The following is a 57,671-nucleotide window of genomic DNA, read 5'->3' as shown; positions in this document are numbered from 1 at the left end:
GCCCTCAGGACATCCGGACGCGTCGCCACATCAACACGCGGCACACCCGAGTCCTCGGACCAGTCGGCGTACCAATCGTCCATGCCCACGGCCACCCGAGCGTGCGGCGCGCCACTCAGGTCCGCTTCCGACTCCTCAGCTCCAGCACGCCAACCGGGCTCCTCCCGAACGAGTCCAGCCGGTCCACGAGAGCCACTCGGCCCGCTCAACCCACTCGGGCCAGGCATCTCCCCCACGTCGGCCCTCGGGGCGTACTCCTCCCCCCGCGACGGCGGCCCCGCCCCTGACTCCCGCCACTCCCCGGCCCGTTCGGCGAAAATCACCTCCGCCCTGCGCCGCAGCTCCTCCGCCGACGCATGGCGCTGCCGTGCCCGCCCCCGGACATGCATGCGTCGTCGGTGGCGGGCGCGGCCGTCGGAGTGGGGGCCGCGGCCCGGGCCGCTGGTCGCCGGCGTGGTACGTGTGCGTGATCGAAGTGCCATGCGACGAGGATCGGACACCTCGCCCCGCCCGCGATGATCTTGCTCAATTCCCGGGGATTACCGCCCAGTTGTGGATAACTCCGCCACCCACACGAGTGGTGCACCCACCCAAAGAGCTCGTCACCACGACGAATCGCCCCACCACGACGATGCCGTCACCACAACGATGCCGTCACCACCGCCAACCCGTCACCACAGCGGACCCATCACACGACGTACCCGTCACCACAGCGGACCCATCACACGACGTACCCGTCACCACGGCCGCCGCATCACACGACGCATCCGCCCCACGCCCAAGCTCCACCCCAGCACCCCCGCCGCCCACACCCAACCCCTTCACCGCGGCGAAACCACAACCCCCAACAACCCAGGCCCGGTATGCGCCCCAATAACCGCCCCGACCTCACTCACATGCAGCTCGGCCAACCCCGGCACCCGCCCCCGCAAACGGTCCGCCAGCGCCGACGCCCGGTCCGGGGCGGCGAGATGGTGCACCGCGATGTCGACCTGCGCGCTGCCCGCCCGCTCGGCCGCGATCTCCTCGAGGCGTGCGATCGCCTTGGACGCCGTCCGTACCTTCTCCAACGGACCGATCCGGCCGCCCTCCAGCTGCAGCAGCGGCTTCACCGCGAGCGCGGACCCCAACAACGCCTGTGCGGCCCCGATACGGCCACCGCGACGCAGATAGTCGAGGGTGTCGACGTAGAAGTAGGCGGCCGTGCCGCCGGCCCGCTTCTCCGCGGCGGTGACCGCCTCGTCCACCGTGCCACCCGTCTCCGCCGCCTCGGCCGCGGCGAGCGCGCAGAACCCGAGCGCCATGGCGACCATCCCGGTGTCGACGACCCGCACCGGCACCGGCGCCTCGCGCGCCGCGAGAACCGCCGCGTCGTAGGTGCCGGAGAGCTCGGCGGACAGGTGCAGGGAGACGATGCCCGTGGCGCCGGACTCGGCGACCTTGCGGTAGTGCTCCGCGAAGACCTGAGGGTTGGGGCGCGACGTGGTGACGGGTCGTCGCTTCTGCAACGCCTGGGCGAGGGAACGGGTCGAGATCTCGGTGCCCTCGTCCAGCGCCTGGCCGCCGACGACCACGGTCAGGGGCACCGCGGTGATGCCGTGGCGCTCCATCGTCCGCGGCGGCAGGTAGGCCGTTGAATCGGTGACGATCGCGACATGGCGGGACATGAGCTGGAGGTTACCTGGCGTAGCGCCCGGGCGGCAGTCCGACCCCGCTCACCTGGAAATGCCTTGACCGGATCAGCGCGTGCTCGGCCGCCCTCAAGTCGTGCTCTCGGGACGGGGTTTCTTCTGCCAGGGGTATGTCGGACGAGGGCCGGGCGGTGTGATCGCGGGCCGTGTGGGCTCCTCGGCCCGCTGCGACCGAGGGCTGTCGGGCCAGGTCTGCTCGGCCGTCCCGGCGGCTTCGGCCGCCGACGCCTCCGGCCACGGGGGCGGTGGCGTCGACGACGAGGGCTCCGTCGTCTGCCAGTGCCGCAGGGCACCGGTCTCCACGTCGATCTGCGCGCTGAGGCTGTCCAGGTCGTCGCCGGCGAAGCGGTGGGCCCGGTCGCGGGCCGCCCAGCGCAGGGAGTCCGCGGACTGGACGATGCGCTCGGTGCGCTCACGCAGGTCGGGCAGCCGCTCGGCGAGCGTCGCGCGGTCCGGCTCGGACTCCAGGCGCCGCAGTTCGGCGTCCAGTTCGTGCCCGTGTGCACTGAGGCGCTGGAAGAGGCCGAGGGATTCCTTCAGGGACTCGTCCTCGGCCGCGCCCGCGCGCAGCGCGTCCTGGGTGGCCCGCATGGAGGTGCGCAGCTTCAGCCGCAGCTGGGCGAGCTCACCGGCCGGGCCGGGCTGGGCGAAGGACTTGGCCCGCAGGGTGTGGTCCTCGACCGTGCGCCGGGCGTGGGTGATGGTGTCGTCGACCCTGCGCTTGGCGGCGCCGACCACCTTCACCGTGGCGTACGCGCCGAGCACCACGAAGAGCACGAAGAGCAGGGCGACGACTGCGATCACTGCTTCCACGAACTCCTCCTCCGACCGGCCGCGACACACGCCGCATCACTCTTCAACGGTAAACGCAGCGGGCAGGCCCGGAGTTCCAACAGAACCCCGAACCTGCCCGTAGGGGATCACCCCGAGCCACCCGCCGCACACACGGGCACCCGAACCGACGGCGCCACGCACAGGGCACCCGAACCGGCGGCCCCGCGCACACGACACCCGAACCAGCGGCCCCACATACACGACACCCGAACCGGCGGCCCCACGCACACGACACCCGACCCGGCCGGACGCGCTCACGCCATCCGGACCAGCCGAACCCGCTCACGACATCCGAACCGGCCCGACCACCAGAGGCCAACGCCGGAGGCCTACGCCGGAACGATGTTCACCAGCTTCGGCGCCCGCACGATCACCTTGCGGATCCCGGCCCCGTCCAGCGCCGCCACGACCTTCTCGTCGGACAGCGCGACCTTCTCCAGCTCCTCCTCGGAGATGGCCGGCGAGACCTCCAGGCGGGCCTTGACCTTGCCCTTGATCTGCACGACGCAGGTCACGGTCTCGTCGACCACGTACGCCGGGTCGGCGACCGGGAAGTCCTGGTGGACGACCGAGTCGTCGTGGCCCAGCCTGCGCCACAGCTCCTCGGCGATGTGGGGGGCCAGCGGCGCGGCCATCAGCACCAGTGCCTCGGCGACGGAGCGGGACACCGCCCCGCCCGTCTTGGTCAGGTGGTTGTTCAGCTCGGTGACCTTGGCGATGGCGGTGTTGAACCGCATGCCCTCCAGATCCCCGCGCACCCCGTCGATCGCCTTGTGCAGGGCACGCAGCGTGTCCTCGTCGGGCTCCGCGTCCACCACCGTCAGGTCACCGGTCGTCTCGTCGACGACGTTGCGCCACAGCCGCTGCAGCAGCCGGAACTGGCCCACCACCGCGCGCGTGTCCCACGGCCGGGAGACATCCAGCGGGCCCATGGCCATCTCGTACAGGCGCAGCGTGTCGGCGCCGTACTCGGCACAGATCTCGTCCGGAGTGACCGCGTTCTTCAGGGACTTGCCCATCTTGCCCAGCAGCCGGGAGACCTTCTCGCCCTGGTAGTAGTAGGCGCCGTCGCGCTCCTCCACCTCGGCGGCCGGCACCGCGATGCCACGGCTGTCGCGGTAGACGTAGGCCTGGATCATGCCCTGGTTGAACAGCTTGTGGAACGGCTCGGCCGAGGAGACGTGCCCCAGGTCGAACAGGACCTTGGACCAGAAGCGGGCGTACAGCAGGTGCAGCACGGCGTGCTCGGCGCCGCCGACGTACAGGTCGACACCGCCGTGCGGCTGGCCCTCGCGCGGGCCCATCCAGTACTGCTCGATCTCGGGATCGACCAGCTGCTCGCTGTTGTTCGGGTCCAGGTAGCGCAGCTCGTACCAGCAGGAACCGGCCCAGTTGGGCATGGTGTTGGTCTCACGCCGGTACCGCTTCGGGCCGTCGCCCAGGTCCAGGGTGACGTTGACCCACTCCTCGTTGCGCGACAGCGGCGTCTCGGGCTGGGTGTCGGCGTCGTCCGGGTCGAAGGTGCGCGGCGAGTAGTCCTCGACCTCGGGCAGCTCCAGCGGCAGCATCGACTCGGGCAGGGCGTGGGCGATGCCGTCCTCGTCGTAGACGATCGGGAAGGGCTCGCCCCAGTAGCGCTGGCGGCTGAACAGCCAGTCGCGCAGCCGGAAGTTGACGGTCCCCTCGCCGATGCCCTTGGACTCCAGCCACTCGGTGATGCGCGCCTTGGCCTCGGCGACGCCCAGACCGTCCAGCGAGACGCCCTCACCGGTGGAGTTGATGATCTTCGCGTCGTAGGACGAGAAGGCGTCCTCCCACGTCGAGGTGTCCGTACCCCGTCCGTCCGTCGGCTCGACGATGCAGCGGATCGGCAGCTCGAAGGCGCGCGCGAACTCGAAGTCGCGCTGGTCGCCCGCCGGGACGGCCATGATCGCGCCGGTGCCGTAGCCCATCAGGACGTAGTCGGCGATGAAGACGGGGATCTGCTCGCCGTTGACCGGGTTGGTCGCGTACGAGCCGATGAAGACGCCGGTCTTGTCCTTGGCCTCGGCCTGCCGCTCGACGTCGGACTTGGCGGCGGCCTGGGCGCGGTAGGCGGCGACGGCCTCGGCCGGGGTGGCGTGACCGCCGGTCCAGGAGTCGTGGGTGCCCTCGGGCCAGGCGCCCGGGGTGAACTTCTCGACCAGCGGGTGCTCGGGCGCCAGCACCATGTAGGTCGCGCCGAACAGGGTGTCGGGGCGCGTGGTGAACACGGTGATGCGCTCGCCGTCGATCGGGAAGTCGACGCGGGCGCCCTCGGAGCGGCCGATCCAGTTGCGCTGCTGCAGCTTGATGGCCTCGGGCCAGTCCAGCGCGTCCAGGTCGTCCAGCAGCCGGTCGGCGTAGGCGGTGATCCGCATGTTCCACTGGCGCAGCTTGGCCTTGAAGACCGGGAAGTTGCCGCGCTCGGAGCGGCCCTCGGCGGTGACCTCCTCGTTGGCCAGGACGGTGCCCAGGCCGGGGCACCAGTTGACCGGCGCGTCGGAGGCGTACGCCAGGCGGAACCCGCCCAGGACGTCGGCACGCTCGGCGGCGCTCAGCTCGCTCCACGCGCGCGTGTGCCCCGGTACGGCCCGCTCACCGGACTCGAAGGCGGCGACCAGCTCGGAGATCGGGCGGGCCTTCTTCGCCTCGTCGTCGTACCAGGAGTTGAAGATCTGCAGGAAGATCCACTGGGTCCACTTGTAGTAGTCCGGGTCGATCGTGGCGAACGACCGGCGCTTGTCGTGACCCAGTCCCAGCGCGCGCAGCTGGGCCTTCATGTTCTCGATGTTGGCCTCGGTGGACACGCGCGGGTGCGTGCCGGTCTGCACGGCGTACTGCTCGGCGGGCAGGCCGAAGGCGTCGAAGCCCAGGGTGTGCAGGACGTTGTGGCCGGTCATGCGCTGGAAGCGGGCGAAGACGTCGGTGGCGATGTAGCCCAGGGGGTGGCCGACGTGCAAGCCCGCACCGGAGGGGTACGGGAACATGTCCATGATGAACTTCTTGGGCCGGGCCACGGCCTCGGGGTCGCCCGCCAGGTCGCCCTTGGGGTTCGGAGCGGCGTACGTACCCTCGGCGTCCCAGAAGTCCTGCCAGCGTGCCTCGATCTCGGCAGCCATGGCCGCCGTGTAGCGGTGCGGCGCGGCCACCTCGGCGGTGGCAGCGGGGTTCGTCTCGCTCATGATCCTCAAAGCTCCATCGATCGTCTCTGCCAGCGGCTGCGGTTCTCTGGAAACGAAAAATCCCCTCGCACAGGAGGGGACGCCGCGCCGATTCCGACCATCCGATTCGCCCGGTGGTCGGGACTGATCAGCGCGGCCCGCTAAGCAGAAGGCGTACGGCACGCATGGCGTCAGGGTACCGCAGCGCCGGAGCGGGTCGCGACGGACTTCCACCCTGGGCGTGACGGGCTTGGGGTGGGGGCGCGCGTGAACAATGGCGCCCTCCATTCCGTACTTGAGAGTTGTGAAGACCTCGAAAAGCTGAACAACGTTCAATTGTTACCTGGCGTAACAGTCGCTAAGGGACATCGCCCGCCCCTCGCAGCCCGTAGATAACAACGCAATAACTCAAACGCCGTACCCCTCGGTATGGAGCCACTTAGAGTGCGGCAGCGGGACCGCCTTCCCGAACCGCTCGGAGTTGCCCCCATGAACCCTCGTCGTAGTAACAGTTCGCTCCCCAAACCGGGCCGGTCGGCCTATGGGGTGGCGACCGCTGCTGTTCTGCTGCTCATACCCCTGGTCGTGCTGCTCGGCGGCACCTGGCTCCAGGAGTTCCTCAACTTCGGTGCCGGTGTCCTGTCACTCGTCTGCCTCACCTGCTCGGTGATCTGGGGTCTTGTCGCCCAGGACCGGATGATCCTCAACACCCGCCAGCGGATCATCGCGCAGGGCATCCACCGGGTGACGGCCGTGGCCTCGATCGCGTTCCTGCTGGTGCACATCGGCGTGAAGCTGGCGCTGGACCACGCCAGCCCGATCGCCGCGCTGATCCCCTTCAGCCTCGTGTTCTTCGGCGGCGACGAGATCCCCGGCAGCGCCTTCCTGATCGGCCTGGGCTCCCTGGCCGCCCTGCTCATGATCTTCGTGGGCGTCACCGGCGCGCTGCGCACCCAGTTCGCCTCCCCGGCACTGGTCGCCGCGCGCTGGCGCGCGATGCACATGCTGGCCTACCCGGCCTGGTGCGCCGCCCTGATCCACGGGCTGTTCGCCGGCCGCCCGGCGGCGACGTTCTTCATGGTCTGCTACGAGCTGTGCGTGGTCGCCGTCGCCGCGGCCCTCGCACTGCGCGCCGCCCCGCGTCCCGTCAAGCGCAAGTTCGCCGACCGGCTCGCCCAGCTCATCGGCAACGAGCCCGACGCCCGCGAGGACCTGGAGGAGAGCCGCGCCCGCGCGGCGTCCGGGTCCGCGCTGCCGGGCTACGAGAACCAGCGCCCGTCACGGCCGTCGCGCGACGAGCGGACGGGCCCGCTGCCCGGCATGCCCTCCCAGGCTCCCGCCTCGGCGGAGTCCACGGGTGGCTTCGCCGCCGCCTACCGCGCGGTCTCCCCCCGCTCCCAGGGCCGGCAGCAGCCCTACATGGCCGACCAGACCTCACGCATGGACCTGCCCCTGGACATGCAGCCGACGGAGGCGATCCCGCGCGTCGACGGCTCGGGCAGCACCTCGGGCAGCTGGCCGATCCCTTCCCCGCCGCCCGTGGGCGAGGCACCCCCGTCGGCCTACGACCCGCTCAACGACACGGGATTCAATATCCCCCTCTACCGCGATTCGGGCACGTCGGGCTATGACGCGGGCGCTGCGGGCTATGGCTCGAGTGATGTGTACGACACCGCTGAGACGAATGCCGTCTTCGGTACGTACAACCAGAACGACACGTACAACAACAGCGGTCCCGCCACTGAAACATTCCCCGGTGCCTCCTACGACTTCGACGCACCGGGTTCGGGCGAACCTTGGAACACGCCTTCCGGAGGCTTTAAGTGAACGAGGCCCTGCCCGACGTCCCCGAAGTCCGCGTCGTCGGCCTTCCCCAGCTGACGTCGGGCTTCGACCTTGTCGAAAGGCTCGATCTGCCCATGCATCTGAAGGTGCACGGGCCACTCGAACCGATGGGCGGTGAGCAGCTCGCGAAGCTCGCCGAGAACATCAACCTGAAGGGCCGCGGCGGCGCGGGCTTCCCCTTCCACAAGAAGCTGCGCTCGGTCGCGGAGGCCGCGATCAAGCGCGGTGTACGGCCGGTCGTGGTCGTCAACGGCAGCGAGGACGAACCGGCCTGCCGCAAGGACACGGTGATGATCAACCGTGCCCCGCATCTCATCCTGGACGGCGCGCTGCTGTGCGCCGAGGCCCTGGGTGCCCGCACGCTCGTGGTGGGGGTCACCCGGGAATCGACCCAGCGCTCCATGGAGGCCGCCCTCGCCGAACGCGGCCTCAGCAACAGCCGCCGCTCCGCTCTACGCGCGTGGGTGCAGCGCAACCCGGTACGCATGGTCACCGGCGCCGCCGCCTCCCTGATCCGCTCCATCGACGGCGGCCCGGCCATCCCGCCCGGCCGCAAGGTCAGCGCCTCGCAGAACGGCGTCGGCGGCGCCCCGACCCTGCTGTCCAACGCCGAGACCTTCGCGCAGCTCGCGATCGCCGCCCGCATCGGCCCCGAGCGCTACGGCAACACCGGCCTGTACGACGAGCCGGGCACCGTCATGCTCACGGTCTCCGGCGCGGTCGCCCGCCCGATGGTGATCGAGGTCCCCACGGGCGTGCCGCTGCGCTACGTCCTCCAACTGGCCGGCGCCCCACCCGTCCCGCAGGGCGTGCTGACCGGCGGCTACCACGGCAAGTGGATCGACGCGGCGACGGTCAACGAGGCGATCGTCTCGCGCAACTCCCTGGACGCGGTGGGCGGCGCGCTCGGCGCCGGCGCGATCCTGCCGATCACTCAGGAGACCTGCCCGCTGGGCGAGTCGCTGCGGGTGGCGCAGTGGCTGGCCGAGGAGAGCGCGGGCCAGTGCGGTCCCTGCTACCTCGGTCTGCCGGCCGCCGCGCGCGGCATGGAGGACATCCTCAACGGCGGGGGCCCGGCCGCCCTGGAGGCGCTCAAGCAGGTCGCCAAGAACGTGAAGCGGCGCGGCGCCTGCTCGCACCCGGACGGCTCCGCGATGTTCCTGGAGTCGACCATCAAGGCGTTCACCGACGACCTCGCGGCGCACGTCCTCGGCAACGGCTGCGGACGGCCCGTGGAGGGCGTTCTGCCGCTCTTCGAGGGCGGCAGGGCCCCGTCGGGCATCCCGGGCGGCGGCGAGTCGGAGGAGAACGGCCCCAGCCGCCAGAAGATCTACGTCGACTGGACACTGTGCCGTGGCCACGGTCTGTGCGCGGACATCCTCCCGGAGGTCTTCCAGCTCGGCGCCGACGGCTTCCCGACCGTCGCCCAGGCGAAGGTCCCTCGCTACGCCGAGGCCAAGGCCCTGCGCGCGGTGCGCCGTTGCCCCGCTCTCGCCCTGCGCATCGAGGAGGACACGCGCGGCCAGGAATCGTCCCGCAACCTGCCGGTCCTCTCCCAGGGCCGCGGCAGACGCGCCCTGGGCCGCTGAGGCCGGGCACGCGCGCGTAGAGGGGTCGTCCGAGCCGGACGACCCCTCGTTCTCACCGTGCGCAAGCCAGGCTGCACACGCAAGCCAAGGTGCACAGCCACAGCCCCATGATGTGCAGACAAAAAAGATCCCGCCGGATCGTATTGATCCGGCGGGATCTGCTGTGGAGCTAAGGAGAATTGAACTCCTGACCTCCTGCATGCCATGCAGGCGCTCTACCAACTGAGCTATAGCCCCGTGCTTTGGTCGCCCGGTTTCCCCGGCGGCGACGCCAACATTACCGGTCGACCTCGCGCAGCACCAAATCGTTTCCCGTTCGCGCCGATACGGGCACTAATGTCGGGTTCCGTGACCATGATCGCGTGCCCCGGAGTTCACCGTCGAACGCCGGTCGCCCTGGCCGCCTGCCTGGTCTCCTTCGCCGCGTTCTGGGCGGCGCAGCGGGCCGCGCACGTGTCGATGATCGACCTGATGGTGTACCGGGCCGAGGGCGCGACCGTGAGGGCCGGAGGCGACCTGTACGCGCTGCGGGCGACGGCCGCCCGACTGCCGACCACCTACCCGCCGTTCGCGGCCCTGCTGTTCACCCCCCTGACGCTCCTGGACACGGCGACCATGCGCACCCTGGCGACGGCCGGGAACCTCGCGCTGCTCGTGGTGTTCGCAGGGCTGTCGCTGCGTCTGGTCGGGCACGCGCGCGTGGAGAGCGTGTGGTGGGTCGCGGCGGTGGCCGTGTGGTGCGAGCCGGTGTGGACGACGCTGCGGTACGGGCAGATCAACCTGCTGCTCGCCGTCCTGGTGCTGTGGGATCTGTCACGGCGCCCGGGAGACCGCTGGGCCGGCGTCGGCATCGGGCTCGCCGCGGCCGTCAAGCTGACGCCCGCCCTGTTCGTGGCGTTCCTGCTCGCCACCGGTGTCGTGGCGCGGCGTCGGCACGGCCGCGGCGGCTGCTGGCTACGGCACGCGCGCCTGGCGGCCGCCTGGTTCACCGGGGCGACCCTGCTGGCCGCTGCCGTACTGCCGTACGACTCCTGGCGCTTCTGGACCCGCGTGGTGTTCGCGGCGGGGCGCGTCGGGTACGCCGAGGACACCGCGAACCAGGCCCTGCGCGGCGTTCTCGCGCGGCTGCTGCACACTCCGGAGCCCGGGGCCGCCTGGGTCGTCACGGCGGCCGTGGTGGGCGCGGCAGGGCTGGGCGTGGCCGTGGCGGCGGAGTTGCGCGGTCAGCGGGACTGGGCGGTGACCTCGTGCGCGGTGACGGCGCTCCTCATCAGCCCGGTGTCCTGGTCGCACCACTGGGTCTGGTGCCTGCCGGTCGTCCTGCTCCTCGGCACGCACGCGTACCGGGCCGCCGCGTTGAGCGCGCTGCTGGTCTTCTCCTCGTACGCCCTGTGGTGGGTGCCGCACGGTCCGGGACGGCACGAACTGCACCAAAACGGCATCGAGTTGACGCTGTCCGCCCTCTACGGGACGACTGGCTGCCTTTTCCTGGTGCTCGCCGGGATCACCGGGACCGCCATCGGCAACTCCCGCCTCGGTCAAGCCGTGACGAAGGAATAGAAGCGTTTGAGCGTGCAGTGTTCTTCGAGGAGACGGCCGTAGATCGGTTCGCCCTCGAGTTCACGGTACGTCTCGATCGGATCGCCTTTTATGATCAGCGCCCGCGCGCATTCCTCGCACCAGTACTGGTAGTCGGGGTTCACCGGTTCCATGTCACGGACGATCGGCGTTCCGCTGCCGCACCAGTCGCACTTTCGCCTGTGTGCACCCATCGATCAGCTCCAGCTGTGGCCGCAGGCCGTGCACACGTAGGAAATTCCGCCGTTGTCGCCAAGGAGCTGGGCGACATGGACGGAGCCGCAGGAAGGGCAGCTGAGGCGGGTGATCGTATCCCGGGTCAACGCCGCTTCGAAGAGGTGACCCGCCTCTCCGAGGATGCTCGCAGGCATCGCTACTCCCTCCCGTCGGGCCGCGCTCCCTTCCGGCCGTTTGATTCTGCCACGGCCGGACCAATACGGTCAGCGACGCCTCAGTACCAGTCCGGACACGGCAGCCCTCGCGACCGTACGAACCGCGCGAACACGCACCCCAAGCGTCTTCTGAGAGGTATACGCCTGCGAGGCCCGAGTGACTCAAGCCGGACCCGAACAGTTCGGCGAGGCGGGTGCCGCGCGAACCGGCCACGGGGGCCCGGCCGTTGATCCGGGCGCCGCCGCGGATACCAGAAGATCCCGCCGATCGAGGGGATCGGCGGGATCTTGTTGTCTCACTGTGGAGCTAAGGAGAATTGAACTCCTGACCTCCTGCATGCCATGCAGGCGCTCTACCAACTGAGCTATAGCCCCTTGCCACGCGGCGGGAGCCGCATGATGTTTCGCCCCGCTCGGCGGGGCGAACAAGAAGAACTTTAGCCTGCGACCTGCCGGAAAGTGAAATCCGGGTCCCGGGTCGTCCCGGCCGGGACCTCCGGCTTCAGTCGTCGTCGCCGAGCACCGGCTCCGGCAGGGTGCCGGCGTTGTGCTCCAGCAGACGCCAGCCGCGGGCGCCCTCGCCCAGGACGGACCAGCAGCAGTTGGTGAGGCCGCCGAGGCTCTCCCAGTACCGGGGCTCCAGGCCGAGGAGGCGCCCGATGGTCGTACGGATCGTGCCGCCGTGGCTGACCACGACGAGCGTGCCGTCGTCGGGGAGCTTCTCGGCGTGCCGGAGCACGACGGGCGCCGCGCGGTCGGCGACCTCGGTCTCCAGTTCGCCGCCGCCGCGGCGCACCGGCTCACCGCGCTTCCACGCGGCGTACTCGTCGCCGTGCCGGGCGATGATCTCCTCGTGCGTCAGCCCCTGCCAGACGCCCGCGTAGGTCTCGCGCAGGCCCTCGTCGTGGGTCACCTCCAGGCCGGTGAGCGCGGCCAGCTCGGTGGCCGTGTTCGCGGCGCGCTGGAGGTCGGAGGCGACGATCGCGTCGGGCTTGAGGCCCGCGAGCAGTCGGGCGGCGCGGCGGGCCTGGGAGACGCCGGCCTCGGTGAGGGCGACGTCCGTGGTGCCCTGGAAGCGGCGCTCCACGTTCCACGAGGTCTGGCCGTGCCGCCACAGGATGACGCGGCGGCCCCGGCCGGGCTTGGCGGCCTCGCTGAAGGCGCTCACCGCCACTCACCGCCCAGCTCGGCGGCCTCCTCGGCGGCCTGGAGCTTGGCGTGCTCCGCGGCCTTGCCGCGGGTGGCCTTGGCGTCGTCGGGCAGTTCGAGCTCGGGGCAGTCCTTCCAGAGGCGCTCCAGCGCGTAGAAGACGCGCTCCTCGCTGTGCTGGACGTGCACGACGATGTCGACGTAGTCGAGCAGCACCCAGCGGGCCTCGCGGTCGCCCTCACGGCGCACCGGCTTGGCGCCGAGCTCCTTCAGGAGCCGCTCCTCGATCTCGTCGACGATCGACTTGACCTGGCGGTCGTTGGGGGCGGAGGCCAGCAGGAAGGCGTCCGTGATCGACAGGACGTCGCTGACGTCGTAGGCGATGATGTCGTGCGCGAGCTTGTCGGCGGCCGCCTGGGCGGCGGTGGTGACGAGCTCGAGGGAACGGTCGGTAGCGGTCACTACAAGGCTTTCGGTCGGCGGTCGTTTGGTACCAAGGGTCTCACGGACCGCCGACAGCACCCCACGTGATTACCGGCTCACGTGGGGTGGCCTGCGGTTATTTGGGTCCTGGGGTCATGAGGACGACGGCTTGTAGTCCTGGCCCAGGACCACCGAGACATCCGCGTTCGCGGACACGTCGCCCTTGGTGACGGCGGTGGCGGACAGGCCGAGGGTCTTGGCGACCTCGGTGGCGTTGTCCTTGTCGGCGGCGTCGGTGTAGACGACCTGGGACGTGGCCGCGGTGGACGCCGAACCGCCCTCCAGGAAGGTGAAGCCGCCGTTCAGCAGCACCACGCGGGCCTTGTCGGTGTTGCCCTTGACGCCGCTGGCGTTGCGGACGGACACGCGGACGGCGGCGTCCTTGTCGGGGCTCTTGGCGGTGCCGCCGAGGACGTTCTTGACGACACCGGCGCTCGCCTGGGCGCTCAGTGTGCCGTCGGTCTGGACGGGCAGCAGGGCCGTCTTGTAGTCGCCGCCCTTGGCGAGGTCGGCGAGCTTGGCGAGGAAAGCGCCGAGGTCCTTGTCGGTCAGCGGCGGTTCGATGATCATCCCGAGCGTCTGCACGGTGGTGGTAGCGCCCTGTGTGTCCGAGGTCAGCTTGCGCAGCGTGGCCTGCATGACCTGCCCGAACCGCTCCAGCTGGGCGTTCTGGGCCTCGCCGGAGGCGCTGTAGGTGGCGTAGGCGACGGCCATCTTGCCGCTGAGGGTCTGGTCCTTGCCCTTGCGCACGAGGGGCGCGGCGCCCTTGGACTTGGCGTCCGGGTCGGGCACGTCGGTGTCGGTGTCGACCTCGATGTTGCCGACCAGGTCGACGAGGTTCTGCAGGTACGGGGTGTCCAGCCGCCAGGTGCCCTGGATCTCGGTGCCGAGGACGGTGTCGATCGCGTCGCGCGTCCCGGAGGAGCCGTCGTCGTCGACCGACTTGGCGAGCGTGGTCGTGCTGCCGTCGTCGCCGGTCAGGGCGAGGGAGTTGGGCAGCAGGACGGTCGTGCCCTGCTTGGTGGTGGTGTTGTCGACGAGCAGCGCCGTGGAGGTGCCGCCCTTCTTGGTGTTGTGCAGATGGACGACGATCACGTCCCGCTTCTGGGCCCCCACGGCGGTCGGGGTGCCCTCCTTGCTGTCGGGCGACGACAGGCCGGGCAGCTTCCCCGCGTACCAGAGGTAGCCGACGCCGCCGGTCGCGGCGACCGCCAGGACGACCACGAGAGCGATCACACGCGCGCGTGCCCGTCGCCGGGCCTCTTCGCGGCGCTCGGTGCGGTTCTCGGTGAACTTCAGCCAGTCGATGACGTCCTCGGAGTCCGAGTCGGGCTCCTCGACGAAGGCGAACTGCTCGGTGCGGTAATCGCGTTCCCCCCGGTCCTGGGGGTCCTGGACCACGGGATCCTCGACCGGCCCGGCCTGGTGCGGGATGTAGGCCGTCTGCTCGACGACGCGGTGCTGCTGACCGCTGGTGGCGGTACGGCCGTAGGGGTCGTACGGCGCCGAGTGCCCGCCGGCCTGCTGCTGGTGGTGCGTGCCGGTGCCGTACGGGTCGTAGGCGGGCGTGGGCGGCTGCTGACCGGTGTCGCCGCTGTCGTAGGGGTCGTGCGGCGGGACCGGCTGCTGTCGGCCGGTCGCGTACGGGTCGTAGCCGTAGCCCTGCTGCGCGTACGGGTCGTACGACTGCTGGGGCGGCTGCTGCCGGGGCGGGACCTGTCGGTACACCGGCCGCCCGTACTCGTCATAGCCGACGAGTTCGTACTGGTCATCCCCGTACCCCGCGTCGTATCGGTCGTTCACCGGTTGCCCCTCTCGGCTCACTGCCTCACTCGCCGCGGTACAGCTCGCGCTTGTCGATGTAGCGCACGACTCCGTCCGGCACCAGATACCAGATGGGCTCGCCCTTTGCGACTCTCGCGCGGCAATCGGTGGACGAGATGGCCAGCGCGGGAACCTCGACCAGCGACACGCCGCCCTCCGGCAGCCCGGAGTCGTCGAGGTGGTGGCCGGGCCGGGTGACGCCGATGAAGTGCGCGAGGGAGAACAGCTCCTCCGAGTCCCGCCAGGTCAGGATCTGGCCGAGGGCGTCGGCGCCGGTGATGAAGAAGAGATCGGTGTCCGGGTTGAGCGCGCGCAGGTCGCGCAGGGTGTCCACGGTGTACGTCGGGCCGCCGCGGTCGATGTCGATGCGGCTGACGGAGAACTGCGGGTTCTCGGCGGTGGCGATGACCGTCATCAGATAGCGGTCCTCGGCCGGGGAGACGTGCCGGTGGCTCTTCTGCCACGGCTGGCCGGTCGGCACGAACACGACCTCGTCGAGGTGGAACTGCGCGGCGACCTCGCTGGCCGCGACGAGGTGGCCGTGGTGGATCGGGTCAAACGTTCCACCCATGACGCCGAGGCGGCGCTTGCCGCGGTTCGACGGGCCGCTTCCGGGGCCGGTAGGCATGTCCTGCTCTCCCATGCGTGCAGACCCTACCGGCCCCGCCTGAGGGGCTCTGGCCGACGACTGCCCGGGCGGACCGGGAGGGGCCGGGTCGGGACTCAGCGGTCGCGGTTGAAGAGGGTGGTGATCCACAGCAGGAGCATCAGGATGACGAAGGCGCCACCCCCGGTGAGCAGCGGGCTGATGCTCTCGTGGTTGCCACCGTGCTCCTCGCCCTCGGCGGCGAGGGTGACCAACTGGGCAGCTGCGCTGTGGAAGCTCATCTTCGGCGTGACCTATCGGGTGTGGGCGGGATAAAGATGTCGGCTCATCGTAAGCGGGCGCCATGACGGCGATCACGCCGACTCCACCGTTGGGGCGCCTCCGACGGGCCACGGGGAACCTTCCCGGGGGCTCACTCGTCCTTCCGCCTGTAGCCCCGCAACAGGAACCACGCGGTCAGCACACAGCCCACGACCATCACGATCAGTACGACCCGGAGCAGATTCCCCGCCCCCTGCTGCTCGGCTGCGCTCGCGGCCTGGGTGAGCCAGGCGGCGGCGGGGTTGTGCTCCATGGCGCGGAACTCCTTCGCTGTAGTGCCCGTCCACGGTAACTCCGCCTAGGCTGGGCTCTGCTTCGGGGGCGCAAAGGGCTGAACAAGGCTCCGCAAAGGGCCGCACAGAGCCATCCACACGCACATGGGGGAAGACATGTCCGAAGGCCACGAGCACAACGGGCACGAGAACGTACCGAGCAGGCAGCGCAGGCGTTTCCCGGAGATCTCCTCGCGTGCGTACGAGCACCCGGCGGACCGCTCGGCCCTGGTCGCCCTGCGCAAGCTGAGCGGCTTCGACACGGTCTTCAAGGCGCTGAGCGGCCTGCTGCCGGAGCGCAGTCTGCGGCTGCTGTTCCTGTCCGACTCGGTGCGGGTGTCGGACCAGCAGTTCGCGCACCTCAACGACATGCTGCGGGACGCCTGCTACATCCTGGACCTGGAGAAGGTCCCGCCGATGTACGTCAACCAGGACCCGGTGCCGAACGCGATGTGCATCGGCCTGGACGAGCCGATCATCGTGGTCACGACGGGTCTGCTGGAGCTGCTCGACGAGGAGGAGATGCGGGCGGTGGTCGGCCACGAGGTGGGCCACGCCCTCTCCGGCCACTCGGTCTACCGCACGATCCTCCTCTTCCTCACCAGCCTGGCCGTCCGGGTCGCCTGGATCCCTCTTGGCAACATCGCGATCATGGCGATCGTGACCGCGCTGCGGGAGTGGTTCCGCAAGTCGGAGCTGTCCGCCGACCGGGCCGGCCTTCTCGTCGGCCAGGACCTCACGGCCTCGATGCGCGGCCTGATGAAGCTCGCCGGCGGCCACCATCTGCACGAGATGAACGTGGACGCGTTCCTGAAGCAGGCCGACGAGTACGAGGCGGGCGGCGACCTGCGCGACTCCGTCCTGAAGATCCTCAACGTCCTGCCCCGGTCCCACCCCTTCACCACGGTCCGCGCGGCCGAGCTGAAGAAGTGGGCCGAGTCCCGCGACTACCAGCGGATCATGGACGGCCACTACCCGCGCCGCTCCGAGGACAAGGACACCTCGGTGACGGACTCCTTCCGCGAATCGGCGTCCCACTACGCCACCCACGTGAAGTCCTCCAAGGACCCCTTGATGAAGCTGGTCACGGACATCGCCGGCGGCGCCGGGGACCTCGGCGGCCGGGTCCGACGGGGCTTCGGCGGCTTCACGAGCGCCCCGCCGAAGGACGAGCCGAGGCGGGACGCCACGGACGACACGGACAGCCAGGGCTCCGGTCACTGAGGGTTTCCAGCCCGCCCCGGGCCGCAGGCCCCCGGGGCGGGACCCTCCCGGCTCACACCTTCGGCTGGGACCCCGCCGCCAGCGACCCGCACAGCGCCGTCGCCCCGCCCGTGGCGTACGGGTCGGTCCCGGCCGGCCCGCCCTCCTTCGCCGTCTGCCCCGCCAGCAGCGGATGCAGCCGGTTCGTGGAGTCCTCGGCGCAGGACAGCGGCCCCGCCTGGACGTAGGAGACGACCAGCTGGGCCTGGTTCAGCCGCAGGTCCTCGCGGTCGAAGCGGAAGTGCAGCTCCCGGCGCACGGTGAAGAGCGACGCCTCAGCCGTCCGCTCACCGGCACCGGCCTTCTCCCCGGACGCCACCGCCCGCAGCGCGTACACAAACGTGTGATCGGCCGTGACCTCGAGGGTCGACGAGTCGGTCTCCGCGGCCTGCAGCGTGCCCTGCACCCGGATCTTGCGGTCGGCCAGCTCGGCCTGAGCCGGATCGAACCGAACCAGCCATCCGGTCGGCGCGTGCCGCCCGTCCGCGGCCGGGTGGCTGAAGCTCTGGTCGAACTGGTCCAGTTGGTCGGGATCGAGCAGCACCCGCACCGGACGGACCTGGTCCCCGGTGAGCACCTCGGGATACAGCGCGGACCGCACGATGTAGTCCTTCGCGATACTCAGCGCGTTCGTCACCTGACCGTCCGAGAAGTGCGCGGTGCGCCGCGCGGCCGGCAACGGAATGCCTTCCGCGCCGATGCGGAACTGCGCGGCGGGACTGTGCGCGTACAGGTAGTCGGTGTCGCTCGCGCCGGGCACCTTGCCCTGCGGGGCGAGCGGGATGACGGTCATCCGCAGGGGCTCGGCGAGCGGTCCGGAGCCGGCGGGGGTCTGATAGGGGTGCCGTACACCCATATAGATCGCCGTACCAAAGGCCACGGCGATCAACAGGACCAGGATCAGCGCCTGCCGGGACAGGCCCCGGCGCAGGGGTGGACGGCGGCGTACGGCGGGTGCGTGGTCGGCGATGCGCTCCTGCGCGGAGAACTCCTGGAGGTGGGCAGCACGGACGAACGACTCGTCGAAGACGACGGATCGGTATTCGTCCTCGCCACCTCCGGGGCCGCCCTCGGGTGTCCCCTCGGGTGGGTTTCCAGGCCCTCCCATATCTTCAGGGTAGGTCGCGGGGAGCTCCGGTAAACGCCCTGCTGCACGACAAGTTCTGACAGGTTCTCACCAGGATGCTCCGGGAGCTCTCAGCAGTGCTCAGGCCCTCGGTCAGGCCCTTTCAGGGCGTGCGCGGGATGGCCGAAATGGCCGGCTGGGAGTGGTCGGCGGAGGCGGAGGGAGCCGCCCCGCTCCCCTGTTCGAGCCCGGTGGACGCGGGCGGTGTGATCTGGTCCCGGCCGTTGGAGGAGGCGCCGCGGTAGACCGCCGCGAAGGCCAGCGCGACCATGCCGATGCCCATCACGAGGGCGAGCACCCAGGCGACGGGACGGTGCCAGCGGATCTGTTTGCCGTACGCCCCGGGGGCGCCGTAACGGCCCTCGAGTATGTCCGGGTCGTCCAGATCGTCGAGCTCGGGATCATGGCCGAAACGGGTGTGGCCCTCGGGGCCGTACCCGTCGTCGAACCGCTCGCCCCGGCCGGGTGCCCGGCGCGCTTCCGCCTCGGAGGCCTCCGCTCTCGCCTGGGCGGCGGCCAGGAGGCGCTCGACGGCGGTCGGCTCGTGCACCACGGCTGCCCGTACGAAGGCCTCGTCGAAGACCACGGAGGCGAACTCTTCGTCCGACACCCCGCGGTCGTGGTCGTCGTCGGGCTCCCAGCCGTCAGGGAACGGCGTGCCCCCCACGTCCTCCGGCACGGATCCAGAGTAGTCCTGGGGGGTCAATTTGGGCAGACGGTATGGAAATTCATCCGCCTTGTGAGACACCTCTGGTGCGGCACGGACGCAGACCGGGGCGCGTGTCGGGCGCATATGCCCTGGCCGCGCGCCCTGCGCCGTCGAGCCCTACGGCGCGCCCCCGCACGGCAAGGACGCGCCTCTCGACGAAGGAACCTCGCCAGGTCAGCGCCGTACGTGCCCGTCCCCGGTGACGATGTACTTCGTGCTCGTCAGCTCCGGGAGCCCCATCGGGCCACGGGCGTGCAGCTTCTGCGTGGAGATGCCGATCTCCGCGCCGAAGCCGAACTGGCCGCCGTCCGTGAAGCGGGTGGCGGCGTTCACCGCGACCGTCGTGGAGTCGACCAGCTGGGTGAACCGGCGGGCGGCCTGCTGGGAGGTGGTGACGATGGCCTCGGTGTGGCCTGAGGTCCACAGGCGGATGTGCTCGACGGCCTTGTCCAGCGAGTCCACCACCGCGGCGGCGATGTCGTACGACAGGTACTCGGTCTCCCAGTCCTCCGCCGTGGCCTCGACGACGGTCGCCTTGGAGTCCTTGGCGTACGCCAGCACCCTTTCGTCGGCGTGCACGGTCACCCCGGCCTCCGCGAGGGCTTCCAGGGCGCGCGGCAGGAACTCGGGGGCGATGTCCTGGTGGACCAGGAGGGTCTCGGCGGCGTTGCAGACGCTGACGCGCTGGGCCTTGGAGTTGATCAGGATGTCGATGGCCATGTCGAGGTCGGCGTGGGCGTCGACGTAGACGTGGCAGTTGCCGGTGCCGGTCTCGATGACGGGAACGATCGACTCCGACACGACGGTCTGGATCAGCGAGGCGCCGCCGCGCGGGATGAGGACGTCGACGAGGCCGCGGGCGCGCATCAGCTCGCGCACGCTCTCCCGGCTCTCCCCGGGCACCAGCTGCACGGCGTCGGCGGGGAGCCCGGCCCCGCCCACGGCGTCCCGGATCACCCGGACGAGTGCGGTGTTCGACTCGTACGCCGAGGCCGAGCCGCGCAGCAGCACGGCGTTGCCGGACTTCAGGCAGAGGGCGGCGGCGTCGACGGTGACGTTCGGGCGGGCCTCGTAGATGATCCCGACGACGCCGAGCGGGACGCGGACCTGGCGCAGGTCGATGCCGTTGGGGAGGGTGGACCCGCGGACGACCTCACCGACCGGGTCGGGCAGCGCGACGACGTCCCGCACATCGGCGGCGATGGCCCGCACGCGCTCCGGGGTGAGCGTCAGCCGGTCGATGATCGCCTCGCTGGTGCCGGCCTCGCGGGCCTTGGCGATGTCCTTGGCGTTGGCCTCGACGATTTCGCTCGTACGGACCTCCAGGGCGTCCGCGATGGCGAGCAGCGCGTCGTCCTTCTCGGCCCGCGGGAGGGGGGCGAGGTCGGCGGCGGCGGCCTTGGCGCGGTAGGCGGCCTGGGTGACCGGGGACATGGAGTCGTACGGCGAAAGCGTGGTCATGAAAGAAGGGTAGTGCGACCGGGGCCGACGTTCTGTCGCTGTCCCATCTCCCGAGACGGAACCGATACGCGCCTCTCGCCCTCTTTTGCCCCCGCGCGCCGGGGCCATCGCTCGTCTAGAAGGGATGGACGCCCACGGGGGTCGCCGGGAGTGGCCCGTAGCCTTCCGCGATTCGCTGGTGGTAGGTCTCGCGGTCGATGACTTCCAGGCCGACGATCTCCCAGGGCGGCAGCCCCGCGCTCTGCCGGTGCTCGCCCCACAGGCGCAGCGCGACGGCGGCCGCGTCGTGCAGGTCGCGGGCCTCTTCCCAGTAGCGGATCTCGGCGTGGTCGGTGGCGTACCTGCTGGTCAGCAGAAAGGGGTGGTCGTGGGCGAGCTGTTCGAGGGCGCGCCGCACCTCCTTCAGCGGGGCCTCCCGGCCGGAGACGCTGAGGGTGACGTGCCACAGGCGGGGCAGGTCCTCGGGCTCCTCGTACCGGTCGCCGGCCGCGACGCTCGTCAAGGCGCGCTCCTCGCCGGCCGCACGGGACGAGGCCCCACCGGCACCGCGGGACGCCGTCCCAGGGCGCACTCGTCTCACAACGGCCTCCTTTTTTGCGCAGTGACCGACACGGTGGTCGTGCGGAATGTCCCTGAGACAAAGTTGAGCAGGCCGCAAGGGCTCGCGGGGCGGTTTTGCGGAACGTCCACCTCAGGGCGACTCCTATTGCAGGGCGTTCACCCCGTTTTCGGCCGGGGGCCCGGGGGTGGCCCCCGGGGCAACGCAGCGCGGAACGTCCACCTCAGGGCGACTCCCACCGCAAGGCGTTCACCCCGTTTTCGGCCGGGGGTCCGGGGGCGGGCCCCCGGGGCAACGCAGCGCGGAACGTCCACGGGCCCGCGGGACCCCGGGTCCGCGCCGTCGCTCAGGGGTGCAGGATCACCAGGTCGTCCCGGTGGACGACCTCACGCTCGTACTCCGCCCCCAGCTCCCGCGCCAGTTCCCGCGTCGACCGGCCGAGCAGTTGCGGGATCTCCTTGGCGTCGAAGTTGACGAGCCCGCGCGCGACCGCGTGTCCCGTGCTGTCCCGCAGCTCGACCGGGTCGCCCGCGCTGAACTCGCCCTCCACGGCAGCGATTCCGGCCGGCAGCAGCGACTTGCGGCGTTCGACGACCGCCCGTACCGCGCCGTCGTCCAGCGTCAGCGAGCCCTGGGGGGTGGACGCGTGCTGGAGCCACAGCAGGCGGTCGGCGGAGCGCTTGCCCGTGGCGTGGAAGTAGGTGCCGGTGTCGCCGCCGTGCAGCGCCTCGGCGGCGTGGACGGCGCTGGTCAGGACCACCGGGATGCCGGCGGCGGCCGCGATCCGGGCCGCCTCGACCTTGGTGACCATGCCGCCGGTGCCGACGCCGGCCTTGCCCGCGCTGCCGATCTCGACGTGCGCGAGGTCCTGCGGCCCCCGCACCTCCGCTATCCGCGAAGTGCCGGGCTTGCTGGGGTCGCCGTCGTACACGCCGTCCACGTCGGACAGCAGCACCAGCAGGTCCGCCCGTACGAGATGGGCGACCAGCGCGGCGAGGCGGTCGTTGTCGCCGAAGCGGATCTCGTCCGTGGCAACGGTGTCGTTCTCGTTGACGATCGGGAACGCGCCCATCGCGAGGAGCTTGTCGAGGGTGCGGGAGGCGTTGCGATGGTGGGCCCGGCGGCTCATGTCGTCGCTGGTCAGCAGCACCTGCCCGACGCGGACGCCGTAACGGGCGAAGGATGCGGTGTAGCGGGCGACGAGCAGGCCCTGGCCGACGCTGGCGGCGGCCTGCTGGCGGGCCAGGTCCTTGGGGCGCCGACGCAGGCCCAGTGGGGCGAGTCCGGCCGCGATGGCGCCGGACGAGACGAGGACGATCTCCCGCTCCCCGCCGCTGCGGCTCTTGGTGAGGACGTCGACGAGCGCGTCGACCCGGTCGGCGTCCAGGCCCCCGGACGCGGTGGTCAGCGACGAGGACCCCACCTTGACGACGATCCTGCGGGCCTCGCGCACACCCTGCCTTGCCCCTGCCACCTGTGCTCTTTCCCCTCACGTGGGTCCGGTTCCCTGTCCGGCAATCTACGCGAAGTGGATCGTGCGGCGCGCGGGGATTCCAGCCTCCGGACAGGCACCCTGTAGCAGTTTGCTCACGCTTTGCGTACGGCAAAAAGGTTGTATCGGCTCCATCTGGAAAATGAAGATTCCCCCAACATAATTTGAAGGCTGTGAAACGCCTGCTCCTCCGCTCCGGCAAGAGTCCCTACGACGTCGTCTCCGTCGAGGAGGCCCTCCACCGGGACGTCATCGCCACCAATTCCGGCAACCTGATCTTCAGCGACGCCACCCACAAGATCCTCGAAACGCCGCGCACCGAGGTCGTCTCGAACGGCATCCGCACGGACGTCTCGGCGGCCGGCCGGATCAACGAGGAGTACGACGCCTTCGTCGTCCCGCTCGCCAACGCGTTCCGGCCTTCGTTCGAGCCGCAGTTGAAGCGGCTGACGAGGCTGATCGGCAAGCTGAGGATCCCCGTGATCGTGGTGGGAGTCGGCGCGCAGGCCGGGCTCGGCTACAACGCGGCACGGCTGAAGGGCATCGAGTCCTCCGTGCGCGAGTTCGTCTCGGCCGTACTCGACCGCAGCGCCTCGATCGGGGTCCGGGGCGAGTTCACCGAGAAGTACCTCAAGGACCTGGGCTTCAAGGACGTCGAGGTCATCGGCTGCCCGTCGCTGTTCATGTACGGCAAGGAACTCACCGTCACCAAGCGGGAACCCGCCCTCGGCGCCGGCTCCCGGGTCGCGGTCAACGGCTCGCACAGCGCGGTGAAGTCGCAGGGGCTGGACCGGGTCATCACCCGCGCCCACGCCCGCTACCCGTACCTGCGCTTCATCGGCCAGAACCTCAGCGACGCACGGCAGTTGCACTGGCGGGACCTGTCCGACCCGAACGGCCTGGTGACGGCGATGCCGACGCACCCGGAGCACCCGATGTACCGGGAGGACAAGGTCCGCGTCTACATCGACCCGGTCACCTGGATCGACGACCTGCGTACGTTCGACTTCTCCTTCGGCTCCCGCATCCACGGCAACATCGCCGCGCTGCTCGCGGGCACACCGGCGACCGTGCTGTGCGGCGACTCGCGCACGCTGGAACTGTGCCGCTACTTCGGCATCCCGCACCGCCGGATCGACAAGCTGCCCGAGGACCTGGACCCGGCGTCGCTGTACGAGGAGGCCGACTTCGGCGCCCTGATGGGCGGCCACCAGGAGCGGTTCGAGCGGTTCACGGCGTTCCTGGACAGGAACGGCCTGGAGAACACGTTCACGCACGGCGACGGTGGTGCCGCCTTCGAGAAGCGCATGCGGTCGCTTGCCTTCCCGGCGGGCGTCCGCCCCTGGAACGACGCCGACCTCACCTCGCTCACCACCAGGTTCGGCTGGCTGCAGAGCCGTATCACCGAACTCGCCACGGACAACGACCGGTTGAGGCGCGAGGTGGCCCGCACCGCCAAGCCGGGCACGGCTCTGCCCGCGGCGTCCGTCTACCGCCGGGCCCGCCGTGTGGTGGGCGGCCCGATCCGCCGGGCGCTGCAGTCGGGACGGTAGGGGCAGGGTTCCGGCAGCCTCGGTCACTCCAAACCGTGCGGACACTCGCGTGTCGTCCGGAGGTCGGTGCGCGTTAACCCGGGCGCACCACGTCCCGCCGCGACCTTGGAGTGACCGCAGTTGCCCACACCCCTGTCCCGCCTCCCGGTGAGAGCGCTCGTCACGGCTCTCCTGGCCGCCGCCTTCGGTGCCCAGGCCGTGGCGGCGCTGCACCCGCACGTCCCGGTGCTGCTCGCCGCGACCGTCACGTCCCTGGCCGTCGAGGGTGTGCTGCTGCGCTGGCAGCGCGGCATGCTGTCGGTGTTCGCCAAGTCGCACGCGGACATCACCGCGCGGCATGTGCTGCGGGACCTGCTGCTGGTCGTGGGCCTGCTGCGGCTCGGCGAGCAGGACCGGGAGACGGTGTACGCCCCGCTCGTCGCGGGCCTCCTCGCCTTCTACGTCCTGCACTGCGCGATCCAGGCGGTCTCGGTGCTGGTCCGCCGTACCCGCACCCTGCCGGTGGTCACCCGCAACATCGACGCCTCCGGGCTGCGCCTGTCCCCCGCCCCGCCCCTCCTGCTGCGCCGCCCCGGCCCCCGTCTGCTGGTCTTCGGCCTCCCGGCCACGGCGGGCCTGCTGACCACGGCGGCCCTCGACGACCCCCGCTGCGCGGCCCTCGGCATCGCCCTGTCCCTCGGGCTCGCCCTGCTGGGCCTGCACGACCTTCTGGTACGGCTGCTGCCGAGCCGTCGCCCGGCCGGCGAGCGGGAGACGCTGGAGTGGCTGGACGCCTGGCTGGCCGAGTACCGGCCGACGGTCGGCCTGTACTTCTCCGGCGGCGCTTCCTCGGCGTACCAGGCGAACATGTGGCTGGAGCCGCTCGCGCAGCTGGACGGCCGTCCGCTGATCGTGCTGCGGGAGCGGTTCATGGTGCAGAAGATCGCGCCGACCGATGTGCCGATCCTCTGTCTCCCGAAGGTCTCCACCCTGATGCACCTGGAGCAGTCCACGCTCCGGATGCTCATCCACCCCTCCAACTCCGGCAAGACCTCGCAGGTCCTGCGCATCCCCACGCTCAAGCACACCTTCGTCAACCACGGGGAGAGCGACAAGCTGTCGTCCTGCAACCCGTACGCGAAGGCCTATGACGAGGTGTGGGTGGCGGGGCCCGCGGCGCGCGAGCGGTACGCGTACGCCGAGGTCGGCGTCGAGGACAAGGACGTCGTGGAGATCGGCCGCCCGCAGCTGGACGCCGTACAGCCGTACGCGGGCCCGCCCGCCGGTACATACACCACCGTCCTGTACGCGCCGACCTGGGAGGGCTGGGACGGCAACCCCGGCAACACCTCGGTGATCGAGGCCGGCGAGAACCTCGTGCGGGCGCTGCTCGCCGACCCCGGCGTACGGCTGCTGTACAAGCCGCATCCGCTGACGGGGTCGGTGGATCCGCGCGCCGGGGCGGCCGATCTGCGGATCCGCGAGCTGATCCGGGCGGCGAACCGGGAGCGGACGGGTGAGCGGCCCCGGGACACCGGTGAACTCACCCTTCGTACGCAGGAGTTGGACCGCCTCACCACGACGGTCGTGCGGGCGAGCGCCGATCAGGTCGAGCGGATGATGGTCCAGTCGGCGCCGGAACCGGGGCGGGCGGAGGCGGTGGCGCGGGCCACGGCCGCCTGGGAGGAGGCGTACTGGGCCTCGTTGCCGGAGTGGGAGCACCAGGTCGTGACGGCCGCGCGGCCCACGCTGTACGCCTGCTTCAACCGGGCCGATCTGCTCATCAGTGATGTGTCGAGCGTGATCAGCGACTTCCTGGCGAGCGGGAAGCCGTACGCCGTGGCGAACACCAGCGGGCTCGCGGAGGACGTGTTCCGCAAGGCCTTCCCGACCGTGCGCGCGGCGACCGTGCTGACGCCGGACGCGGCCGGAATGCCGGAGCTGCTGGACGCGGTCCGGCAGCCGGAGAAGGACCAACTCGCCGAGGCGCGCGAGGAGTTGAAGCAGCACCTGCTGGGGCCGGCCGAACCCACCTCACAGGCGCGCTTCAACGAGGCCGTACAGGCGCTGTGTTCGGCCGCGCAGGAGCACCGGGCGCGGATGGAGGAGCGGCTGGCGGCGGAGATCCCGGCCGAGATCCCGGATCAGCGGCGGTCCTTCACGCGGGAGCAGCCCGCCCACCCGGCGTAGCCTCGCGCGACGACGTCAGCATCCGCCGCGCCTTGCGCACCGCCCGGCGCAGGAACGAGTCCGCGCCGGGCGGCCGGTAGCCGGGGAAGGCGCGGGCCTCGCGCGGTTCGGCGAGGTACACGGAGTCGGGGATGCCGGCCGGCGCGTCCCGGAAGTGCGGGTAGGCGAGGTAGACACGGCGGCCCTTCTTCTCCAGGAGGGCCGCCGGCTGCTTCTTGGCCTTGATGAACTCCACGACGGGCAGCAGGAGTTCGGGGCGCTGCTCGGCGACCAGGTGCAGTCGCAGGCGCTCCTCGACCTTGAGGCGGCGGGCGATGCCCGGCGTCCAGTACGCGTCCATGAGGGGCTTCGCCAGTTCGAGCTTGTGCCGCCTGACCTTCTCGCTGTCCTTGGCGTACTTGGGTCCGAACTGCGGCAGCAGGGTGATGAGGAAGGGGCGGACCATGAGCAGGTCGCGTCGCTCACCGGCGGGTATGTGTTCGGCTATCAGGTTCATCAGGGCGCGCGCGGAGTCGAAGCGCAGGGTGTAACCGCCGCTCTTCGTCACGTGCTTGCCGTCGTCGCGGCCCACCAGGTAGTAGCAGGTGTAGTCGGCGACCACGGAGACGCCGTCGGCCCGCAGGTAGGCCTCCATCGTGAACAGCGCGTCCTCGCCGGTCCACAGGGACTCGTCGAAGCGCATGTGGTGCCGGGTCAGCAGTTCGCGGCGGAACAGCTTCTGCGCGCTCAGCGTGAACTTGATGTTCGAGGAGAAGACGTCGGTCCGGTCGAGCGTCTTGCCCCACATCGACTTCGGCGCGGTGCGGTTGACACCCTCGACCCGGCCGAGGACCACGTCCGTGCCGTTCTTGTCGCCCATCGCGACCATGCGCTCCAGGGCCTCGGGGCCCAGCCGGTCGTCGGCGTCCAGGAAGAAGACGTAGCGCCCGGCCGCCTTCCCCAGACCGACGTTGCGCGGGCCGCTGGGGCCACCGGAGTTGTCCTGCCGGATCACGGTCACCGGCATGGGCGCGCGGGCCGCGAACTCCTCCAGGCACTCTCCCGTGCCGTCCGTCGAGCCGTCGTCCACCGCGATGACCTCGATGCGCCCCGGATCGATGGTCTGTGCCTCGACTGACGCCAGGCACTCGACCAGGTACGGCATCGCTTCGTACGCCCCGATGATCACAGTCACATCAGGCTGCGTGGTCACGTTTCCCCCTTGTCGACGGGATATTTCCCCCGTATCGCCTCATTCGCTACTTGATAGACGGCTGGGCATTGCAAGCGGTTGCCTCACGCCCCCGCTTTGGTGAGCCGGATCACATAGCGAACTGACATGGGCTCACGGTATTCGGGCAACGTAAGAGGCCCACTAGACGCGGCCCACCAGAAACGGCGCGGCCCCCGAGGAGTGCTCCTCGGGGGCCGCGCCGTCGATGGTGGTGCGGGTCAGGCCGTCACATCGTCCCCGGCCGTCGACACCCGCTGCGCGGGTACGGCCGCCGGCGCGGCCTCGGCGGCTCCGGCCGCCGCCCGTGACTCCTGGCCGACGTTGCGCGTCTCGGCCTTGATCGCGAGGTCCGCCACGGCGGTGTTGAACTGCTGGATGGAGGTCGGCTCGTCCGGGCCGAGCAGGTACCGCTTGAGGTCCTTCCGGTCCTCGGCCAGCGGGTCCGACGCCGGGTCGCCTACGGCATCCAGCAGGCCGCCCAGCTCGGCCGCGCTGTTGGACAGGATCGTCGCGGCGCGCACCGCCGTGTTCTGCCGCTTGAACTCCTCCACGCCCAGCTCGGCGGAGTCGGTGACGGCGTACGGCTTGCCGCTGGCGATGAAGTCGGAGACCACGCTGGAGATGTCGGAGACCATCGCGTCGGAGACGTTGAAGCAGTCGTACAGGCGCGGCTCGGCACCCGTGATGACGCGGTGCTCGTGGCTGCCGAAGGAGCGCCAGTACGCGGTGTTCCACTCGGCGCGCAGCCGGGCGATCTCCTCGTGCTTGGCGACGTCCACCAGGCCGTCGCGGGTGGCCTCGGCCTCGTCCCCCTTGCCGTTGCCGCCCTTGCCGTTGCCCTTGCCGGACAGCTCGGCGAGGCGGGCCTCGATGCGGGCGAGCTCGGCCTTGGCGGCGCTCTGCGCGGCGGTGTCGACCTGGAAGCGGGAGTCGGTGGCGCGCTCGGCGCCGGCCTGCTGGACCAGCGCGACGATCCGCTGGTTGGCGGCCTTGGCCTCGGCGCTGACGGTGCCGGTGAAGGGGTGCGGCTTGTACAGGACGCGGACCGGCGGGTCGGCCGTCACCAGCCTCCGCACGATGTTCTCGCCGGCGAGCACGATCGAGGTGTTGCCGGGGTTGCCGTCCCAGCCCTCCCAGGTCGGGGCGTAGAGCACGGTCGGGATACGCCCGTCGGGAACGCCCTGCCAGGTCTGGATCGGCGCCAGCTGCGGGCGGCCGACCTCGACGATGTCGTCGTCGCGGACGCCGACGTCGGCGATGGCGTACCGGTCGCGGCCCGCGCGGCCGGCGGTCCACACCTCGTCGTAGACCTTGCTGTACGGGTTGACGCTGGCGAGCTTGTCGCTGTCGCCGTGGCCGATGAAGACGTGCTTCATGGTGGGGACGCGCAGCAGGTGGATGTTCTTGCCGACGTTCGCGGCGTACAGCGCGACACGCACGTTGGACAGGTCCATGTTCATCAGGTGCACGCCGCCGGGCACGCAGATGACGGGGACCGTGGTGGGCGCCAGGTTGTTCAGGATGACCCGCTCGCGCAGGATGATCAGCGGCTTGGAGTCGAGCTGCTCCATGGTCTCCAGCCACATGTTGACCTGGTAGGCGGAGTCCTTGGAGCCGGAGAAGTACAGCACCGTCTCGGGCCGGTACTCGGCCAGCCAGTCGTCGACGGCGGCCAGGACGATCTCCGCCTTCGGCGGGATCTTCTTACCGCGGACGTACGGCACGAGTGCGACGACGTACGAGGTGCCCAGGCCGAGGGTGAAGCCGATGCCGAGGAAACCGAACCCGGCCGACCCCGTGGCCGCCGAGGCCAGAATGCCGGCGACGGCCGCGAGGTCGATGTGCAGCATCTTCTCCGCGGAGCGGTGCAGCAGCTTGCGCGGCGGGGCGTCCGGGATGCGGATGCGCGAGGCGAGGTCGACGTTGCGGGTGGCGACCGGCATACGGCGGCGGTTGCGGATCAGGGTGACCAGCGCGCCGTGCGGGGCCTGGAGGCCGTAGAACGCTATGAAACAGGCGATCGCGCCGTAGTAGATCAGGTCGTCCGCGAAACCGAGCCGGGCCAGCAGCAGGATCAGCAGCAGTTGTCTGATCAGGAAGCGGATCGACAGGCCGGCCCGGACCTTGCTCAGGCGGTTGACCAGATAGCTGCTCTTGCGGTGCAGATAGTGGTCCGCCAGGTACGTCACGGCGGCCGCGGCCGCGAAGGCGGGAACGCTCGGGACGAGCGCGGCCAGCATGAGCGCCGGGAAGCCCAGGATCATGAGGGCCGCCGCGGCCAGCTCGGCCGGGCTGCCCACCCGGGCGACGCGAATAGCGGTGGATATCACGGAGAACCTGCTCAGTGGGAGGGGCCGGTCTGAGGGGTGAAGGACTCAGGCCCCTGTGAATTCTTCGTGAACGAAGAATCGCAGAGGCCTGAATTCCCTAAGGCTATTAACAGCTGATTATGCCACGCCGTCCTGGCGGTCCAGAACACTGGCCAGCGCCTGCTCGAAGCCGGACGCCTTTCCGGCGGGCGCCGTCGGGTCCTGCTGGCGGACGTCGATGACATGGCCGGTCAGCTCGGACAGCAGCACGTCCAGCGAGGTGCGGGCCACGGCCTCGGAGGAGAGCAGGCTGCCCGCGGGCTCCTGGCCGAAGGCCTTGGTGCGCATCGGGGTCGCGGTGCGCTCCGGGTTGATGCAGTTCACGCGGATGCCGTCGCCGGCCCACTCGTCGGACAGGGCCTGGGTGAGGTTCACCATGGCGGCCTTGGTCGAGGAGTAGAGGCTGTACTCGGCGCGACCGCGCGTGTAGCTGCTGGAGGTGTACAGCAGCAACTGGCCCTTGGTCTCGGACAGGTACTTGTACGAGGACCGCGCGATCTGCACCGGGGCGAGGTAGTTGACCTTCAGCGCCTCCTCGATGGTGGCGTTGTCGGTCTCGGCGAGCTTGCCGATGCGCAGCACACCGGCGGTGTTCACGACGTAGTCGATGCGCCCGGTCTCGGCGTACGCCTTGGACAGCGCGTCGTCGACCTCCTCCGGGTTCTCCACGTGCGTGCCGGTGGTGGAGCGGCCCAGCGCGTACACCTTCGCGCCGTAGGACTCGGCGAGTTCGGCGATGTCCTTGCCGATGCCGTAGGAGCCGCCGAAGACGACGATCGTCTTGCCGGTGAGGAGCTCACGGTAGGCCTCCTCGCTCACCTGCTCCGGCGCGGCGGTGGAGGCGAGCTGGAACAGCTTGTCGGCGATGAAGACGTCGACGGGCTGGGTGACCTTCATGTTGTACTCGTCACCCGCGACGACGTGGATCGGCACGTCCGGCAGGTACTTGAGCACGACGGAGCAGTCGTCCGTGGCCTGGAAGTTGGGGTCGCCCGAGGCGACCTCGTAGGCCCGCTTGATCGTGGACAGCTTGAACGCCTGCGGCGTCTGGCCGCGGCGCAGCCGGGAGCGGTCCGGGATCTCGGTGATGAACTCGCCGTCCTCGCCGTGCGTGCGGGTCACGATGATGGTGTCCGCGGACGGGATGGCGACGTCGACGGCCTGGAAGCGCTCCAGCGCCACGACACAGTCGTCGATGACGCGCTGCGACAGCAGGGGGCGTACGGCGTCGTGGAAGAGGACGTTGAGGTCCTCGCCCTCGGCCAGGCCCTCGCCGAGCGCCTCGATGGCGCGCTCGGTCGTCTCGTTGCGGGTCGAGCCGCCCTCGATGATCTTCTTGACCTTCGTGAACCCGGCCTTGGCGACGATCTTCTCGACGTCCGGCACGTAGCCCGGCGCCATCAGCACGATGATGTCGTCGATGGAGTCGGCCTTCTCGAAGGTGGTCAGCGTGTGCTCGATGACTGCCTTGCCGGCGATCTTCAGCAGCTGCTTGGGGATCGACAGACCCACGCGCTGACCGGTGCCACCGGCCAGGATCACTGCGGTGGTACGGGGCTTGGCTATGTGCTGGGACACAGGTGACCTACCTTGTGGCGACTGGGAACTTGGAAATGGTCCCACTTGGGGTTACCGCAGTGCAAGGTGAGCGTCCCCGGCTGCATATGTGCGCGCAACCTGTCATTCACCTTGTACGCATGGTCATTGTGGAGAGCCTCTGCGGAGGTTCACGGTATTTGCTGTGAGTAACGGCACAGGCTCAGCGAAGCCGTAGCCGCTTGAGGCAACGGTGGCCGAGTACCCGCACGAGTTCCTTCGACGAGGTCTGGTGAACCGTACGCGACTTGGCGGCCGCGGTGTGCCGTACGGGGGCGGCGGCCGCCGCGGCGAGGGCCCCGTAGAGCGCCTGCGCCGCGGCCTCGGGGGCGATGCGCGGCTCGGCGGTGGCCGGGGGCGCGGACTTCTGCGTGGCGGACAACTGCACGGCGGACAAAAGGCGCATATCGCCGAGAATGCGCACCCCCGACCCGCCGATACGCTCCGCGATCTCCGCACCGATCGCGGCGGCGGCCTCGACGGCCCACTGCGGAGTGCTGATCTTCACGTCGCCGGGACCGGGGATGCACGTGTTCTTCATATGCATCACGGCGCCGTTCCGGACGAGCTGTGAATAGAGCTCCTCGGGGAGTTCATTGGCGCGGAATTCCTTATTAAGATTCCGCAGCATTTCGGTCTCGGCGAGGGTGAGCGAGCGATTCGCCGCGTCCGGAACGGGCCGCAGAAGATGCGCGGGCAGCCGGAGCAGCGCCTCGAAGGTGCGCATCAGGCCCTCCCGGTCCCGGTCGTCGACCACGACGACGGTGACCCGCTCCGGGCCGACCACCCGGGCCCAGCGCTCGACGAGCCGGTCGTGCCGGTGCCGGTGCCAGAAGCTGGGGTTGGGCTTGTCGTACGGCGGCTTCTTCAGCATGTGCCGCAGCCAGTCGTCGTAGCCCATGCGCAGGCCGTTCTGCACGTACTGCTGCCACTGCGAGGGCATGATCCGGGCCAGCGGGCGCAGCGTCACCAGGACGTGCACACGCTCGCCGCCGAGTTGCTCGACGATCCGCTCGATGGCCTCGCCGTCGGGGGCGTCGGCGAAGAACTCGCTGCTGATCACCGAGGTGCGCCGGCCGGTGGCTCGCACCTGCTCCAGCAGCCGCTCCCAGTGGCGCTCGGTGGGCGGGGTGTCGCCCATCATGCCGGTGCGGGCGCAGGCGGCCAGGACCGCCTCCATGGGGTGCCGGGTGGTGGCCGGCCACGCGACGCCGTGCCGGGCCATCTCGTCCTTCGCCTCGAACAGGGCACCCTGGATCGAGGTGGTGCCCGTTTTGTGCGGGCCGATGTGCAGCAGGCGGGTCCCCGTGGGCAGCGGGGTGATCACGCCGGCGTTGGCCGGAATTTCATCTCTCGTACAGTCCGTCTCCATGGTCAGAGGACGGTAAGAGAGCTTCCTGAGACTGTGCTGAGAGCGACCTGGGACACGGATGAGTCCCAGGTCTCCCACCAGGTGTTACCGGAGTTACAGCGGTTACGGGAGCTACACGACCTCGACGCCCGGCTCGCCCGCCTCGACCCGCAGCCGCGCCAGCGTGCTCGGCGTGGCCGTCTGCTGACGCACCGTGTCCACGATCCTGACCTGCGCGTCGATGCCGTCGCGGCGGATGTCGAAGAGGTGGTAGCCGCGGTGGGCGTCGAGCAGCTTCCAGTGCGGGTTGTCCGGCAGGCGCGGGTCCCACTCCTTGTGGAAGGCGGCCTGGTCCTGGTCGCCGTTGCTGGAGATGGACGTCCCCACGAACTCGGCGCCCACGACGTCCGAGTCCGGGTCGGCGTAGTCCTCCTTGAGGTCGCTGATCATCGTGAGGTGGCGGTCGCCGGTGAACACGACCGGGTTGCGGACCTGCTTCAACTCCTGCATCAGGGCGTTGCGTTCGACCTGGTAGCCGTCCCAGGCGTCGTAGTACCAGAGCTTGCCCTCGCCGACCTTGAGATCGGTCTCGGCCATCATGATCTGCGAGCCGATCATGTTCCAGCGGGCCGGCGAGTGCCGCAGCCCGTCGATCAGCCACTGCTTCTGCTCGGCGCCGAGCATGGTGAGCGAGGGGTCCTGGGCGCCTTCCTGGCTGGTGGCCTGGTCGCTGCGGTACTGCCGGGTGTCCAGCACGCTGAGCCGGGCCAGGCGGCCGAACTCCAGGCGGCGGTACATCTGGATGTGCGGGCCGTTCGGGATGGCGCTCGCGCGGACCGGCATGTGCTCGTAGAAGGCCTGGTAGCCCGCGGTGAGACGGGCCACGAACGCGTCGTGCGGCTGCTTGTCCGGGTCCTGCGGGATCTCGCCGGCGAAGTCGTTGTCGACCTCGTGGTCGTCGAAGGTGACCACCCAGGGCGCGTTCGCGTGCATCGCCGCGAGGTCCGGGTCGGTGCGGTACTGGGCGTACCGGTTGCGGTACTGGACCAGGCTGTACGGCTCGTCGCTGCCCTCGTGCTTCCGCAGAGCCGTCGCCGACGGCCTGGACTCGTAGATGTAGTCGCCGACGAACAGCACGAAGTCGGGGTCTTGGGCCAGCATGTCGGCGTACGGCGTGAAGTAGCCGTGCTGCCAGTTCTGACAGGAGGCCAGCGCCATGCGCAGCCGGCCGCCGGAGCTGTTCGAGTGGGGCGCGGTGCGGGTGCGGCCGGTGGGCGAGATCTGGCCGCTCGCGCGGAAGCGGTACCAGTACGTCCGTCCCGGGCGCAGCCGTCGTACGTCCACGTGAACGCTGTGTCCCAGCTCGGGCCGGGCCTGGGCGACACCGCGGCGCACCGGTTTTCCGAACTGCTCGTCCTCGGCGAGCTCCCACTCGACGGAGACGACGCGGTCGGGCATGCCACCGCCGTTCAGCGGGTCCGGCGCGAGCCGCGTCCACAGCACGATGCCGTCGGGCAGCGGGTCGCCGGAGGCGACGCCGAGGCTGAACACGCCGTCGGGCAGCGGTGTTTCGGCGGCTCGGGCGACGGTCGGCAGCCACAACTGGGCGGAGGCCGCGGCGCCGAGCACCGCGGCGCCCGCGGTCAGAAAGCGACGTCGGTCGGGCGATACGGATCCGGAAACACCGGTCATCGGCTAACTCCCCTGCCTAGCTGGCCTGTTGGACACTTCGGATGCTCACGCCCGTGGGCGGTCCGGCTGCTGAACTACGAGCTTCGCGTGCATGACAAATAGGGAGACAACAGAAGACCCGTTGCGGCACGAGAACATGCCCTTGCCACAACGGGTCCGACGATCGATCAGGAGTTGAACCCGGAGCCCAGCTTCGCGTTCGCGGCGACCGTGCCGAGGGTGCCGGCGCCGAAGGTGAACGAGCCGGTCGGGGTGATCCCGGCCGACGTGGACTTGAACACCCACACCGACCCGGCGTTCGCGTTCTCCCCCGGTGCGCCGACGACGAGTTCGGCGCGGCCGTCGTGGTTGGCGTCCACGAGGTGGGTGGTGCGGCCGAAGGCGTCGCTGTTCTCCGCCGCGCCCGGCACACCGGTGGTGTCCTGGTTGACCCCCGCGGCGCCGGTGCCGGTCAGACCGCTCGCGCTGCCGCGCAGCACGATCGCCCCGCCGGCGTTGCTCAGCCCGCTGAAGTCCTCGCCGGGCACGCCCGTGGAGACGTCTGCGTACCCGTCGCCGTTGACGTCGGCGACCGAGACGTCGGAACCGAAGCCGTCGGCGCGCTCCGCGGCGCCCGGGACTCCGGCGCTGTCCTGGTTGACGTACATCGCCTTGCTCACGACGGGGCCGTCGGCGCCGCCGGGGACGAAACCGACCCGGCCGCCCTTGGGGAGCGGGGTGTCGAGGTCGCTGTCGTAGCCGTCGACGGAGCGGCCCGCGACGATGTCGTCGTAGCCGTCGCCGTTCACGTCGCCGAGGGCGAGGGACTCGCCCTGCACCCAGAAACCGCGGCTGTCCTCCAGCACGATCTTCTCCGCGAGACCGTCCGGCGTGCCCCGCCAGTACGTGATGCGGCGGTGGTCGTACTCGTCACCGTCGTTCATGGCGCCGACGACGTCGTCGATGCCGTCACCGTTCACGTCGCCGGTGGCCAGGTCCAGGAAGCGGGGGTCGGAGTCGTCGTGGACGATCTGCTCCCCGCCGCTCGCGGAACCGTCCCGTCCGAAGGGGCCCTTGACGATCCGCAGCTTGGTGAGGCCCTCCACGACGACCAGGTCCGTCGCCCCGTCCCCGTTCACATCGCCGACGGTGAGCTGGTCCTTGGCGCTGAGCCGGTCGTAGGTGTTGTGCCCGTACGCCAGCGCCGCCCCGCCCGACAGCCCGTTCGCCCCGCCCCAGACGACCTGCACGAGCCCGGTCTCGGCACCGCCCTCGACGGAGTCCTCGCCGGTGACGCCGACGATCAGGTCCGCGTACCCGTCCCGGTCCAGGTCGGCGGTGCTGACCGCGCTTCCGAACCGGTCGTCGGTCTCGGCGGAGTCGGTGACACCGGCGCTGTTCTGGCTGATGACCTGCTTGGACGCGGAGTTGAGCCCGCTCGCCGAACCGTAGACCACGGCGACGTACCCGGCGCGCGTCTTGCCGTCGACGGTCGCCTCGGGCGCCGCCACGGCGAGGTCGGAGTAGCCGTCGCCGTTGAAGTCGTCGTGGGGCTTCGCCGTGGCCGACGGAGTGTCACCGGCGGCCTGGGCGGCGGGCAGCGCGGCCGCTCCGGTCACCGCCATGACGACGGCGAGTCCCGTGCGCCAGGTTCCCTTGCGCCTGTTCATGCTGCTGTCTCCTGTCGTGTGCGTGGGGGGATGGTCGTACGGAGAGTTGTCGTCGTACAGGGATGTATGCGTCGTCTGCGGATGAATGCGTCGTACGAGAATGTCGTGGCCGTCAGTCCACCAGCGACGCGCCGAACTTGGCCTTGGTCGCGGGCAGGCCCATGGTGGCCGGGCCGAACGAGAAGGAGCCGCCTGCGGTGATGCCGCCGGAGGTGGCCGAAAAGACCCACACCGAACCGTTGTCGGCGTTCTCGGCGGGGTCGCCCACCACCAGGCCGTCCCTCTTGTCGGCATTGGCGTCGACCAATGCGGTCTCCGCCCCGAAGCGGTCCAGCTTCTCGGCGGTGCCGGGCACGCCGCTGGTGTTCTGGCTGAACGCCTTGTATCCGGTGGCGGTCAGGCCGTTCGCGCTACCGCGCAGCACGAGCACGGTGCCCGCGTCGGTGAGGCCGTCGAAGTCCTCGCCGGGCAGCCCGGTCGCCACGTCGAGGTAGCCGTCGCCGTTGGTGTCGCCGATGGAAAGGCCCGAGCCCATCCCGTCCCCGCGCTCGCCGGCGCCCGGCACACCGGCCGTGTCCTGGTTGATCCACACCGGCTTGCGGGTGGTGGAGACGCCGTTCGGACCGCCGTAGACGACGGCCAACGCGCCGCCCTTCGTGGGCAGTTCGACGTCGCTGTCGTAGCTGTCGTTGGAGTGGCCGACGACGATGTCGCCGTACCCGTCCTTGTTCAGGTCACCGATCTCGACGTCCTCGCCGCCGACGATGCGGCCCTGGGCGTCCTTGAGCAGACCCTTGTAGGTGAAGCCGTCGGCGCCGCCCAGGAGCAGCTCGACCCCGCGAGAGTCGGACTCGTCGACGAAGGTGGACCGCACGGCGAGGTCGGCGATGCCGTCGCCGTTCACGTCGCCGGCCGTGATCGCCTGGTAGTTCTGGGGGTCCTCGGGATTGACGCGGAAGTAGTCCTTCTTCGCGGGCCCGCGGTTGCGGTCGAACGGGCCGTGGAACACCGTGCCGTCGTCGCTGTCCGCCCCGTCGGGCTCCCCACTCATCCAGTTGTCGTTGCTCAGGGTCACCAGGTCCGGGTGCTTGTCGCCGTCCACGTCGGCCACCGTGAACTGACCGTTCCAGGGGCGGCCCTGCGGAGCCCAGGTGAGCCTGGTCGTGGTGGCCGAAAGTCCCTTGGGCCCACCCCAGTTGACCTCGACCGCATAGCCGTCCTCGACATCCATCATGTAAGCCTTCATGGACGACACCAGATCGGCGTACCCGTCCCCGTCGAGGTCGGCACTCTCCAAGTACGCGCCGTACAGCCCCTCCCACGCCTCCGGCTCCGGGACGCCCGGGCCCTTCAGCACCTGCTTGCGGGACGTCGACAGACCGCTCGCCGAGCCGTACAGAACGCTCACCGACCCGGCGCCGGCCTGGGTGTTCACGGTGGTGCCCGGCGCGCCGATCGCCAGGTCGGGATACCCGTCCCCGTTGAAGTCGTCGTGCAGCCGCTTGGCGCTCGGCGTGGTGGCCGTGGCCTCGGTGGCGGCGTTGACGGCGGGGACCGCCAGAGCGCCGGCGACGAGCGTGACGCCGGTGGCGAGGACGAGCCGTCTGCGGCGGGAAAGACGCGTGCGGCGGTGAGAACGTGAGGCCATGGGCTTTTCCTGACGTACGTGGTGTGTGGGAGGAGACCGGTGATCGGGCGCGGTACGACCCGAGGTTCCTGCGGTCAGCGGGGGAAATCGGCACCCAGCCGGGCACCGTCGGGGATCGTGCCGAGCGCCTTGGCGCCGAAGGCGAGCGATCCCGTGGTGGTGACCCCGGAGGCGGTGGAGCGGAACGCCCACACCGAGCCGGCGTCGGTGTTCTCGCCGGGGGCGCCCACGACGAGGTCGGCGCGCCCGTCGCCGTCCCCGTCGAGCAGGGTGACGGCCTCGCTGAAGTAGTCACTTCGCTCGGCGGCGCCGGGGACACCCGCCGTGTTCTGGCTGAACACCTTCGAACCGGCGCCGGTCGGGCCGGACACCCCGCCCGGGATCACGGCCACCGTGCCCGCGTCCGCCACTCCGGCGAAGTCCTCGTAGGGGTTGCCGGCCACGATGTCGGCGTAGCCGTCGCCGTTCACATCGCCCACCTTGACGGACGCGCCGAACAGGTCGCCCGCCTCGCTGACGCCCGGTACGCCGGGAGTGTCCTGGTGGATCATGCGCGGATCCCCGGACGGCAGTCCCTGTGCGGTGCCCAGGACGACGCCGACGCGTGAGCCGTACTGGCTCGGGTCGCTCGGCTCCTCGTTGCCGTTGGCCGGGCGGGGCCGGCCGAAGACGAGGTCGTCGCGGCCGTCGCCGTTCACGTCCCCGAGTTCGATGTCCTCGCCTCCCTCGATCTCGCGGCCTTGGCCGTCCCGCAGCACCGTGAGCGGCTCGAAGCCTTCCGGGGTGGCGTGGAGATAGTTGAGGTCGTGTCCCGAACTCTGGTCGCCCGGCTCCCAGTCGGCCGGCATGCTCAGCGAGACGAGATCGGTGAGGCCGTCACCGTCGACGTCCCCGGCCGCCATCTCCAGCAGCGAGTCGTCCCCTTCGTAGACGGAGACGGGCTGGGTCCGGGCGGGCACGCCTTCCCGGGTGAACGGGCCGAAGCGCACGCCCCCCGACAGGGCCAGGTCCATGTGGCCGTCGCCGTCGAAGTCACCAGGGATGCTGAAGTGGGTGGCGAAGGCTCGCCCCGGCTGCAGGAGCGTTCCGCCGGACAGGCCCGCGGCGGAACCCCACAGCACGGTCTGGCTGTTCGTGCGCGCCTCGCCGCCCCACGTCCAGTCCTCGCCCGTCGCGGGTACCACCAGGTCGGTGTAGCCGTCGCCGTCCAGGTCGCCGGTGATGAGATGGGCGCCGAAGCGGTCGTCCACCTCGGGCGTGCCGGGAATCCCCGGAGAGGCCTGCGTGAGGACCTTCTTGCCCGCGAGGTCCGGCCCGTGCGCCGAGCCGTACACGACGGCGACGTAACCGGCCGCCTTCTTCCCGCCGACCGTGGCGTACGGGGAGCCCACGGCGAGGTCCTCGTACCCGTCCCCGTTGAAGTCCTGCCGCACGCCCTCAGCCGAGGCCGACCGCGGCTGCTGCGCCTGTGCCATGGGCAGAGCACCGCAGACGGCGGAAAGCAGGGCGACCGCGACGACGACAGCACGCCGTGGTCTGTGCGAGGCGGGCAAGGGCACGTCCACTCCGGTTGTCGCAAGGGCAGTTGACGGCGGAGAGGCTCAAGATCCTCATCCGCACCGCCCAGTACGACTCACCGGATCGACGGTTGGTTGCCCTGCCGTACGCCCCGACTTTCCCCGCCGTTAACGCACCTTCGCGGCGGACGCTCTAGAACGGCTCGAAGTCGTCGAACTCCTGGTCCGCGTCGTCCCGTTCGGCCTGCTTGTCACGCCTGCGCTGCGCCGCGGGCCTCGGCGCCTCGAACCGATGGTCCTCACCGCGACGACCCAGCATCTCCGCCCCGGCCACCAGCGTCGGCTCCCAGTCGAAGACGACGGCGTTGTCCTCGGGCCCGATGGCGACGCCGTCACCGGAGCGGGCCCCCGCCTTCATCAACTCCACTTCCACGCCGAGGCGGTTGAGCCGGTCGGCGAGGTAGCCGACGGCCTCGTCGTTGTTGAAGTCGGTCTGCCGCACCCAGCGCTCGGGCTTCTCGCCGCGCACCCGGAACAGCGGCTCGCCGTCGGCCTCCTCGCGGGTCACGGTGAAGCCGGCGTCGTCGACGGCCTTCGGCCGGATCACGATCCGCGTCGCCTCTTCCTTCGGCTTCGCGGCCCGCGCCTTCGCGACCAGGTCGGCCAGCGCGAACGACAGCTCCTTCAGCCCGATGTGCGCGACGGCGGACACCTCGAAGACCCGGTAGCCGCGGGCCTCCAGGTCCGGCCGCACCATCTCGGCGAGGTCCTTGCCGTCCGGCACGTCGATCTTGTTCAGCACGACGATCCGCGGCCGGTTGTCCAGCCCGCCGTACTCCCGCAGCTCCGCCTCGATGATGTCCAGGTCGGAGACGGGGTCGCGGTCGGACTCCAGCGTCGCGGTGTCCAGGACGTGCACCAGCACACTGCACCGCTCGACGTGCCGCAGGAACTCCAGGCCCAGGCCCTTGCCCTGACTGGCGCCCGGGATGAGCCCGGGGACGTCGGCGATGGTGTACACGGTCGAACCGGCGGTCACCACACCGAGGTTGGGCACGAGGGTGGTGAAGGGGTAGTCCGCGATCTTCGGCTTGGCGGCGCTCAGCACGGAGATCAGCGAGGACTTGCCGGCGCTCGGATACCCGACCAGCGCCACATCGGCGACCGTCTTCAGCTCCAGGACGATGTCCTGCAGGTCGCCCGGCTCACCGAGCAGCGCGAACCCCGGCGCCTTGCGCCGCGCCGACGCCAGCGCGGCGTTGCCGAGCCCGCCCCGGCCGCCCTGCGCGGCGACGTACGACGTGCCGTGTCCGACCAGGTCGGCGAGCACGTTGCCGGCCTTGTCGAGGACGACGGTGCCGTCCGGGACCGGAAGGACCAGGTCCTGCCCGTCCTTCCCCGACCGGTTGCCGCCCTCGCCGGGCTTGCCGTTGGTGGCCTTGCGGTGCGGGGAGTGGTGGTAGTCGAGCAGCGTGGTGATCGACTGGTCGACGGTGAGGATCACGTCCCCGCCACGCCCGCCGTTCCCGCCGTCGGGCCCGCCGAGCGGCTTGAACTTCTCACGGTGGACGGAGGCACAGCCGTGACCTCCGCTACCCGCGGCGACATGCAGTTCGACGCGGTCCACGAAGGTGGTCATGGTGGGTGCCTCCAGCACTTCGAAAAACGTACGAGTATGTCTCTGCTCTAACACGCGAAAGGCGGACCCGCCTTCCCACCAGGGAAGTGAGGTCCGCCTCGCGAAAGTGTCCGATCAGGCGACCGGAACGATGTTCACGACCTTGCGGCCACGGTGGGTGCCGAACTGCACCGCACCGGCGTTGAGCGCGAACAGCGTGTCGTCGCCGCCACGGCCGACGCCCGCACCGGGGTGGAAGTGGGTGCCGCGCTGACGGACCAGGATCTCGCCCGCGTTGACGACCTGACCGCCGAAACGCTTCACGCCGAGGCGCTGAGCGTTGGAGTCACGACCGTTACGGGTGGACGATGCGCCCTTCTTGTGTGCCATCTCTCCTCAGTCCCTTACTTCGCAGCCGCGGGGATCTCAGTGACCTTGATCGCCGTGTACTGCTGGCGGTGGCCCTGACGACGGCGGTAGCCGGTCTTGTTCTTGTAGCGCAGAATGTCGATCTTCTGGCCCTTGTGGTGGTCCACGACCTCGGCCTGGACCTTGATGCCGGCCAGCACCCACGGGTCACTGGTCACAGCGTCGCCGTCGACAACGAGCAGGGTCGAGAGCTCGACCGTGTCGCCAACCTTGGCAGTGGAAATCTTGTCAACCTCAACGATGTCGCCGACAGCAACCTTGTGCTGGCGACCACCGCTGCGCACGATGGCGTACACGCGGATCTCACTCTCTCGCTCGGGAACGGCACCCCCGCAGTCCAGCCGCCCAGCAGAGCGGGCGGCCTCTCCCGGCCGGAAAGCCCGAGAGGAAGAGGTTTACGGGGATGTGGCGCGTCACCTGTGGACACGCCGACGGTCAAGGTTACGGGGCCGTGGCCAGGGGGGTCAAACCGGGCCGGGCCCCAACGGAGTGCGGCCGGTCACAGGGACCGGCCGCACCACGTATCACTCGTAGCTGAGTGTCACTCGTCGGTGAGCGTCACTCGTCGGTGGCGGCAGAGACCGTGGTCTTCTTCGCCGTCGACTTGGCCGCGGCCGTCTTGGCGGTCTTGGCCGCCGCCTTCTTGGCCGTCGCCTTCTTCGCGACCGTCTTCTTGGCCGCGGTCTTCTTGGTGGCGGCCTTCTTCGCCGTGGCCTTCTTGGCCGTCTTACGGGCCGTCTTCTTGGCCGGAGCCGTCTCCTCGACGCCCTCCTCCGCGGCCGGCGCCTCCGCGGCGGCACCGGGCTCGGCCTCCGCCGCCGGGACGACCACGACGGCCGTCTCCTCGGACGCGGTCGGGGCGGTGGCCTTGCGCACGGCACGGCGGCGCGGACGGGCCGGAGCGGCGCTCTCGGCGGCCGCCTCGGCCGGGGCCTGTTCGGCCTGCTCCGCCGGAGCCGCGGCCGGGGCCTCGGCCTCCGGTTCGGGCGCGGGAGAGGCGGCCTCGCTGACCGTGACCACGGCGGCCTCGGCGCCCGCGGGCGACCCGGCGGGCGCGGACACCTTGCGGGTCGCGCGACGACGCGTACGTCCCTTGGGCGCGGCCTCCTCGACGGCCGGAGCGGTGGCGGCGGCCTCGGCGGCCGGAACCTCCGCAGCGGGGGCCTCGGTGACCGGGGCCTCGACGACCGCGTCCTCGACGGCCACGGGCTCGGCCTTCGCCTCGGCGGCCGGCTCCGGCTGCACCGGACGCGCCACCTCCTCGGCGACGGTCACGTCCTGAGCCGTGGGAACCGCCTCGGGCTTCCTGGGCGCACCCGCCGGAGCGGACACGCGCCGGCCACCACGGCGCCGCGAACGACCGCCGCGCGCGGCCGCGGCCTCCGCCTCGGCGACGCTGCTGTACAGCTCCTCGTCCGGCGCGAAGGCAGGCTCGGGCAGCGCGGCGGGCTCGGCGACCTCGGCGGCGACCTCGATCTCGGTCTCCGCCTCCTCCTCGGCCGTCTCGACCGGCTCGACGGCGACGGACGCCTCGTGGACCTGCTCGGGACCGGCACCGGCACGCGCGCGCTTCTTGCGCTTGCCGCCGCCACCGACGGCCGTCGGCTGCTCCATGTGCACGATGACACCGCGACCGTTGCAGTGGACGCAGGTCTCGGAGAACGACTCCAGCAGCCCCTGCCCGACCCGCTTGCGGGTCATCTGCACGAGCCCCAGCGAGGTGACCTCGGCGACCTGGTGCTTGGTCCGGTCCCGGCCCAGGCACTCCAGCAGGCGCCGCAGCACCAAGTCCCGGTTGGACTCCAGCACCATGTCGATGAAGTCGATGACGATGATGCCGCCGAGGTCGCGCAGCCGCAGCTGGCGGACGATCTCCTCGGCCGCCTCCAGGTTGTTCCTGGTGACCGTCTCCTCGAGGTTGCCGCCCTGGCCGGTGAACTTGCCGGTGTTGACGTCGACGACGACCATCGCCTCGGTCCGGTCGATCACGAGCGAACCGCCGCTGGGCAGCCAGACCTTGCGGTCCAGCGCCTTGGCGAGCTGCTCGTCGATCCGGTACGTGGCGAAGACGTCGACCTCGGAGGTCCACTTCTGCAGCCGCTCGGCGAGGTCCGGCGCCACGTGGGACACGTACCCGTGGACGGTCTGCCAGGCTTCGTCACCGCTGACGACGACCTTGGAGAAGTCCTCGTTGAAGATGTCCCGGACGACCCGGACGGTCATGTCCGGCTCGCCGTACAGCAGCGTCGGCGCGTTGCCGTTCTTGGCCTTCTTCTGGATGTCCTCCCACTGCGCCTGCAGCCGCTCGACATCCCGGCGCAGCTCGTCCTCGCTCGCGCCCTCGGCGGCGGTGCGCACGATGACGCCCGCGTCCTCGGGGACGATCTTCTTGAGGATGGTCTTCAGCCGCGCCCGCTCGGTGTCGGGCAGCTTGCGGCTGATGCCGGTCATCGAACCCTCGGGGACGTACACGAGGTAGCGGCCCGGCAGCGAGACCTGGCTGGTCAGACGCGCGCCCTTGTGCCCGATCGGGTCCTTGGTGACCTGGACGAGCACGGACTGGCCGGACTTGAGGGCGGACTCGATGCGGCGCGGCCCGTTGGCCATGCCGAGCGCCTCGAAGTTGACCTCACCGGCGTAGAGCACGGCGTTGCGGCCCTTGCCGATGTCGATGAAGGCGGCCTCCATCGACGGCAGGACGTTCTGGACCTTGCCCAGGTAGACGTTGCCGACGTACGAGGTCGACTGCTCCTTGTTGACGTAGTGCTCGACGAGCACGTTGTCCTCGAGGACGCCGATCTGCGTGCGGTCGCCGTGCTGCCGGACGACCATCACGCGCTCGACGGCCTCGCGTCGGGCGAGGAACTCGGCCTCGGTGATGATCGGGACGCGACGGCGCCCCTGCTCACGGCCTTCGCGGCGGCGCTGCTTCTTGGCCTCCAGGCGCGTGGAGCCCTTGATGGACTGCACCTCGTCGGACGGCTCGGCCTTCGGGCGCGGCTCGCGGACCTTGACGACGGTGCGCTCGGGGTCGCCCTCGCCGGGCTCGGTGTCGACGCCCGTGTCACCGGCGCGACGACGACGGCGACGACGACGCCGGCTGCTGGAGCTGGAACCGCCGCCTTCTTCGGCGCCCTCTTCCTCGGCGTCCTCTTCCTCCTGCTCGGCGGTGTCCTCGGCGTCCTGCGCGGCCTGCGCCGCGGCGAGCTCCTCGCCCTCGCCGTCACCGCCCTCGGCGTCGGCGGCCTCACCGCGACGACGACGCCGGCCACCACGCCGCCGACGCCGACGCGACCCGGTCTCCTCGGACTCTTCGGACTCTTCGGCCTCTTCGCCCTCGACGACGTCCTCGACGGCCTCTTCGGCTTCCTCGGTCTCGTCCTCGGCGGCGGTCTCGACGCCCTGGGGCGCGACCTCCTCGCCGAACGCACCACCCCGGCGCCGACGACGACGCCGCGACGCGCCCGCCTGCTCCTCCGGGAGCTCCTCGACGTCCTCGGTCTCCGCCTCGGCGGCGGCCTCGGCGGCGGCCCGCTGGGGGGTCTGGAACTGCGGCTCGGTGAACACCGGCGCCTGGAACACGGCCACGGCAGGCCGCGCCGGGCGCGGGGTCTCGGACGCCTCGGATTCGGGGGCCTGAGCGGGCGCGGCAAAACCGGCGGCGGCCCGCCGGACGGCACGACGACGGCGGCGGGGGGCCGCTTCCTCGTCGGCCTCGGCGGCGGGTGCCTCGGCGGGCGCTCCGACACCGGTGACCGCGGCGGTCTCCGCCTCGATACCGGGGGTCACGGGGGTCTCGGCCGTCACCGGCGTCTCGGCGGGAGTCTCGGCAACGGCGGCCTCGGGCGCCTCAGCGGCCTCGGAGACGCGCCGCGTGGTACGGCGACGACGACGCGGGGCGGCGGCCTCGGCGGCCTCGCCGGAGTCGGCGGCGGTCGGCGCGGCAGCCTCGACGGGCTCCTCCGCCTCGGTGGAGATCTCGGCACTCACCGCCGCCTCGGCGGTGGGGGCAGCGGCAGGCGCGGCCACCCGACGGGTGGCACGCCGACGCGTGCGACGCGGCGCGGCCTCCTCGGCGTTCTCAGCCGCAGGCACTTCAGCAGCGGCGGGCACCTCAGCGGCGGCAGGGCTCTCGGCGGCGGGGACCACGGTCTCGGCGGCCTCCGCCTTCGCCGGAGCACCAGCGGGCGCCGACGCACGACGCACCGCACGCCGACGCGGACGAGCGGCGGGCGCGGCCTCTTCGGTCACCTCGGCGCTCTCCGCCGCGGGCGCCTCGGCAGCGGCCGGGCTCTCCTCGACGACGGACGCGGCAGTCACCGGCACCACGGTCTCGGCCGTCTCGGCAGCAGCGGGTGCCCCGGCGGGCGCGGAGGCACGACGCACCGCGCGGCGACGCGGACGACCGGCAGGCGCGGCCGCTGCGCTCTCCTCTGCTTCCGCAGCCTCAGCAGTCACCTCGGCCTCGACGGCCTCGATGCTCTCCTCGGGCCTCTCGGCCTCGTCACCCGGCGTCGCGACATCGGCGGCCTCGGCGACCGGTATGGCCGGCTCGACCACCTCTGTGGGCTGTGCCTCGGCGGCAGCCGTCGGCGGGCCCGCCGGGCGGGACGCCGCGCGGCGCCGACGGCGCGGCGGCAGGGTGTCGCTGGGGGTGTTCAGTTCGGAACCCTCAGTGGGTTCGGTCGGTTCGAGCATGCGGGCGTTTCTCCCGTCAGGCTCCCGGGCGCCGCACCTGGTCCGGCGATATGCCGGTGACGTCCGCGGCTCGCGCATCGCGCGACTGCCGCCGTCCGGGGCGCGGGCGCCGCACGGGAGCTCTCTGTGTCCTGTCTCGCCGGTTCCGTACGCCGAATGCGTACGGCCTGGCGAAAGTCTTCTGGTCGGTGCGCTGCCCGACCCAGGTGGCTCCCGAGTACGAGGGCGGCGCTTCGACGTCCGTCCCTACGCGGAACCTTCCTTACGCCGGCGCCGTCGCGGCGGCAGCGGTCTCGGCCTCGGTTGGGGCCGTCGCTGCCTCGCGGTCGGGCGCGAGCGGGTCGGTCACCGTGCCGGTCTCTTCATCGAACAGCCCCTGCGCCAGCCTGGTCACCGCTGCGGGGACCGGCGGCGCCAGGTCGGCCACGGCGCGGAGACCGGACAGGACGTCGTCGGGTCGTACGGCAGGCGTCACGTGCCGAACAACCAGCCGCAGTATCGCACAGGGCTGGTCGGTCGGCCTATCAGCTGCCGAACTGTGTGTTTCTGTTCCGTCGGTGCTTTCGAGGTGGACGACCGCGGGGCGGGCGTCGAACGTGCGCACACCGTTCTTCGTCATGCGCTGCACCTCGACCGCCCCGGCGGCGTTGAAGGCCGCGACCGCGCGCTCGGCGTCCGCCGGGTCCACGCCGTCGAGCCGCAGCTCCCAGACCGACGCCGTGAGCCGGTCGGCGAGCCCGGAGACGCGGGCCTCGACCGCCTCGATGACGTCGAGCCCGGCGGGCAGCGACTCGTCGAGGAGCACTCTCAACTGCTCCGGATCGCGCGCCTCGGTGAGGGCGATCTCCAGATACTCCGCCTCACTGCCCGTGCCGGTGGGTGCGGCATTGGCGTACGACACCTTCGGATGCGGCGTGAACCCCGCCGAGTACGCCATCGGCACCTCGGCACGGCGCAGCGCACGCTCGAAGGCGCGCTGGAAGTCACGGTGGCTGGTGAACCGGAGGCGGCCGCGCTTGGTGTAGCGCAGTCGGATGCGCTGCACCGCGGGTGCGGGCGGCGGGCCTTCGGGCTGTCGCTTGCCCAGTGTCGTTCAGTCCTTCGTGAGAGCGGTCGTACTGCTACCAAGAGTACGTGTCTCACGGCCCGGAGGTTCCCGCCGGGCCACCTCCTCCCGCTGCTTCGGCTCTCCGAACAGCATCCGCCGGAAGTCGGCCCGCGCCTGCCGCACGGATTCGCGGGCGGCGGTGAGCGCCTGCCGGGTGGCGCGCCCCACACTGCGGGCGGCCTCGGCGACGGGCCGCAGCACCACGTCCCGGACGACGTGTCCGACCGGCGTGAGCACCGTCCGGTACACCCAGCGCACCGGCTCCACGAAGATCCACCGGAAGAGGCTCGCGAGGAACCGTCCGACGGCGAGCGAGATCCGCCCGGCGACCCGCCACGCGTGCCCGAGCGCGTCCCAGATCTCCCTGCCGATGACGGCGAGCACACGGCCGACGGGTGCGAGCACCCACCGGTACAGGCCCACCGCGGGCAGCACGAACAGCACGCGCGCGGTCCAGTACAAGGCGATGCCCATCCCGGTGACGGCCATGCTCACGAGCCACACCAGGCCCCTCGCGCACCAGGCGATCGCCCGCCCCACCGGCGCGAGGATCCACTCGTACACCCACAGGGCGGGGACGACGAGGAGATACCGGCCCAGCCACGCCACGACGCCGAACAGGCCGAGCCCGATCGCGGCGAGTACCGCCCCGAGCCCCCTGAGGACCCACATCACCGCATGCCCGACCGGCGTGAGCACGCGCGCGTAGAGCCACGCCAGCCCGGCCCCGATCCCTCGCGTCAGCCACGCGCACGCGTGCCCGAGGGGAGTCAGCACGTACCGGTACAGCCACACCACCGGTACGACGAAGAGCACGTTCCCCAGCCAGGCGAGCCCCTTCGCGACGGGCACGACGACGTACCGCCACAACGCCACGAACGGCCAGACGAACACCGCCCGCCCGAGCCACAGCAACGCCCGTCCCAGCGGCCGCAGCACCGTGTCGTTCAGGAAGCGCCCGCCGACCACGAGCGCGTCCCACGCCATCCGCACCGGGACGACCAGCACGAGCACGACGATCCGCACCGGGATCCGGATCGCGACGGCCAGGCACCCTGCGGGGTCCTGGCGCTGCGGTGGTGGCGGCTTCTCTAGATCCATACCGTCGTAGACGCCGGAACGGCCCGGGCGGATGCGGTGCCGGGACAGGCTCGTCCGGTCAGCACGGCTAGCCGGAGACCACGTCACCCGCCTCCTGGGCGCGTGTCAGCAGTTGGTACTGCTCGCTGCAGGCCAGCAGTTCCTCGTGGGTGCCCGCGGCGACGACGCGGCCCGCGTCGAGCACGACGATCAGGTCCGCTGCGCGGATGGTCGACATGCGGTGGGCGATCACCAGCAGCGTGCACTCCTGCGCGGTCTCCCGGATCGACCTGCGCAACGCCACCTCGTTGACGGCGTCCAGATGGGCCGTCGGCTCGTCCAGCAGAAGCAGACGTGGCCGGGTCAGCAGGGCACGGGCGATCGCGATCCGCTGACGCTCGCCACCGGAGAGGGCCATGCCGTGTTCGCCGGCGTCGGTGTCCAGGCCCTGCGGGAGACGGTCGATCACATCCCTGAGGTGCGCCAGCTCGACCACTCGGTCCACCTCGTCCTGTCCGGCGTCCGGGACGGCGTAGGTCAGGTTCTCCCGCAGCGTGCCGTACAGCACCGGGGCATGCTGTTCCACCAGGCCGACCCGGGCCCGATGATCGGCTCGGCGGAGCGCCCGTATGTCATGGCCGTCGAAGAGGATCCGGCCGCGATCGGGGTCGTAGAACCGCTCGGTCAGGGCGAAGACGGTGGACTTACCGACCCCCGAGTTGCCGATCAGGGCGACATGGGAGTGCTCCGGCACCTCGAAGCTCACTCCGCGCAGGACGGAGCGCCGTGGTGTGTAGCCGAACCACACGTCCTGGAACTCCAGCACGGGTGCCCGCGTCCGCCCGCGGCCGCGGTCCGCCGGGCAGGACGCATCGGCCGCGGGTGCGGTCACGGCTTCCTGCTCGCTGGGCAGGTCCATCACCTCCATGACCCTGCGGTACGCGCCCATGCCCTGCTCCATGGTGCTGAAGGACTGGAACACCATGCCGATCGGCTCGACCAGATAGATCATGTACAGCAGAAAGGCGGCGAGGTCGGCGATCGATCCCTGCCGGTCGGCGACCCGCATGCCGCCGATGAGCAGCACGACGATGAACGACCCCTTGACGGCCAGCTGGATCGCCGGTGCCACCACGGCGTCCAGCTTCGCCATCCGCACGCTTCCCTCGTACGCCGACCTGGCACCGTCCGCGATGCGCTCGGACTCCCGCTGCTCGGCACGGTTGGCCCGGACGGTACGGATGGCAGCGAGCGCGCGCTCCAGATCCGCCGTCATCGCGCCCGTCGCCCGTTGGGTGGACAGCGACGCCACCTCGATTCCGTGCAGCACCGAGGCGACGATCACGGTGGTGATCGCCACCATGCCCAGCACGACCAGGAACATCAGCCAGTCGAGCCAGATCATCAGCGCCACGATGCCGACCAGCCCGATGGCGCCGGTCACGGCGTCGGTGAAGCCCTCGGCGACCAGCAGCCGCAGGGTGGTGCTGTCGGTGCTGGTGCGCGAGATCAGATCGCCGATGCGATGGCGGTCGTACATGGCCATGGGCAGCCGCAGCACATGCCGGATGAGGCCGATCCTGATTCCGAGGACGATCCCCTCGCCCGTCCGGGCCAGGACGAACTGGGCGAGGCCCTGCACCAGCGCCTGGGCGAGGAAGAGCACGACGAGCAGCGCCAGGACGTATCCGACAGTGCCGCCGGACGCGGTCGCCTCGATCACCTGTTTGACCAAGAGTGGCTGGGCCAGGCTCAGCGCCGAGGCGCCCAGCGTCAGCAGTACGGCGAGGGCTATCCAGCGCCGGTGGCCGCGCAGCAGGCGCAGGACGTCCCGCAGGCCGGCCCGGCCCCGCTCGTCCGGCTCGGCTGTCGCTTCGGGGTTCATGGGTTCACGGACTCACGACTCACGGACTCACGGCTGAGGGGACCAGGGGCGCACGGCACGGTGAACAAAGGGCGGAAGTAGTCGGGCGGGTAGTTCTCCCCCACCGGCACTCCCTCCGCCTCCACCCAGGCATGCGCGCCGAAGGGCGGCAGGCGCCGCGCGCCCACGCACCACGTGGGCCACCGGCCGTGCAGGCGGCACAGCAGAATCGTGGCCAGGGACCGGGGCAGGCACCCTTCCGCGCCCCCGCAGGCCAGGCTGACCGCGACCACGTCGTTCCGGGCAGCCCGTGTCTCCTCGACGGTGGCCGGCCGGGCGCCCCGGCGCAGCTGCTCCAACACGGCCCGGATGCGCCGCGGACGCCGGCGGGCCAAAAGCCGTGCGGCGCCCACGGCGAGCCGGACCAGGATCCGGCGCCGCAGGGGTACCGAGCGCGGGTCGTGGAAGATGGCCTCCGACGAGGTCATCGGCTCGCCTTCCCGTGCCGTCGCCCGCGTAGGCTCGGCCATCGGCCGTGTACGCGGCGCCGCGTCGGCCGCACCGACGGGGCAGGTGGGACTGATGGCCCCCCGATGCCCTCACCGGCCAGGCCCGCCGACCACAGTCCGCCGACCAGCTCCCGGACGTCCTGGTGCGCCGTGTCGATGTCCACCTCGTACTCCTCGGTGAGCGTCCGCGCGGCATCGGCTTCCGTGCCGCCCTCCAGCAGCGTCCGCAGGGCGACGGCGGCGCTGGGATTGAGCGTCCAGTACTGGTCGTTGTCCTCGTCGAGGAGCGTGATTCCGTAGTCGGTCTCGGCCGTGAACACGCCCTCACGCAGCTTGAATGTCATGGGCCAGCTCCCTCAGCCCGGCGCAGTGGCGGCGGTGGTCTCCAGCGCGCGCAGCCACATCTCGCACACCACCGTCTGGTACACCGCGTCGAACGGCAGGGTCGGGGGCAGCGGTCGACTGCACATCTCGCGCATCACGTTCGCGTCGATCAGGCCCAGCCCGGCCAACCGGGAGTCCTCGCACAGGGCGAGCAGCTCGGCACGTCGCTCCCGCATGCCCACCTCCGCCTCGTGGGAACCCTCGTCCTTGGTGCGGCGGGTCAGGCTCTCGTCGGGCACGATGCCGCGCATCGCCTCGACGATCAGCGGTTTGTACCGCCAGGGCGTGATCCTGTCCTGCGGCCGTACGGCCATGCCCGCTTCGATCACGCGGTCGTCGTAGTAAGGGGCGGCGAGGGGGACTCCGGTTGCTCGGGCGACCATCTGGCCCAACTGCCGGAGCATGCGGGAATTGCTCCCCATGGCCTCCAACTCCGTGTGCTGTCCACGCCGTTCGGCCAATGGCTCGGCCGTACGAGCCGCTGTGCGCAGCAGCTCCCGTACGGCCTCGACGGCGTTCGGCGTCGCCCACGGGGGCATCCGCGGCGGGGTCCCCCAGTCCAGCGCGGGCGTCTCCAACGGGGGCGGTACGGCCGTGAGTCGGTCGCCGATTCCGGCGAACCAGGCCCGGTAGGAGCCGTTGTCCCACAGCTGCCGCAGCGTTTCCCGGTACGACCACGGGCGTTGGGCGGCGAAGCCGCGTGCGCTCCGCCACGCGGTCCTGGGGTGGGTGCGCATCAGCGTGTGCAGATGCGCGGGCGAGCCGGCGAGCAACTCGTCCCCGCCGAAGCCCGTCAGGTGCAGCTGCGAGCCGCGGGCCGCGGCCAGCCCCGGAACGATCAGGCACCGGCTGGGATGCATCACGGCCGGGCACGGCTCGTCGAAGCGGTCGTCGATGTCCTGAACACCCTCGTACACCATCGGCATCCGGTCCCCGGCGATGATGTGGTGATCCACGCCCCGCAATGCGGCGACCGTGCGGCGGGCCCAGGTCACGTCGGCGCACATGGGGTCGAGGCCGTCGGCGGTGTAGGCGATGACCTGCGCCCTGCCGCGGGCGGCCAGAGCGCACAGCGAAGTCGAGTCCAGCCCGCCCAGGTCGCAGCTCACGACATCCCGGCCCTGGATGCGGGCCTCGACCGCGGCCGACAACGCCTCCCGCAACGCCGGCGCACCCTCCGCCATCGGCACCACGGGCTCGGGAGGCACCCACCACGCCACGGTCCGTGCCCGGCCCTCGGCGTCGAGCGCCACATAGTGGCCGACCTCCACCGCGCCCACTCCGCGCCACACCGGTTCGCCTCCCAGCGGGTGGGGAGCGCACGGATTCAGCAGCCGGGCCGCGAGCTGCTGCTCGTCGACTTCCGCGTCGAGCAGGGCGGCGAGGACGTCGGCCCGGTCCGCGGCCACCGCGGCGTCGCCGATCCGGGCGTGGAACACCCTTCGCATGCCGGTGACGCTGCCCTGGACACGCACACGTCCGGTGACCGAAGCGACCAGGTGAGAACTGCCGACCATGCCGCGAGCCAGTTCATCGAGGGCGGCGACCGTGCCGGTCCTGTCGGCCGCCGTGGCGAGGCGGTCGGCGGTCACCGTGTGCTCACCGACGACCGCGAGTTTCACCCTGCCCGCCTCGCCCACGGTCACGGCGTCGTCGGACCAGCGGCCGAGCAGCCAGGGCCGACCCGAGGGGTGGCTGATCTCCCGTACCCTCCGGCCGCGGAGTGCGGCGCCGACCCGCGCCGCCGAAGCGGAGTCCGGAAGGACGACGAACCAGTCCGGCCCCTGGCCGGCATCGGGGAGATCGACCATGCCCGCGCCCTGCTTCTGGGCGGCGGAGCCGGGCCCCACCGCCACCTGGGGAATCTTCTGGGGGCACCCCGACAGGGGGCTCACGCCCTCGCGCCGGGTGCTCTGGAAGTACGGCGCCTCAGAACCTCCTCCTGAAGAAGAAGAACCTTTCTGGTCCACTCCTCCAGCCGAAGCCCGTCTTGCGGAAAGAGCCGACCGCAGTCAGCGTTGGCCGCTCGTACGTGCGCATGTCCTTGCACCTCCTCTCAACTACCGAAGTCGGATGGGAGAGTTCAGAAGTCCAAGGAGTGTGATCGTCGACGTACGCCCTCGGCACCGGATCTCTTCCACGATAGTCGCCCACTTGACAAACCGCCCACATTTGGAAATACCCACCCCCAAGGCGCCACTGGGTCGACTGCCTCTCCATTCAGCCCCCACTGTTCAGAGTTCCTTGAATTCAGAGTTCGCTGTACTATCGTGCCGTGCTGACCGTTGCCTCCGACATCGACGTGCTGGCCCGATTCGGCCGCGCCCTCGCCGACCCCATCCGCTGCCGGATCCTGCTGGCCCTGCGCCAGGACGCGGCCTACCCGTCCGACCTCGCCGACGCCCTCGCCGTCTCCCGGACCCGGCTGTCCAACCACCTGGCCTGCCTGCGCGACTGCGGGCTCGTGGTCACCGTTCCGGACGGCCGCCGCACGCGTTACGAGCTCGCCGACGAACGGCTCGGCCAGGCCCTGGACCACCTGCTCACCGCGGTGGTCGCGGTCGAGTCGGACAAGACCTGTCACGACGCCGCCACCGAGGGCTGCTGCTGATGACCGCGATATCCCTGGGGCCGTCCCCGGCCCGCCGCGACGCGCTCACCCGCCGCATACGGCTGCTGGTCGCCGCGACGATCACCTACAACGCCATCGAGGCGGCCGTCGCCATCACCGCCGGGACACTGGCCTCCTCGACCGCACTGGTCGGCTTCGGCCTGGACTCGGTCATCGAGGTCTCGTCCGCCGCCGCGGTCGCCTGGCAGTTCTCCGCCCGGGAGCACGCCGTGCGCGAGGCCCGGGAGAAGACCACCCTGCGCATCATCGCCGCATCGTTCTTCGCGCTCGCCGCCTACGTCACCGTCGACGCGGTCCGTGCACTGGCGGGCACCGGTGAGGCGGAACGCTCCCTCCCCGGCATCGCGCTCGCCGCGCTGTCCCTGGCCGTGATGCCGTTCCTGTCCGCCGCCCAGCGCCGCGCCGGCCGGGAACTCGGCTCCGCCTCCGCGGTCGCCGACTCCAAGCAGACGCTCCTGTGCACGTACCTTTCCGCGGCCCTCCTGGCGGGCCTACTCCTCAACGCCACCCTCGGCTGGACCTGGGCCGACCCGATCGCCGCCCTCGTCATCGCCGCCACCGCCGTCAAGGAGGGCCGTGACGCCTGGCAGGGCAAGGGCTGCTGCGCGCCCGCCGCCCACCCGGTCGACGACGTTCGCGGGGGCACACCGGCGGCGGACAGCTGCCGCTGCGGCCACGGGTGCTCATGCGGTTCATGAACATCCCGTCGCCCCAAGCTCCGCTGCCACGGCATGTCGCGATGACAAGGCCCAGCCGTCCTCATCGCCCGCGTCATGCCGCCGAGCGACCACCCTCGCGGCGACGTTCACCGGACCTCGACCGGAAGTCCGCCCTGCGATCGTGCGGGGCCCGTAAGCGGCAGCAGCTTCTTGCCGGGCGGGCCGATCTGGATATGCGTGTCCAACTGCGGACCAACCCGGGGCATGGTGGGTACTACCTGCAGGGGAAGCAGCCGTGAGGGTCCTCACTTCCCAGAGCTCGCTCGACTGGTCACCCAGCGCACCCCACCCGAGCCGTAGCGGAAGCTTGTGCGGTCTGTCGTGTTAGACAGCGACACCCGGAATCAGCGCCACCATCCCGGAAAGGAAACTGCCCAGCGGACTGGTGCCCCGCAGGTCGCCGGAGCTTGGAAGAAGGACCAGAGAACAACCAGGGCCGACAGAGTGACGATCACCACTGGCCCGGCTGCTTCGTTGATCCACGCCGCGATGAGAAGCGCCCCGGCCAGGACGCCCCACCACTGCCCTAAACCACCGAACCGACTACTTCTCGCCCCCGAAGTCGCCATGCCAGTAATCGTGGCTCCGGGCTTGGCGAGTCATGCAGCCAGCGAGTGACATGACCGAAAGAAGACCCAGGGGGCTCACACCCACTGGACTTCTTGACCGTCAACGGCAGCAACTTCACCCCGCTCTCGCTCCGTTGTGGCCCAGAATCCATCTGCGGGCATGCCGGGCACTACGCACGGCCCGTGCTCTACTCCACCTCGATGCCATACTCCTGGACGAGTTGTTCGAGACCCCCTGCGTAGCCTTTGCCACCAAGAACGAATTCCCAGTCGCCATTTGGCCGGTGCCGGAAAGAACCCAGCACCAGAGCTGTTTCGCCTGAACGGCCGTCCGAGACTTCAAGCCGACCCAGTTCGGACCTCGCCGGGTCGAGCAGCCGGATGCAGGCATCGGTGAATCCCGACAAGTCAGCGTCCGGATTCACCTCTGGATCAACGGCAGCCACGAGCACGAACCGATCAGCCTCCTGGGGTAGCGCATCGAAGGAGACACGCATCGCTGCCTTGTCCGGTGCCTGAGCCGGCACTGCGCAGACCGAACCGTCCGGAGTCTGCGGGTTGTTGAAGAAGACGAAGTGCTCTTCGCTCAGGACTCGGTTGCCATGACAAACGAGTGCGCACACGTCCAATGCGACATTGCCGGTCCACGTCATGCCCAGCACGTTGTGGTCATCGGGCGGAGTCGCAGGCGCGGACGGCGCCGGCTGGGCCGGCGTCGATCGTCGTCCCTCTCCCAGTCGGCCACGGAGCCCATGCCTGTGCAACAGGTCGACCAGCTCAGTGCCCGAGATGAGCTCCAGGGGCTTACCCCGAGCGAAGGTGTGCGATCCGGGACCGAAGCCCGACGTGGTCACCAGGACGCCCTTGTTCGCACCGACGTCCTGGACCGTGCCGTAGAGGTCACGTACGGCGGTAGGCGGCACCGTGCTGCGGTAGCGCTTCACCTGTACGACGATCTTGCCGCCCCGGATGGGCGTCGGATCCAGCGCGTCTACATCAACGCCACCGTCGTTCGACCGCTGTGTCGTCACCGCCTGCATGCCCATGGCGCGGAACAGGTCGGCAACGAGGGACTCGAAGGCAATCGGATCCATGTCGTACAGATCCGGCTCCTCATCACCGCCATGGCTGACGACGTGGTCGCCAACGTCCTGGGGCTTCCTGCTCGGCCGTACAGGGGTGAGTTGGTCAGGCCGAGTCGCGAGCTGTCCCCTCAACGCGTCCGTCAGGCAGCTGACGGGATCCACCTGCTCCAGATGCAGGTCAGTGAACACGGCCCGCTGGGCCATGATAGTCGCCAGAAAGATGTGCGCTTGCCTGCCCGTCGCCGGATCGTGCGCGTCCACGAAGCCGTTCAGCGCCACCGAGTCCAGGATGCCGTACTCGTCCGCCGTGAAGAGCTGATGCAGAACCAGCAGCATGCTCTGGGCCAGCACCTCGCGATACAGCGCCCGACGCTGAGTCACAGGACGTGGCGTCTCCTTGTCCTGATCCTGAGCGGGTACGTACCTCACCGACTTGGCCTCAGGCACAACGTCGTACCCCGGCATCTCCCAGTCCAGGACGAGCTGACGCGCTGCCCGGTCGAAGGCTGCCGCCACCTGCCGAGGAAACCCTTCCGGCCAGGCCGTCGACGAGTAGAGAGCAGCCGAGAAGTACTCGACAACAGAGTCCGGATCGCCCCGTCCGACCCCCGCGGTCACCTCAACGACGCCGGCATTGTGCCGACGTACCTCCGACCGTTGAGCCTCCGCCCTCTGTTCGTACTCTTGCTGGGCGGCCGCTAACTGCTGCTGTCGCTGTGCTTCGGCAGCCTGCGCGGCATGCCAGTCGCGTTCAAAGCGAGCCCGTGCCTCGGCCTGAGCTTGCGCACGCCGGTTTGCGGTCCAGCCTCCCTGCGCCTGGTACTGGCTCGGATCCGGCATACGCACAGGCCATGCAAGTTGCCCCGGATCGAACGGCACGAGCCCTTCCGAGCGCATCAGGGACGACGCCCTGAAGGCCGGCGCCTGGCAACCAGCGACCAACAGCCCCTGCAAGCTCGCGACCTGGGCTTCCAGCTCCGCCGTACGCCGCCCGGCCTCCGCGTTCCGATACTCGCGATGCCCCCGAGCGGCCATCCGTTGATAAGCCCGCGCCTGCCGTTCCTGCTCCCGGCGCTGCCTGGCCTCAGCTTCGATCTGGCGCTGTTGCTGACGCTGCATTTCGGCCCAGACGCCGACCAAACCAGCAGAGCGACGACTCATGCGCTACAGGCCCTCCCCAGGACGTCGGCACCGCCGACCGAACGCTGGTTGCCCCCACAACCAGTAGTAACAATCCGACTTTATCCAGTAATCAGCGTCCTGGATATCAACTTGCCAAAGGCAAGTCACATCGGCCGTTCGGGCAGGTCACCGGTCCGTGGCAGCCTTGCTCCCCCTCCGGATGAGAGGGGGAGCAAGGCCGCCGCACGAGGCATGAGCGAGGCCCGGAAAGCTCAGACCCACTCCACCTCTGAGTGGATGTCCAAGGGTTCTCCAGAACTCGGCAGAGGTGTACGAGGCTCGCGCTGCCGCACCGACAGACGACGAACGGGCCTCAGTGCGAGTGCCCGCTCGGCGTCGGCGCGGCGTTCTTGACCGTGAGAGGCTGCAGATCCTTCCCGGTCGACTCGATCTGTGTACTTCCATGCTGTACAGCTTGCACAGCACGGCGGGCGCAAGTGAGGTTGTTGCGGCTGGTCAGGGTGTCGGGGTGAGCGTCACCCAGAGTCTGCTCGCACCGGGCGACGGTGACCTCATACAGCGAGATGGCCCGCTCCAGGTCCCCCGCCTGCTGATACGCACTAGCAAGGTTGTTACGGCAGGCCAGGGTCGTGGGATGGGAGTCGCCGAGGGCTTGCTCGCACTGGGCGAGGGCGGCCTCATACAGCGGGATGGCCCGCT

45 protein-coding genes and 2 tRNA genes (1 of these 47 running past the window's edge) are annotated in these 57,671 nt (G+C 70.5%); 8 read left to right on the top strand and 39 right to left on the bottom strand.

Features of this window, described 5'->3' with window-relative positions:
• From ACIREI_RS09120 to leuS, 4 genes are all read right to left on the bottom strand, one after another.
• A protein-coding gene (locus ACIREI_RS09120) for a helix-hairpin-helix domain-containing protein (RefSeq protein WP_403329253.1) crosses the window boundary here: on the bottom strand, nt 1–83 show its start. The gene continues 925 nt to the left of window position 1, outside the view; the window shows 83 of its 1,008 coding nt (coding positions 1–83); the start codon lies at nt 81–83; the stop codon falls past the left edge of the window.
• Between the two features lie 738 nt (nt 84–821).
• Nucleotides 822–1,667 (bottom strand): DegV family protein, encoded by an 846-nt coding sequence (locus ACIREI_RS09115; protein ID WP_403329250.1) that lies wholly within the window; start codon nt 1,665–1,667, stop codon nt 822–824.
• 93 nt (nt 1,668–1,760) lie between these two features.
• Nucleotides 1,761–2,504 (bottom strand): hypothetical protein, encoded by a 744-nt coding sequence (locus ACIREI_RS09110; RefSeq protein WP_403329247.1) that lies wholly within the window; start codon nt 2,502–2,504, stop codon nt 1,761–1,763.
• Nucleotides 2,505–2,854: 350 nt separating this feature from the next.
• On the bottom strand, nt 2,855–5,728 hold the full coding sequence (gene leuS, locus ACIREI_RS09105) for a leucine--tRNA ligase (protein ID WP_403329244.1): 2,874 nt from the start codon (nt 5,726–5,728) through the stop codon (nt 2,855–2,857).
• 468 nt (nt 5,729–6,196) lie between these two features.
• On the opposite strand from leuS, the gene ACIREI_RS09100 reads away from it, so the two are divergent.
• Entirely contained in the window at nt 6,197–7,534 is a 1,338-nt protein-coding gene (locus ACIREI_RS09100) for a cytochrome b/b6 domain-containing protein (RefSeq protein ID WP_403329241.1), read from the top strand.
• Nucleotides 7,531–9,141 carry an NADH-ubiquinone oxidoreductase-F iron-sulfur binding region domain-containing protein gene (locus ACIREI_RS09095; protein ID WP_403329238.1) on the top strand — a complete coding sequence of 537 codons (1,611 nt, stop codon included), beginning with the start codon at nt 7,531–7,533 and terminating at the stop codon, nt 9,139–9,141. Before ACIREI_RS09100 ends, ACIREI_RS09095 begins: the two co-directional genes overlap by 4 nt.
• 164 nt (nt 9,142–9,305) lie before the next feature.
• On the opposite strand, the gene ACIREI_RS09090 is transcribed toward ACIREI_RS09095, so the two are convergent.
• Nucleotides 9,306–9,378 (bottom strand) — tRNA-Ala (locus tag ACIREI_RS09090).
• A 117-nt stretch (nt 9,379–9,495) separates the two neighbouring features.
• On the opposite strand from ACIREI_RS09090, the gene ACIREI_RS09085 reads away from it, so the two are divergent.
• Nucleotides 9,496–10,701: a glycosyltransferase 87 family protein gene (locus tag ACIREI_RS09085; protein WP_403329469.1), complete on the top strand. Its 1,206-nt coding sequence runs from the start codon at nt 9,496–9,498 to the stop codon at nt 10,699–10,701.
• Here the strand turns inward: ACIREI_RS09085 and ACIREI_RS09080 are convergent.
• From ACIREI_RS09080 to ACIREI_RS09045, 8 genes are all read right to left on the bottom strand, one after another.
• On the bottom strand, nt 10,680–10,913 hold the full coding sequence (locus ACIREI_RS09080) for a hypothetical protein (protein WP_003976229.1): 234 nt from the start codon (nt 10,911–10,913) through the stop codon (nt 10,680–10,682). The two genes, ACIREI_RS09085 and ACIREI_RS09080, sit on opposite strands and share 22 nt — an antisense overlap.
• A gap of 500 nt (nt 10,914–11,413) precedes the next feature.
• A tRNA-Ala gene (locus ACIREI_RS09075) sits at nt 11,414–11,486 on the bottom strand.
• Between the two features lie 127 nt (nt 11,487–11,613).
• Complete coding sequence (locus ACIREI_RS09070; RefSeq protein ID WP_403329235.1) at nt 11,614–12,285, bottom strand: histidine phosphatase family protein; 672 nt, start codon at nt 12,283–12,285, stop codon at nt 11,614–11,616.
• Nucleotides 12,276–12,722, bottom strand: a complete 447-nt coding sequence (rsfS, locus tag ACIREI_RS09065) for a ribosome silencing factor (RefSeq protein ID WP_302000765.1) — start codon at nt 12,720–12,722, stop codon at nt 12,276–12,278. Before rsfS ends, ACIREI_RS09070 begins: the two co-directional genes overlap by 10 nt.
• Nucleotides 12,723–12,836: 114 nt before the next feature.
• Nucleotides 12,837–14,546: a LytR C-terminal domain-containing protein gene (locus tag ACIREI_RS09060; RefSeq protein WP_403329232.1), complete on the bottom strand. Its 1,710-nt coding sequence runs from the start codon at nt 14,544–14,546 to the stop codon at nt 12,837–12,839.
• Between the two features lie 25 nt (nt 14,547–14,571).
• Entirely contained in the window at nt 14,572–15,210 is a 639-nt protein-coding gene (gene nadD, locus ACIREI_RS09055) for a nicotinate-nucleotide adenylyltransferase (RefSeq protein WP_403329230.1), read from the bottom strand.
• An 80-nt stretch (nt 15,211–15,290) separates the two neighbouring features.
• Nucleotides 15,291–15,455 carry a hypothetical protein gene (locus tag ACIREI_RS09050; protein ID WP_403329227.1) on the bottom strand — a complete coding sequence of 55 codons (165 nt, stop codon included), beginning with the start codon at nt 15,453–15,455 and terminating at the stop codon, nt 15,291–15,293.
• A 131-nt stretch (nt 15,456–15,586) separates the two neighbouring features.
• Nucleotides 15,587–15,748: a hypothetical protein gene (locus ACIREI_RS09045; protein ID WP_403329224.1), complete on the bottom strand. Its 162-nt coding sequence runs from the start codon at nt 15,746–15,748 to the stop codon at nt 15,587–15,589.
• Between the two features lie 124 nt (nt 15,749–15,872).
• On the opposite strand from ACIREI_RS09045, the gene ACIREI_RS09040 reads away from it, so the two are divergent.
• Nucleotides 15,873–16,991 (top strand): M48 family metallopeptidase, encoded by a 1,119-nt coding sequence (locus ACIREI_RS09040; protein WP_403329221.1) that lies wholly within the window; start codon nt 15,873–15,875, stop codon nt 16,989–16,991.
• A 52-nt stretch (nt 16,992–17,043) separates the two neighbouring features.
• On the opposite strand, the gene ACIREI_RS09035 is transcribed toward ACIREI_RS09040, so the two are convergent.
• From ACIREI_RS09035 to proB, 5 genes are all read right to left on the bottom strand, one after another.
• Nucleotides 17,044–18,138, bottom strand: coding sequence for a hypothetical protein (locus ACIREI_RS09035; protein ID WP_403329218.1), 1,095 nt, complete (start codon nt 18,136–18,138; stop codon nt 17,044–17,046).
• A gap of 121 nt (nt 18,139–18,259) precedes the next feature.
• Entirely contained in the window at nt 18,260–18,835 is a 576-nt protein-coding gene (locus ACIREI_RS09030) for a hypothetical protein (protein WP_403329215.1), read from the bottom strand.
• Between the two features lie 204 nt (nt 18,836–19,039).
• Nucleotides 19,040–20,326, bottom strand: coding sequence for a glutamate-5-semialdehyde dehydrogenase (locus ACIREI_RS09025; protein ID WP_403329212.1), 1,287 nt, complete (start codon nt 20,324–20,326; stop codon nt 19,040–19,042).
• A 115-nt stretch (nt 20,327–20,441) separates the two neighbouring features.
• Nucleotides 20,442–20,906, bottom strand: coding sequence for a hypothetical protein (locus ACIREI_RS09020; protein WP_403329210.1), 465 nt, complete (start codon nt 20,904–20,906; stop codon nt 20,442–20,444).
• Nucleotides 20,907–21,231: 325 nt separating this feature from the next.
• Complete coding sequence (gene proB, locus ACIREI_RS09015) at nt 21,232–22,359, bottom strand: glutamate 5-kinase (RefSeq protein ID WP_403329207.1); 1,128 nt, start codon at nt 22,357–22,359, stop codon at nt 21,232–21,234.
• Between the two features lie 191 nt (nt 22,360–22,550).
• On the opposite strand from proB, the gene ACIREI_RS09010 reads away from it, so the two are divergent.
• Nucleotides 22,551–23,930 carry a polysaccharide pyruvyl transferase family protein gene (locus ACIREI_RS09010; protein WP_403329204.1) on the top strand — a complete coding sequence of 460 codons (1,380 nt, stop codon included), beginning with the start codon at nt 22,551–22,553 and terminating at the stop codon, nt 23,928–23,930.
• 120 nt (nt 23,931–24,050) lie between these two features.
• Nucleotides 24,051–26,099: a hypothetical protein gene (locus ACIREI_RS09005; protein WP_403329201.1), complete on the top strand. Its 2,049-nt coding sequence runs from the start codon at nt 24,051–24,053 to the stop codon at nt 26,097–26,099.
• On the opposite strand, the gene ACIREI_RS09000 is transcribed toward ACIREI_RS09005, so the two are convergent.
• The 19 genes from ACIREI_RS09000 to ACIREI_RS08910 form a co-directional block, all read right to left on the bottom strand.
• Nucleotides 26,068–27,291, bottom strand: a complete 1,224-nt coding sequence (locus ACIREI_RS09000) for a glycosyltransferase family 2 protein (protein WP_403329198.1) — start codon at nt 27,289–27,291, stop codon at nt 26,068–26,070. The genes ACIREI_RS09005 and ACIREI_RS09000 overlap by 32 nt on opposite strands.
• Before the next feature lie 239 nt (nt 27,292–27,530).
• A complete protein-coding gene (locus ACIREI_RS08995; RefSeq protein WP_403329466.1) occupies nt 27,531–29,612 on the bottom strand; it encodes a hypothetical protein in 2,082 nt (693 codons plus the stop codon).
• 147 nt (nt 29,613–29,759) lie between these two features.
• Entirely contained in the window at nt 29,760–31,259 is a 1,500-nt protein-coding gene (locus tag ACIREI_RS08990; RefSeq protein ID WP_403329196.1) for a D-ribitol-5-phosphate cytidylyltransferase, read from the bottom strand.
• Nucleotides 31,260–31,440: 181 nt separating this feature from the next.
• Complete coding sequence (locus ACIREI_RS08985; RefSeq protein WP_403329193.1) at nt 31,441–32,649, bottom strand: hypothetical protein; 1,209 nt, start codon at nt 32,647–32,649, stop codon at nt 31,441–31,443.
• A gap of 111 nt (nt 32,650–32,760) precedes the next feature.
• A complete protein-coding gene (locus tag ACIREI_RS08980; RefSeq protein ID WP_403329190.1) occupies nt 32,761–34,320 on the bottom strand; it encodes an alkaline phosphatase D family protein in 1,560 nt (519 codons plus the stop codon).
• A 167-nt stretch (nt 34,321–34,487) separates the two neighbouring features.
• Entirely contained in the window at nt 34,488–35,969 is a 1,482-nt protein-coding gene (locus ACIREI_RS08975) for an FG-GAP-like repeat-containing protein (protein WP_403329187.1), read from the bottom strand.
• Nucleotides 35,970–36,081: 112 nt separating this feature from the next.
• Nucleotides 36,082–37,617, bottom strand: a complete 1,536-nt coding sequence (locus ACIREI_RS08970) for an FG-GAP-like repeat-containing protein (protein ID WP_403329184.1) — start codon at nt 37,615–37,617, stop codon at nt 36,082–36,084.
• Between the two features lie 74 nt (nt 37,618–37,691).
• On the bottom strand, nt 37,692–39,092 hold the full coding sequence (locus tag ACIREI_RS08965; protein ID WP_403329181.1) for a VCBS repeat-containing protein: 1,401 nt from the start codon (nt 39,090–39,092) through the stop codon (nt 37,692–37,694).
• 235 nt (nt 39,093–39,327) lie between these two features.
• Nucleotides 39,328–40,773 carry a GTPase ObgE gene (obgE, locus tag ACIREI_RS08960; RefSeq protein WP_403329463.1) on the bottom strand — a complete coding sequence of 482 codons (1,446 nt, stop codon included), beginning with the start codon at nt 40,771–40,773 and terminating at the stop codon, nt 39,328–39,330.
• A 114-nt stretch (nt 40,774–40,887) separates the two neighbouring features.
• Nucleotides 40,888–41,142, bottom strand: a complete 255-nt coding sequence (gene rpmA, locus ACIREI_RS08955; protein ID WP_030961848.1) for a 50S ribosomal protein L27 — start codon at nt 41,140–41,142, stop codon at nt 40,888–40,890.
• Nucleotides 41,143–41,156: 14 nt separating this feature from the next.
• Nucleotides 41,157–41,477, bottom strand: coding sequence for a 50S ribosomal protein L21 (rplU, locus tag ACIREI_RS08950; protein ID WP_004931419.1), 321 nt, complete (start codon nt 41,475–41,477; stop codon nt 41,157–41,159).
• A 262-nt stretch (nt 41,478–41,739) separates the two neighbouring features.
• Nucleotides 41,740–45,879 carry a ribonuclease E/G gene (locus ACIREI_RS08945; RefSeq protein WP_403329178.1) on the bottom strand — a complete coding sequence of 1,380 codons (4,140 nt, stop codon included), beginning with the start codon at nt 45,877–45,879 and terminating at the stop codon, nt 41,740–41,742.
• 262 nt (nt 45,880–46,141) lie between these two features.
• The gene (locus ACIREI_RS08940; RefSeq protein ID WP_403329175.1) at nt 46,142–46,924 is read right to left on the bottom strand and encodes a TIGR03936 family radical SAM-associated protein; all 783 of its coding nucleotides are present in this window, start codon (nt 46,922–46,924) and stop codon (nt 46,142–46,144) included.
• Between the two features lie 48 nt (nt 46,925–46,972).
• Nucleotides 46,973–48,088 carry a hypothetical protein gene (locus ACIREI_RS08935; protein ID WP_403329172.1) on the bottom strand — a complete coding sequence of 372 codons (1,116 nt, stop codon included), beginning with the start codon at nt 48,086–48,088 and terminating at the stop codon, nt 46,973–46,975.
• Between the two features lie 67 nt (nt 48,089–48,155).
• Nucleotides 48,156–49,952 (bottom strand): ABC transporter ATP-binding protein, encoded by a 1,797-nt coding sequence (locus ACIREI_RS08930; RefSeq protein WP_403329169.1) that lies wholly within the window; start codon nt 49,950–49,952, stop codon nt 48,156–48,158.
• Nucleotides 49,949–50,419, bottom strand: coding sequence for a lasso peptide biosynthesis B2 protein (locus ACIREI_RS08925; RefSeq protein ID WP_403329166.1), 471 nt, complete (start codon nt 50,417–50,419; stop codon nt 49,949–49,951). Before ACIREI_RS08925 ends, ACIREI_RS08930 begins: the two co-directional genes overlap by 4 nt.
• A complete protein-coding gene (locus tag ACIREI_RS08920; RefSeq protein WP_403329163.1) occupies nt 50,416–50,784 on the bottom strand; it encodes a lasso peptide biosynthesis PqqD family chaperone in 369 nt (122 codons plus the stop codon). The genes ACIREI_RS08925 and ACIREI_RS08920 overlap by 4 nt, the downstream gene beginning before the upstream one ends.
• 12 nt (nt 50,785–50,796) lie before the next feature.
• Nucleotides 50,797–52,635 (bottom strand): lasso peptide isopeptide bond-forming cyclase, encoded by a 1,839-nt coding sequence (locus ACIREI_RS08915; protein ID WP_403329461.1) that lies wholly within the window; start codon nt 52,633–52,635, stop codon nt 50,797–50,799.
• 118 nt (nt 52,636–52,753) lie between these two features.
• Nucleotides 52,754–52,864, bottom strand: a complete 111-nt coding sequence (locus ACIREI_RS08910) for a keywimysin-related RiPP (protein ID WP_403329160.1) — start codon at nt 52,862–52,864, stop codon at nt 52,754–52,756.
• A 235-nt stretch (nt 52,865–53,099) separates the two neighbouring features.
• Here ACIREI_RS08910 and ACIREI_RS08905 point away from each other — a divergent pair, with 235 nt between their 5' ends.
• Both ACIREI_RS08905 and ACIREI_RS08900 read left to right on the top strand, forming a co-directional pair.
• The gene (locus ACIREI_RS08905; RefSeq protein ID WP_403329157.1) at nt 53,100–53,435 is read left to right on the top strand and encodes an ArsR/SmtB family transcription factor; all 336 of its coding nucleotides are present in this window, start codon (nt 53,100–53,102) and stop codon (nt 53,433–53,435) included.
• Nucleotides 53,435–54,154, top strand: coding sequence for a cation transporter (locus tag ACIREI_RS08900; RefSeq protein ID WP_403329154.1), 720 nt, complete (start codon nt 53,435–53,437; stop codon nt 54,152–54,154). The genes ACIREI_RS08905 and ACIREI_RS08900 overlap by 1 nt, the downstream gene beginning before the upstream one ends.
• A gap of 778 nt (nt 54,155–54,932) precedes the next feature.
• Here ACIREI_RS08900 and ACIREI_RS08895 read toward each other — a convergent pair.
• Nucleotides 54,933–56,990 (bottom strand): restriction endonuclease, encoded by a 2,058-nt coding sequence (locus ACIREI_RS08895; RefSeq protein WP_403329151.1) that lies wholly within the window; start codon nt 56,988–56,990, stop codon nt 54,933–54,935.
• Nucleotides 56,991–57,324: 334 nt separating this feature from the next.
• Nucleotides 57,325–57,671 (bottom strand): tetratricopeptide repeat protein (locus ACIREI_RS08890; protein WP_403329148.1); only part of this gene is annotated, 347 nt, incomplete at its 5' end.

This window comes from Streptomyces sp. NPDC093591 (assembly GCF_044764885.1).
Classification (GTDB): Bacteria; Actinomycetota; Actinomycetes; order Streptomycetales; family Streptomycetaceae; genus Streptomyces.
Note: the sequence above shows the minus strand (reverse complement) of the source record. Positions and strands in the feature narration are given on the sequence as shown.

Coding starts and splice junctions, on each gene's coding strand:
- ACIREI_RS08975 (WP_403329187.1), bottom strand. CDS start 35,969: ATGAACAGGCGCAAGGGAACCTGGCGCACGGGACTCGCCGTCGTCATG.
- ACIREI_RS09115 (WP_403329250.1), bottom strand. CDS start 1,667: ATGTCCCGCCATGTCGCGATCGTCACCGATTCAACGGCCTACCTGCCG.
- ACIREI_RS08980 (WP_403329190.1), bottom strand. CDS start 34,320: ATGACCGGTGTTTCCGGATCCGTATCGCCCGACCGACGTCGCTTTCTG.
- rpmA (WP_030961848.1), bottom strand. CDS start 41,142: ATGGCACACAAGAAGGGCGCATCGTCCACCCGTAACGGTCGTGACTCC.
- ACIREI_RS09035 (WP_403329218.1), bottom strand. CDS start 18,138: ATGGGAGGGCCTGGAAACCCACCCGAGGGGACACCCGAGGGCGGCCCC.
- ACIREI_RS09025 (WP_403329212.1), bottom strand. CDS start 20,326: ATGACCACGCTTTCGCCGTACGACTCCATGTCCCCGGTCACCCAGGCC.
- ACIREI_RS08935 (WP_403329172.1), bottom strand. CDS start 48,088: ATGGATCTAGAGAAGCCGCCACCACCGCAGCGCCAGGACCCCGCAGGG.
- ACIREI_RS08985 (WP_403329193.1), bottom strand. CDS start 32,649: ATGGAGACGGACTGTACGAGAGATGAAATTCCGGCCAACGCCGGCGTG.
- ACIREI_RS08920 (WP_403329163.1), bottom strand. CDS start 50,784: ATGACATTCAAGCTGCGTGAGGGCGTGTTCACGGCCGAGACCGACTAC.
- ACIREI_RS09100 (WP_403329241.1), top strand. CDS start 6,197: ATGAACCCTCGTCGTAGTAACAGTTCGCTCCCCAAACCGGGCCGGTCG.
- leuS (WP_403329244.1), bottom strand. CDS start 5,728: ATGAGCGAGACGAACCCCGCTGCCACCGCCGAGGTGGCCGCGCCGCAC.
- ACIREI_RS09085 (WP_403329469.1), top strand. CDS start 9,496: ATGATCGCGTGCCCCGGAGTTCACCGTCGAACGCCGGTCGCCCTGGCC.
- ACIREI_RS08970 (WP_403329184.1), bottom strand. CDS start 37,617: ATGGCCTCACGTTCTCACCGCCGCACGCGTCTTTCCCGCCGCAGACGG.
- ACIREI_RS09080 (WP_003976229.1), bottom strand. CDS start 10,913: ATGGGTGCACACAGGCGAAAGTGCGACTGGTGCGGCAGCGGAACGCCG.
- ACIREI_RS08930 (WP_403329169.1), bottom strand. CDS start 49,952: ATGAACCCCGAAGCGACAGCCGAGCCGGACGAGCGGGGCCGGGCCGGC.
- ACIREI_RS08915 (WP_403329461.1), bottom strand. CDS start 52,635: ATGGTCGATCTCCCCGATGCCGGCCAGGGGCCGGACTGGTTCGTCGTC.
- ACIREI_RS08910 (WP_403329160.1), bottom strand. CDS start 52,864: ATGCGCACGTACGAGCGGCCAACGCTGACTGCGGTCGGCTCTTTCCGC.
- ACIREI_RS08925 (WP_403329166.1), bottom strand. CDS start 50,419: ATGACCTCGTCGGAGGCCATCTTCCACGACCCGCGCTCGGTACCCCTG.
- ACIREI_RS09050 (WP_403329227.1), bottom strand. CDS start 15,455: ATGAGCTTCCACAGCGCAGCTGCCCAGTTGGTCACCCTCGCCGCCGAG.
- ACIREI_RS09040 (WP_403329221.1), top strand. CDS start 15,873: ATGGGGGAAGACATGTCCGAAGGCCACGAGCACAACGGGCACGAGAAC.
- nadD (WP_403329230.1), bottom strand. CDS start 15,210: ATGGGAGAGCAGGACATGCCTACCGGCCCCGGAAGCGGCCCGTCGAAC.
- obgE (WP_403329463.1), bottom strand. CDS start 40,773: ATGACCACCTTCGTGGACCGCGTCGAACTGCATGTCGCCGCGGGTAGC.
- ACIREI_RS08965 (WP_403329181.1), bottom strand. CDS start 39,092: ATGGCACAGGCGCAGCAGCCGCGGTCGGCCTCGGCTGAGGGCGTGCGG.
- ACIREI_RS08900 (WP_403329154.1), top strand. CDS start 53,435: ATGACCGCGATATCCCTGGGGCCGTCCCCGGCCCGCCGCGACGCGCTC.
- ACIREI_RS08945 (WP_403329178.1), bottom strand. CDS start 45,879: ATGCTCGAACCGACCGAACCCACTGAGGGTTCCGAACTGAACACCCCC.
- ACIREI_RS09045 (WP_403329224.1), bottom strand. CDS start 15,748: ATGGAGCACAACCCCGCCGCCGCCTGGCTCACCCAGGCCGCGAGCGCA.
- ACIREI_RS08895 (WP_403329151.1), bottom strand. CDS start 56,990: ATGAGTCGTCGCTCTGCTGGTTTGGTCGGCGTCTGGGCCGAAATGCAG.